The 57,671-nt window shown below is 64.9% G+C and carries 48 protein-coding genes and 1 tRNA gene (2 of these 49 cut by a window edge); 33 read left to right on the top strand and 16 right to left on the bottom strand.

The annotated features are described in order from the left end of the window. Positions 1 to 402, top strand: partial view of an MGMT family protein gene (locus J7396_RS06895; RefSeq protein ID WP_033478907.1) — the 3' portion only. It extends 6 nt beyond the left edge of the window; the window shows 402 of its 408 coding nt (coding positions 7-408); its start codon lies beyond the left edge, outside the window; its stop codon occupies positions 400 to 402. Positions 403 to 442: 40 nt separating this feature from the next. Next, positions 443 to 1,138: a rhomboid family intramembrane serine protease gene (locus tag J7396_RS06890; protein ID WP_014090553.1), complete on the top strand. Its 696-nt coding sequence runs from the start codon at positions 443 to 445 to the stop codon at positions 1,136 to 1,138. Positions 1,139 to 1,346: 208 nt separating this feature from the next. On the opposite strand, the gene J7396_RS06885 is transcribed toward J7396_RS06890, so the two are convergent. The 3 genes from J7396_RS06885 to J7396_RS06875 all read right to left on the bottom strand — a co-directional run bounded on the left by J7396_RS06885 (position 1,347) and on the right by J7396_RS06875 (position 8,131). Continuing rightward, positions 1,347 to 3,362: a M13 family metallopeptidase gene (locus J7396_RS06885; protein WP_209261209.1), complete on the bottom strand. Its 2,016-nt coding sequence runs from the start codon at positions 3,360 to 3,362 to the stop codon at positions 1,347 to 1,349. A gap of 184 nt (positions 3,363 to 3,546) precedes the next feature. Next, a complete protein-coding gene (locus tag J7396_RS06880) occupies positions 3,547 to 5,643 on the bottom strand; it encodes a M13 family metallopeptidase (RefSeq protein WP_209261208.1) in 2,097 nt (698 codons plus the stop codon). Positions 5,644 to 6,028: 385 nt separating this feature from the next. After that, complete coding sequence (locus J7396_RS06875) at positions 6,029 to 8,131, bottom strand: M13-type metalloendopeptidase (RefSeq protein WP_029819769.1); 2,103 nt, start codon at positions 8,129 to 8,131, stop codon at positions 6,029 to 6,031. Positions 8,132 to 8,581: 450 nt separating this feature from the next. On the opposite strand from J7396_RS06875, the gene J7396_RS06870 reads away from it, so the two are divergent. After that, positions 8,582 to 10,177 carry an NAD(P)/FAD-dependent oxidoreductase gene (locus J7396_RS06870; protein ID WP_033478770.1) on the top strand — a complete coding sequence of 532 codons (1,596 nt, stop codon included), beginning with the start codon at positions 8,582 to 8,584 and terminating at the stop codon, positions 10,175 to 10,177. An 895-nt stretch (positions 10,178 to 11,072) separates the two neighbouring features. Here J7396_RS06870 and J7396_RS06865 read toward each other — a convergent pair. Next, positions 11,073 to 14,132, bottom strand: a complete 3,060-nt coding sequence (locus tag J7396_RS06865; protein WP_008577490.1) for a TonB-dependent receptor — start codon at positions 14,130 to 14,132, stop codon at positions 11,073 to 11,075. Positions 14,133 to 14,494: 362 nt separating this feature from the next. Further along, entirely contained in the window at positions 14,495 to 17,485 is a 2,991-nt protein-coding gene (locus J7396_RS06860) for a TonB-dependent receptor (protein ID WP_008577491.1), read from the bottom strand. A 335-nt stretch (positions 17,486 to 17,820) separates the two neighbouring features. Between J7396_RS06860 and apbC the strand changes: the two genes are divergently transcribed. Continuing rightward, positions 17,821 to 18,672: an iron-sulfur cluster carrier protein ApbC gene (gene apbC / locus J7396_RS06855; protein ID WP_209261207.1), complete on the top strand. Its 852-nt coding sequence runs from the start codon at positions 17,821 to 17,823 to the stop codon at positions 18,670 to 18,672. A 91-nt stretch (positions 18,673 to 18,763) separates the two neighbouring features. Further along, the gene (gene dcd, locus J7396_RS06850; RefSeq protein WP_008577495.1) at positions 18,764 to 19,333 is read left to right on the top strand and encodes a dCTP deaminase; all 570 of its coding nucleotides are present in this window, start codon (positions 18,764 to 18,766) and stop codon (positions 19,331 to 19,333) included. A gap of 21 nt (positions 19,334 to 19,354) precedes the next feature. On the opposite strand, the gene J7396_RS06845 is transcribed toward dcd, so the two are convergent. The 4 genes from J7396_RS06845 to J7396_RS06830 all read right to left on the bottom strand — a co-directional run bounded on the left by J7396_RS06845 (position 19,355) and on the right by J7396_RS06830 (position 20,983). Further along, a complete protein-coding gene (locus J7396_RS06845) occupies positions 19,355 to 19,540 on the bottom strand; it encodes a DUF5668 domain-containing protein (RefSeq protein WP_008577497.1) in 186 nt (61 codons plus the stop codon). A 154-nt stretch (positions 19,541 to 19,694) separates the two neighbouring features. Further along, complete coding sequence (locus J7396_RS06840; protein ID WP_008577498.1) at positions 19,695 to 19,862, bottom strand: DUF5668 domain-containing protein; 168 nt, start codon at positions 19,860 to 19,862, stop codon at positions 19,695 to 19,697. A 27-nt stretch (positions 19,863 to 19,889) separates the two neighbouring features. After that, on the bottom strand, positions 19,890 to 20,324 hold the full coding sequence (locus J7396_RS06835; protein ID WP_008577500.1) for an HIT family protein: 435 nt from the start codon (positions 20,322 to 20,324) through the stop codon (positions 19,890 to 19,892). Beyond that, a complete protein-coding gene (locus J7396_RS06830; protein WP_011347964.1) occupies positions 20,321 to 20,983 on the bottom strand; it encodes a dienelactone hydrolase family protein in 663 nt (220 codons plus the stop codon). The genes J7396_RS06835 and J7396_RS06830 overlap by 4 nt, the downstream gene beginning before the upstream one ends. A gap of 180 nt (positions 20,984 to 21,163) precedes the next feature. On the opposite strand from J7396_RS06830, the gene rimO reads away from it, so the two are divergent. After that, positions 21,164 to 22,540, top strand: coding sequence for a 30S ribosomal protein S12 methylthiotransferase RimO (gene rimO, locus J7396_RS06825; protein ID WP_011347963.1), 1,377 nt, complete (start codon positions 21,164 to 21,166; stop codon positions 22,538 to 22,540). Positions 22,541 to 22,863: 323 nt separating this feature from the next. Here the strand turns inward: rimO and greB are convergent, their stop codons facing one another. After that, the gene (gene greB / locus J7396_RS06820) at positions 22,864 to 23,370 is read right to left on the bottom strand and encodes a transcription elongation factor GreB (RefSeq protein WP_209261206.1); all 507 of its coding nucleotides are present in this window, start codon (positions 23,368 to 23,370) and stop codon (positions 22,864 to 22,866) included. A 111-nt stretch (positions 23,371 to 23,481) separates the two neighbouring features. Between greB and J7396_RS06815 the strand changes: the two genes are divergently transcribed. Beyond that, the gene (locus tag J7396_RS06815; RefSeq protein WP_008577508.1) at positions 23,482 to 24,948 is read left to right on the top strand and encodes a rhomboid family intramembrane serine protease; all 1,467 of its coding nucleotides are present in this window, start codon (positions 23,482 to 23,484) and stop codon (positions 24,946 to 24,948) included. A gap of 137 nt (positions 24,949 to 25,085) precedes the next feature. Here the strand turns inward: J7396_RS06815 and J7396_RS06810 are convergent, their stop codons facing one another. Continuing rightward, on the bottom strand, positions 25,086 to 26,360 hold the full coding sequence (locus J7396_RS06810) for a DUF4013 domain-containing protein (RefSeq protein ID WP_057681395.1): 1,275 nt from the start codon (positions 26,358 to 26,360) through the stop codon (positions 25,086 to 25,088). Positions 26,361 to 26,722: 362 nt separating this feature from the next. On the opposite strand from J7396_RS06810, the gene J7396_RS06805 reads away from it, so the two are divergent. Beyond that, positions 26,723 to 27,343, top strand: coding sequence for an NUDIX domain-containing protein (locus tag J7396_RS06805; protein WP_057681394.1), 621 nt, complete (start codon positions 26,723 to 26,725; stop codon positions 27,341 to 27,343). Between the two features lie 50 nt (positions 27,344 to 27,393). Here J7396_RS06805 and J7396_RS06800 read toward each other — a convergent pair whose 3' ends face one another. Then, complete coding sequence (locus J7396_RS06800) at positions 27,394 to 28,899, bottom strand: helicase HerA-like domain-containing protein (protein ID WP_209261205.1); 1,506 nt, start codon at positions 28,897 to 28,899, stop codon at positions 27,394 to 27,396. Between the two features lie 292 nt (positions 28,900 to 29,191). On the opposite strand from J7396_RS06800, the gene J7396_RS06795 reads away from it, so the two are divergent. Beyond that, the gene (locus J7396_RS06795; RefSeq protein ID WP_209261204.1) at positions 29,192 to 30,775 is read left to right on the top strand and encodes a transglycosylase SLT domain-containing protein; all 1,584 of its coding nucleotides are present in this window, start codon (positions 29,192 to 29,194) and stop codon (positions 30,773 to 30,775) included. A 408-nt stretch (positions 30,776 to 31,183) separates the two neighbouring features. Here the strand turns inward: J7396_RS06795 and asd are convergent, their stop codons facing one another. Together asd and J7396_RS06785 are read right to left on the bottom strand one after the other, a co-directional pair. Then, on the bottom strand, positions 31,184 to 32,026 hold the full coding sequence (gene asd, locus J7396_RS06790; protein WP_057681391.1) for an archaetidylserine decarboxylase: 843 nt from the start codon (positions 32,024 to 32,026) through the stop codon (positions 31,184 to 31,186). Further along, the gene (locus J7396_RS06785; protein WP_008577518.1) at positions 32,023 to 32,673 is read right to left on the bottom strand and encodes an SCO family protein; all 651 of its coding nucleotides are present in this window, start codon (positions 32,671 to 32,673) and stop codon (positions 32,023 to 32,025) included. The genes asd and J7396_RS06785 overlap by 4 nt, the downstream gene beginning before the upstream one ends. Positions 32,674 to 32,753: 80 nt before the next feature. On the opposite strand from J7396_RS06785, the gene prmB reads away from it, so the two are divergent. The 8 genes from prmB (at position 32,754) to J7396_RS06745 (ending at position 41,613) form a co-directional block, all read left to right on the top strand. Beyond that, positions 32,754 to 33,680 (top strand): 50S ribosomal protein L3 N(5)-glutamine methyltransferase, encoded by a 927-nt coding sequence (gene prmB, locus J7396_RS06780; protein WP_008577520.1) that lies wholly within the window; start codon positions 32,754 to 32,756, stop codon positions 33,678 to 33,680. Positions 33,681 to 33,690: 10 nt separating this feature from the next. Further along, the gene (gene aroC, locus J7396_RS06775) at positions 33,691 to 34,794 is read left to right on the top strand and encodes a chorismate synthase (RefSeq protein WP_008577522.1); all 1,104 of its coding nucleotides are present in this window, start codon (positions 33,691 to 33,693) and stop codon (positions 34,792 to 34,794) included. Continuing rightward, complete coding sequence (locus tag J7396_RS06770) at positions 34,787 to 35,860, top strand: D-glycerate dehydrogenase (RefSeq protein WP_014090539.1); 1,074 nt, start codon at positions 34,787 to 34,789, stop codon at positions 35,858 to 35,860. The genes aroC and J7396_RS06770 overlap by 8 nt, the downstream gene beginning before the upstream one ends. A gap of 83 nt (positions 35,861 to 35,943) precedes the next feature. Next, positions 35,944 to 36,969, top strand: a complete 1,026-nt coding sequence (locus J7396_RS06765; RefSeq protein ID WP_011347954.1) for an aspartate-semialdehyde dehydrogenase — start codon at positions 35,944 to 35,946, stop codon at positions 36,967 to 36,969. A gap of 710 nt (positions 36,970 to 37,679) precedes the next feature. Beyond that, positions 37,680 to 39,608, top strand: coding sequence for a FimV/HubP family polar landmark protein (locus tag J7396_RS06760; protein WP_209261405.1), 1,929 nt, complete (start codon positions 37,680 to 37,682; stop codon positions 39,606 to 39,608). Continuing rightward, entirely contained in the window at positions 39,605 to 40,012 is a 408-nt protein-coding gene (locus J7396_RS06755) for a VOC family protein (protein WP_209261203.1), read from the top strand. The genes J7396_RS06760 and J7396_RS06755 overlap by 4 nt, the downstream gene beginning before the upstream one ends. Positions 40,013 to 40,174: 162 nt before the next feature. Continuing rightward, positions 40,175 to 40,948, top strand: a complete 774-nt coding sequence (gene truA, locus J7396_RS06750) for a tRNA pseudouridine(38-40) synthase TruA (protein WP_136732725.1) — start codon at positions 40,175 to 40,177, stop codon at positions 40,946 to 40,948. After that, the gene (locus tag J7396_RS06745; RefSeq protein ID WP_008570953.1) at positions 40,945 to 41,613 is read left to right on the top strand and encodes a phosphoribosylanthranilate isomerase; all 669 of its coding nucleotides are present in this window, start codon (positions 40,945 to 40,947) and stop codon (positions 41,611 to 41,613) included. Before truA ends, J7396_RS06745 begins: the two co-directional genes overlap by 4 nt. 191 nt (positions 41,614 to 41,804) lie before the next feature. On the opposite strand, the gene J7396_RS06740 is transcribed toward J7396_RS06745, so the two are convergent. Continuing rightward, positions 41,805 to 42,731, bottom strand: coding sequence for a LysR family transcriptional regulator (locus J7396_RS06740; protein WP_014090535.1), 927 nt, complete (start codon positions 42,729 to 42,731; stop codon positions 41,805 to 41,807). Positions 42,732 to 42,836: 105 nt separating this feature from the next. Between J7396_RS06740 and trpB the strand changes: the two genes are divergently transcribed. The 10 genes from trpB to J7396_RS06690 all read left to right on the top strand — a co-directional run bounded on the left by trpB (position 42,837) and on the right by J7396_RS06690 (position 53,443). Continuing rightward, positions 42,837 to 44,054, top strand: coding sequence for a tryptophan synthase subunit beta (gene trpB / locus J7396_RS06735; protein WP_014090534.1), 1,218 nt, complete (start codon positions 42,837 to 42,839; stop codon positions 44,052 to 44,054). 42 nt (positions 44,055 to 44,096) lie between these two features. Next, positions 44,097 to 44,477, top strand: a complete 381-nt coding sequence (locus tag J7396_RS06730) for a hypothetical protein (protein WP_008570955.1) — start codon at positions 44,097 to 44,099, stop codon at positions 44,475 to 44,477. 43 nt (positions 44,478 to 44,520) lie between these two features. Then, complete coding sequence (trpA, locus tag J7396_RS06725) at positions 44,521 to 45,327, top strand: tryptophan synthase subunit alpha (protein ID WP_031423335.1); 807 nt, start codon at positions 44,521 to 44,523, stop codon at positions 45,325 to 45,327. A gap of 287 nt (positions 45,328 to 45,614) precedes the next feature. Continuing rightward, complete coding sequence (accD, locus tag J7396_RS06720; RefSeq protein ID WP_008570957.1) at positions 45,615 to 46,502, top strand: acetyl-CoA carboxylase, carboxyltransferase subunit beta; 888 nt, start codon at positions 45,615 to 45,617, stop codon at positions 46,500 to 46,502. Beyond that, a complete protein-coding gene (gene glmM / locus J7396_RS06715; protein WP_122272597.1) occupies positions 46,499 to 47,848 on the top strand; it encodes a phosphoglucosamine mutase in 1,350 nt (449 codons plus the stop codon). Before accD ends, glmM begins: the two co-directional genes overlap by 4 nt. A 122-nt stretch (positions 47,849 to 47,970) precedes the next feature. Beyond that, positions 47,971 to 48,909 carry a 2-oxoglutarate and iron-dependent oxygenase domain-containing protein gene (locus J7396_RS06710; protein ID WP_011347947.1) on the top strand — a complete coding sequence of 313 codons (939 nt, stop codon included), beginning with the start codon at positions 47,971 to 47,973 and terminating at the stop codon, positions 48,907 to 48,909. Between the two features lie 190 nt (positions 48,910 to 49,099). Then, entirely contained in the window at positions 49,100 to 49,783 is a 684-nt protein-coding gene (locus J7396_RS06705; RefSeq protein WP_209261202.1) for a methylamine utilization protein, read from the top strand. Continuing rightward, entirely contained in the window at positions 49,780 to 52,146 is a 2,367-nt protein-coding gene (locus J7396_RS06700) for an EAL domain-containing protein (protein WP_209261201.1), read from the top strand. Before J7396_RS06705 ends, J7396_RS06700 begins: the two co-directional genes overlap by 4 nt. Continuing rightward, the gene (locus J7396_RS06695; RefSeq protein ID WP_008570963.1) at positions 52,143 to 53,015 is read left to right on the top strand and encodes a DUF3034 family protein; all 873 of its coding nucleotides are present in this window, start codon (positions 52,143 to 52,145) and stop codon (positions 53,013 to 53,015) included. The genes J7396_RS06700 and J7396_RS06695 overlap by 4 nt, the downstream gene beginning before the upstream one ends. Next, the gene (locus J7396_RS06690; protein WP_008570964.1) at positions 53,015 to 53,443 is read left to right on the top strand and encodes a group 1 truncated hemoglobin; all 429 of its coding nucleotides are present in this window, start codon (positions 53,015 to 53,017) and stop codon (positions 53,441 to 53,443) included. Before J7396_RS06695 ends, J7396_RS06690 begins: the two co-directional genes overlap by 1 nt. 204 nt (positions 53,444 to 53,647) lie before the next feature. Here the strand turns inward: J7396_RS06690 and J7396_RS06685 are convergent, their stop codons facing one another. Next, positions 53,648 to 54,448 carry an SDR family NAD(P)-dependent oxidoreductase gene (locus J7396_RS06685; RefSeq protein WP_008570965.1) on the bottom strand — a complete coding sequence of 267 codons (801 nt, stop codon included), beginning with the start codon at positions 54,446 to 54,448 and terminating at the stop codon, positions 53,648 to 53,650. A gap of 112 nt (positions 54,449 to 54,560) precedes the next feature. Here J7396_RS06685 and tpiA point away from each other — a divergent pair, with 112 nt between their 5' ends. From tpiA to J7396_RS06655, 6 genes are all read left to right on the top strand, one after another. Beyond that, a complete protein-coding gene (gene tpiA / locus J7396_RS06680) occupies positions 54,561 to 55,316 on the top strand; it encodes a triose-phosphate isomerase (protein ID WP_008570966.1) in 756 nt (251 codons plus the stop codon). A 33-nt stretch (positions 55,317 to 55,349) separates the two neighbouring features. Continuing rightward, entirely contained in the window at positions 55,350 to 55,823 is a 474-nt protein-coding gene (gene secG, locus J7396_RS06675) for a preprotein translocase subunit SecG (protein WP_122272603.1), read from the top strand. 49 nt (positions 55,824 to 55,872) lie between these two features. Further along, positions 55,873 to 55,957, top strand: a tRNA-Leu gene (locus J7396_RS06670). A gap of 102 nt (positions 55,958 to 56,059) precedes the next feature. Continuing rightward, the gene (locus J7396_RS06665) at positions 56,060 to 56,416 is read left to right on the top strand and encodes an NADH-quinone oxidoreductase subunit A (RefSeq protein WP_003485539.1); all 357 of its coding nucleotides are present in this window, start codon (positions 56,060 to 56,062) and stop codon (positions 56,414 to 56,416) included. Continuing rightward, positions 56,407 to 56,961 carry an NADH-quinone oxidoreductase subunit B gene (locus tag J7396_RS06660; protein WP_005914280.1) on the top strand — a complete coding sequence of 185 codons (555 nt, stop codon included), beginning with the start codon at positions 56,407 to 56,409 and terminating at the stop codon, positions 56,959 to 56,961. The genes J7396_RS06665 and J7396_RS06660 overlap by 10 nt, the downstream gene beginning before the upstream one ends. Before the next feature lie 36 nt (positions 56,962 to 56,997). Next, on the top strand, positions 56,998 to 57,671 hold the 5' portion of the coding sequence (locus J7396_RS06655; protein ID WP_008570968.1) for an NADH-quinone oxidoreductase subunit C. The gene runs 79 nt beyond the window's last position; 674 of the gene's 753 nt are visible here — the first part of the coding sequence; its start codon is at positions 56,998 to 57,000; its stop codon lies off the right edge, out of view.

Here is a 57,671-nt window from a genome sequence, read left to right as displayed (position 1 = left end):
ACATCTCGCCATCCAACACCGCGCGGCAGCGCCAGCCCGCCTGCGCGCGCAGGCTCCAAGGGCGCGTCACGGTCCGGCGAGCAGGCGCGGCTGCGGATTCTTCAGGCGATCGGCGCAATTCCCGTGGGCGAGGTCGCCGGTTATGGGGAAGTTGCCCGGCGCGCGGGCCTGCCGGGCCGTGCGCGACTGGTGGCACGCGTGCTCAGCGGCAACGACGACCCGCAGCTGCCCTGGCACCGCGTATTGCGCAGCGACGGCCGGATTGCCTTGCCCGAAGGCTCGGCAGGCTACCGCGAGCAATGCCAGCGCCTGCGCGACGAGGGCGTCCAGGTGGAACGTGGCCGTGTGCGCCGGGCCAGCGCCGCGCAGCGGCTGGATGCGGCCGTGTGGGGACCTTCATAAGCCTGCCGTTATCATCGGCAGCATTCCGAAGGAAGCCGCCATGCCTCAATTGCCGCCCGTCACCAAAGCATTACTGATCGCCAACATCGGCTTGTTCCTGCTGCAATGGGCGGTGGGCGACCTGGGCGCTGGCGTGTTGCCATCGGACAGCGTGTTGTCGTGGCTGATGTTGTGGCCGCTGTCCAACGGCTTCGATGCGTTTTCGCCGGGTGCCAGCTTCATGCCCTGGCAGCTGCTGACCTACGCATTCCTGCATGGCGGCTTCAACCATCTATTTTTCAACATGCTGGCGCTCTTCATGTTCGGCGCGCCGTTGGAACAGACCTGGGGCCAGAAGCGCTTTCTCACCTACTACCTCGTGTGCGTCGCCGGCGCCGGCCTGTGCCAGTTGCTGATGGCCTGGTTCACGCAAAGCGGTGCGCCGGTCGTCGGCGCATCGGGCGGCGTGTTCGGTTTGCTGCTGGCTTACGGAATGCTGTTCCCCAATCAGCGCGTGATGCTGCTGTTCCCGCCGATTCCAATGAAGGCGCGGACCTTCGTGATCGTGTTCGGCGCGATCGAGTTACTGCTCGGGGCGACCGGTTGGCAGCCTGGCGTGGCCCACTTCGCGCATCTGGGCGGCATGCTGTTCGGCTGGCTGATGATCCGCTACTGGCGCGGCCAGTCGCCATTCGGCGGCAGCGGCGGAAGGAAGGGCGGCGGGAAGCGCAAGCCGCCGTTGCGCGTGGTGCGTTGAGATCCACGCTGCTCCGTAGGAGCGACCCTGGCCGCGATGGGGTTTTACCGGCAAGGCTTCATCTCGGCCGGGCCGCCCCTACGAAGAGCGCGTTGAGGTAAGCAACGGATGGGCGAAATGCCAGGCACAAAAAAAGAGCGCGGAGTCCGCGCTCTTTTTTATTGCCTGCCACTGCGTGCTGATTGCCAGCGACTTGCTGGCGCCTGACTCAGCGCCAGATCTTCAACTGCTCGGCATCCACGCGCTGCATCGGCTGGCCGGCCTTGCAGCTGAACGCTGCACCGAACTCGGGCAGGTTCGAGAGCGGGCCATTGGTGCGCCACTGGCCCGGTGCGCGGATGTCGGCGCTTGCGCGCTGCACCGCCTCGTTGGGCGACAACTGCTGTGCCCACAGCCCGGCCCAGGCGGTGAAGAAGGCCTGCTTGTCGGCCTCGGTGGCTGCCGGCTGCGCCTTGCTGAACGCCTGCCAGGCCAATTCGACGCCGGCCAGATCGGCCAGGTTCTCTTCGGCGGTCTGCGCACCATTGACCTTGGCGTTGGGCACGCCCGGGTACGGGTAGGCGGAGAACTGCGCGGCGACCTTGTTGGTCAGCATGGTCCAGCTCGCCTTTTCGGCCGGCGTCCACCAGCTGCGCAATTCGCCCTTGGCATCGACCAGCGAGCCCTTGGCATCGATCGCACGGGTGATCTCGTGTGCGACCAGCGCACCGTAGGCACCGTACTGCGCGGCCTGGGTGCCGCCGGTGGTCAACACCGGCGCCTGCAACACGGCGGCAGTGACGATCAGGCGGTTCTGCGCAATGTCGTAGGCCACCGCCGGCTGTTGCGGCAGCACGTCCCAGCGACGGTCGGCGTTGCCCTTGCCGATGCGCTTCATCTCTTCGCGGTGGCGCCAGGTCGAGGCGATCAGCATATTGCCGCCGAAACTGCCGCGCCCCATCGGCTGCACGGTGTAATCCAGGTCGCGTCGCGGCGCGCCGACTTCGATCTTCATCGCGGCCAGCTTGGCCTTGGCTTCGGCCACCACCTCGCCTTTGCCCCAACCGGTGCGCTCCAGTGCGGCCAGCTGTGCATCGCGCACCTGGTCTGCGATGGCTTCGGCCTGGCGACGGGTGTCGCTGCTCAGATAACGCGCCACGTACTCGCGGCCGAGCATCGGGCCGGCGGCCACGTTGATCGCGTCCAGCACCTGCTGCCAACGCTGCGGCGGCACCGCATCGCCACGCAGCAGACGGCCACGGAACTGGTATTCGGCATCGTGGAAGCTCTTGGACAGGTACGGCGCCATCGCATCGCCCACGCGCCAGCGCAGGTAGGCCTTCCATTGGTCCGGCTTGATGCTGACGATCATGCTGTCGAGTTGCTTGAACATGGCCGGGTCGGCCATCGACACCAGGTCGTCCTTGACGCCCTGCGCCTCCAGAAAGTCGGCCAGGCGCAGGTTCTTGTACTGCTTGCCCAGTTCCTTGGTGGCGATCGGTGCGTAGTTGTTGAACGGGTTGTTGATGCCCTGCACCGACTGCGCGCTACGCGCCAGCGCGGTTTCGATCTGCAGCACGGAGGCGGCGTCGGCGTCGAGCTTGTCGGCAGCGGTGCCGGTCAGCGCCAGGATCTGCTTGACGTACGCGCGGTAGCGGCCCATCAGCGCCTGGGTGTCGGCGTCGGTGCGGGTGTAGAAGGCCGGGTCGGGCAGGCCCATGCCGCCCTGCATGAAGTAGCCGATATGGCGATCGAGCGCCTTCAGGTCCACGTCCGGGCCGAAATTGAAGCCGACCGGAATACCGACCTGATGCAACGCGGCGATGGAAGCGGGCACATCCTTGGCCTTCTTGATCGCGTCGATGCGCGAGAGCAGGGGGGCGATCGGATTGGAGCCGTCCTTCTCCACAGCCGCTTCGTCCAGGCCGCTGGCCCAGAAATCGCCGAGCAGCTTCTGCACGTTGCCCTGCGGGGACTTCATCGATGCATCGAGCAACTCGCGCTGCTGCTGCAGGGCGCGCTCGGACAATTGACCCAGCGCGGTGACGGCGCCGGCCTGCGGCACGGGGTTGGCCTTGAGCCAGCTGGCGTTGGCGTAGTCGTAGAAATTGGTGCAGGCCGCCGAGACGGCCGGAGCCTTGGGCGCTGCGGCCTTCTTCTTGCGAGCGGCGTCGGCGTCGGGGGCGGACAGCAGCGAGATCAGGCTGAAGCCAAGAGCGAGGGCAAGCGGACGAATGGTGGGCATCGAGAAGAAGGGTGGCCAGATTGAAGTCGGCGGAGTTTAGCAAGGCTGCGTGCCGCGCAGGCAGGCGCGCGCACCGGTTCGTGTTCGGTGCCGGCCGCTTGCATTAATGCGACAGGCCCGCGCGTGCGAGCCTGTACCGGGTGCCACCGTGTTGGAAGCGCTTGCAGCCGTCGCCTGTGCCGGCTTACCAGATCACCACACGGTCTTTTTCTGGCCGCACCATCGCATCGCCGGCCTTGCAGGAAAATGCCTTGGCGAAGGAGGGCATGTTCGAGGGCGGGGCAATGGCGCGCAGGTTGTCGGGCGCATGGGGGTCGCTTGCCAGGTAGACCAGCTGCTGCTGTTCGCGCGTCTGCCCACGCCAGCTGCGTGCATAGTTCAGGAAGAAGCGTTGATCCGGGCTGTAGCCGTCGATCGCGACGGCGCGTTCCGGATGCGCGCGCAGATCTGCCTGCAACGCATCGTAGGCGACGTTGGTACCGCCCAGGTCGGCGATGTTTTCGCCCAGGCTGAGCCTGCCATTGACGTGCACCGTGGGGTGGTCGGGCAGCGGCACGTAGGCATCGAACTGTTTGACCAGTCGCTCGGCACGTTGCTCGAAGGCCTTGCGATCCTGCGGTGTCCACCAGTCGACATTGTTGCCGGCGCCGTCGAACTGCCGACCCTCATCGTCGAAGCCGTGGGTGGCTTCGTGCCCGATCACCGCGCCGATGCCGCCGTAGTTCAAGGCGTCGTCCGCACTGGCGTCGAAGAACGGCGGCTGCAGAATTCCGGCAGGGAAATTGATGGAATTGGTGCTGGGGTCGTAATACGCATTGACCGTCTGCGGGGTCATCTGCCAGCGCATCCGGTCGGTGGGCTTACCGATCTGGGCGATGTCGTAGTGATAATTGAATTTCGCTGCTGCCTGCAGGTTGCGGTAATACGCGCCAGGCACGATTTCCAGCCCCGACCAGTCGCGCCAGGTGTCGGGATAGCCGATTTTGGGCAGGAATGTTTGCCACTTGGCGATGGCCTTGGCCTTGGTTTCGGGGCTCATCCAGTCGACGTTCTCGATGCGCGCCTTGAGCGCAACACGCACGTTGTCCACCAAGTCGCTGGCACGCTGTTTGGCTTCCGGCGTGAACACCTTGGCGACGTAGAGCTGCCCCAGCCCTTCGCCCATTGCGCCGTTGACCGTGCGTAATACGCGCTTCCAACGCGGCTGCTGTTCGGGTTGCCCGGACAGCGTTTTGCCATAGAACGCGAAGTTGTTGTCGACGAAGGCCTTGCTGAGCTGCTTGGAGGCGTCGTCGATGGTGTGGAAGCGCAGATAGGCCTGCCATTGTGCGATCGGCGCGTTCGCCAGCTGACGATCGAATTCGGCGAAGAACCGCGGCTGCGACAGGGAAAAGCCGGTACCGCTGTCGATGCCTTGCACGGCAAAGAAATTGCTCCATGCAAAGTGCGGCGTGAGTTTGTCGGCCTCGGCCGTGCTGACGAAGTGATACTGGTTCCTGGGGTCACGCGCCTCGGTGCGTGTGAGCGAGGCCGCGGCCAGCCGTGTTTCGAGCGCCAGGACCTCGCTCGCCTGTGCCTTGGCGGCGTCTGCGGTGCTGCCGGTGAGCTCGAAGGATTTGGCGATGTAAGCCAGATATGCCTCGCGAATGGGCGCGTATTCGGGAGAGACGTAGTACTCCTTGGTCGGCAGGCCCAGTCCACCTTCCTGCGCGAACCCGATCTGCCTGTCGGCATGTTTGAAGTCCGCACGTGCGCCGAAATCGAACACCTGCGCATCGCCTTCGGCAAAACGATGCGTGATGTAATCGGCAACCTCCTTGCCTGAGGTCAGCGCGGCGATGGCGTCGAGCTGTGGCTTGATCGGCCGGTCGCCGGCCGCTTCGATGGCCGCTTCATCCATGCCCGAGGCATACAGCATGCCGATCTTGTGGGCGACAGGATTGGTTTGGGTGTCCGCCTGCCTTGCGGCGTCTTCGGCAATCTGGCGTTGGGTGGTCAGGCTGTTCTCCACGAGCACGTCGGAGACCCCCCAACTGGTGCGGTCGGCCGGGATGGGATTGGCTTTTTTCCAACGGCCATTGACGAAATCGTCCAGGTTCTGGCACGCGTTGGTAGCTGCATCCAGTTCGCCGATGTCGAAAGCAGGTTTCGCGTCCGCTGTCGCTGCAGGTGCCGAGGTCGCGGTTTTTTCCGGCCTGCTGCTGGTTTGCGCTTCGCGTTGGCAGCCTGCCAGGGCGACCAGCAGGGCAAGGGCAAGCGTGGAGGTCTTGGTGTGTGACATGGGCGCCAGTGGCTGGGATAAACGCCGAGCATAAGCGGACCCATCACCAGGGGGCGCGTGCGTTGAGTTTTGTTGAGGCTTGCATGCAGGCGCGATTGCAGATCGCACCGCATTGCAGCTGGTGCTTGCGGGTCTTGCGTAGCCTGCGCTTGTGGCCAGCGCAGCGACGGCGTCGCAGCGGGATGCGCGTTCTACCCGTTGGTCGGCATCGGTCTGGCAGCGCGTGCGTGCAGGAAAGATCATCCACTGCAGGAGCATGGCCTGCCTCGGTTATTGGTGCCGGCTGGCGGATTTGGAGAAAGACACTGCGGCAAATACGGGGTGCACAACGAAAACGGGCGGCCATCTTTCGATGGCCGCCCGTGGTTTTACCGCGCTTGCGCAATTACCAGATCACGACCTGCTTGTCGCCCTGACGCACCATCGCATCGCCCGCCTTGCACGAGAACGCGGCGGCGAAGGCCGGCATGTTCGACGGTGCGCCGATGGCGCGGAAGTTCGCCGGTGCATGCGGGTCGGTCTTCAGGCGTACGGCCAGTTCTTCCGGGGTGAAGTTGCGACGCCACACCGTGGCCCAGTTGAGGAAGAAGCGCTGGTCGCGGGTGATGCCGTCGGTCTTGGGGTCGTCCTTGCCGGCAGTGGCGGCCTTCATGGCGTCGTAGGCGGTGTTCAGGCCACCCAGGTCGGCGATGTTTTCGCCCAGGGTCAGGTCGCCCTTGACCTTGTCGCCGGCCGGCGTGCGGTAGCCGTCGAACTGCGCCACCAGCTTGCCGGTGCGTGCCTTGAACGCGTCCAGGTCCTTCTGCGTCCACCAACCCGGATCGGGGATGAAGTTGCCATCGGCGCCGAAGCGGCTGCCCTGGTCGTCGTAACCGTGGGTCATCTCATGGCCGATCACTGCACCGATGCCGCCGTAGTTCATTTCCTCCGGCGCATTCGGGTCGAAGAACGGCGGCTGCAGGATGGCGGCCGGGAACACGATCTCGTTTTGCAGCGGGTTGTAGTAGGCGTTGACCGTCTGCGGGCTCATGCTCCATTCGGTCTTGTCCACCGGCTTGCCGATCTTGGACAGGTTCCACTTGTAGTTGAATTCCTGCGCGGCCATCACGTTGCCCAGGTAGCTGTCGCGGCCGGTGCTCAGGCCGTTCCACTCACGCCACTTTTCCGGGTAGCCGATCTTGGGCGTGAAGCTTTCCCACTTGGCGATGGCCTTGGTCTTGGTCTCCGGGCTCATCCAGTCCAGCTTTTCGATGCGGGCCTTGAGCGCGGTACGCAGATTGGTCACCAGGGTTTCCATCTTGGCCTTGGAATCGGCCGGGAAGGCAACCTTGACGTACAGCTGGCCCAGCGCTTCGCCGGCCTGGCCGTTGATGGTGGCCAGCACGCGCTTCCAACGCGGCTTGATTTCCTTCTGGCCGCGCATGGTCTTGTTGTAGAACGCGAAGTTCTCATCGACGAACGGCTGGCTCAGGAACGGCGAAGCGCCATCGACGGTGTGGAAGCGCAGGTACGCGCGCCAGATCGTCGGGTCGGTGTCGGCGATCATCTTGCTCACTTCCTGATGGAAGGCGGGGATCGCCAGCGAGAACATCTCCGGTGTGGCCACGCCCTGCGACTTGAAGAACTCGGTCCACGACCAGTTCGGGGTCAGCTTGTCGGCCTCGGCGGGGGAGATCGGGTTGTAGGCCAGCGAGGCGTCGCGCGACAGCTCGGTGCTGGTCTTGGACACCTTGGCCAGGCGGGTTTCGAACGCGACCACTTGCTTGGCCTGCGCGGCGGCATCGGCCGCGGCCACGCCCGACAGCTCCAGCACCTTGGCGATGTGCGCCTGGTAGGCCTCCAGCTTGGCCTTGTTGGCGGGGCTGGTGTAGTACTCCGGGTCCGGCAGGCCCAGGCCTCCCTGCATGGCATAGGCGATGTTCTGGCTGGACTTCTTGAAGTCCGCTTCGGCGCCGAAGCCGAAAAGGACGTTGTTGCCCTTGGCCGCGCTGCTGCGCAGGTAGTCCACCAGCTTGGCCTGGTCGCTGATCGCGTCGATGGCGGCCAGTTCCGGCTTCAGCGGCTCGATGCCCTGCGCGTTGATCTTGGCTTCGTCCATGCCGGTCGACCACAGGTCGCCGACGATCTTTTCCACACCGGTGGCCTTGCCGTCGGCTGCGGCCTGTTCCACCAACTGCCGCTGGATCGCATTGGAGCGCTCGTCGAGCATCTCGAACGCGCCCCAGCTGGTGCGGTCGCTCGGCACCGGGTTGGCGGCCAGGAACTTGGCATTGGCGTAGGCGTTCAGATCGGTACAGGCGTTGCTGTTGGGGTCTAGGTCGGCCGCGGTGAACTGGTTCACTGCCGGCAGCTTGCTCTGGTCCAGGGTCAGCGTCTTGGGCGCTGCCGGGGTAGTGGCCGCGGTGTCGCCCGCAGGGGCAGCAGGTGCGGTGTCTTCGGACTTCTTGCAACCGCTCAGGGCGGTTGCCACGGCCAGGGTCAGCGTCAATAAATGAGGTGTACGAATCACAAAGGACTCCGGAAGCATCGATGGGAAGCCCCGTCGCCGGGGCCGTGGCCGGCACTCTACGCCTCGCCAGCCGGATGGCATGGTGTCGAAGGTCATGGGTGCGGGGCGTAGAGGGCCGGGCGAGGCACCAGCTTTTGGGGCGCGGGGGTACCGAACATCCAGTGAGCCGGCCCGCCATGGCCAGTAGGCAACGGCGGTACTGTCGATGTCACACAACCTGCAGCTGTCGGCTGGAGGTGTCGGCGTGGTCACCCCCGAATCACCCAGCGGGGCACTTGCTGGCAACCACTAGCGGCACTGTGCAGCGACCGTTCTTCGCCTACCACCCGCGCGCGCCGCCGTAGTGCTGCATTGTTAGCGGCGGGCAGGCGCTCATACGCTGCCGCTGCCACATGGTGGGCGCGGATGAGCGGTGCTATATACCAGTGCATGCCCGTCGCCTCTGAACCCCTGGATGCACTGATCATCGGCGCCGGCCACAACGGGCTGGTGTGCGCTGCCTATCTGGCCAAGGCTGGCAAACGGGTGCTGGTGTTGGAAGCGCGCAACGTGGTTGGCGGTGCGGCGGTGACCGAGGAGTTTCATCCTGGGTTCCGCAATTCGGTGGCGGCGTACACGGTGTCGTTGCTGCAACCCAAGGTCATCGCCGATCTCGCACTGGAACGCCATGGCCTGCACGTGGTGCCGCGACGTCTCAACAATTTTCTGCCGTTGCCGAACGGTGACTATCTGCTTGCCGGGGCAGGGCGCACGGCGCAGGAAGTTGCCAGGTTTTCAGCGCGGGATGCGGCCGCATTGCCCGCCTACGAAGCGCGGTTGGAGCAGTTGGCCGACGTATTGCGTGCGCTGGCCTTGCAGCCACCGCCTGATGTCACCGATGGCGGCTGGTTGCAGGTATTGCCGCAGCTATGGCGGGCAGGCAAGCTCGGGCTGCAGTTGCAGGGCCTGCCGCTGACATTGCGCCAGGAGCTGTTGGACCTGTTTACGATTTCAGCGGCCGAATATCTGGATCGCTGGTTCGAAAGCGCGCCGATCAAGGCCTTGTTCGGCTTCGATGGCATTGTCGGCAATTACGCCAGTCCCCACACGCCGGGTACCGCATACGTGTTGTTGCACCACGTGTTCGGGCAGAGCAACGGGGTCAAGGGGGCATGGGGCCACGCCATCGGTGGCATGGGCGCGATCACTCAGGCCATGGCCGCCAGCGCGCGCGAACACGGCGTGCAAATCCGTACCGGCTGCGTGGTGGAGCGCGTGTTGGTGGAGCAGGGGCGTGCAGTCGGTGTCGTCACGACCGGCGGTGAGACGATCCACGCCCGCGCGATCGTGGCCAACGTCAACCCGAAACTGCTGTATCAGCGCCTGATGCGGCCAGGCGACGTGCCTGCGACAACGCGCGAACGTATTGCCCATTACCGCTGCGGGTCGGGCACCTTCCGCATGAATGTCGCACTCTCGCGCCTGCCGGACTTCACCGCGTTGCCCGGCGACGGCGATCACCTGACCGCCGGCATCATCATGGCACCGAGCCTGGACTACATGGACCGCGCCTGGCATGACGCGCGCGCGTTGGGATGGTCGCGTGAGCCCGTGGTCGAACTGCTCATTCCCAGCACCCTGGACGACACCCTTGCGCCGCCTGGTCAGCATGTCGCCAGCCTGTTCTGCCAGCACGTGGCACCGCAACTGCCCGATGGCGGGCAGTGGGACGATTATCGCGACGAGGTGGCCGATCTGATGATCGCCACGGTCGAGCGCTACGCGCCCGGATTCGCGGCCTCGGTATTGGGCCGGCAGATCCTCAGCCCGCTCGATCTGGAACGCATCTTCGGCCTGGTTGGCGGCGACATCTTTCACGGCGCCCTCAGCCTCAACCAACTTTTCAGCGCGCGCCCGCTGCTGGGGCAGGGTGCCTATCGCGGCGCGGTGCCGGGGTTGTATCTGTGTGGATCCGGGACCCATCCGGGCGGCGGTGTGACGGGTGCGCCCGGACATAATGCGGCGCGGGTGATTTTGGATGGTTGATTTTTTTGCAGCCATGTATTGAATCGAATTCGCCGCCAGTGAGGATCTGGTTTGAAGTAAGCACTCCTCTGAGAAATTAAATAATTTTACTGAATTGTCTTGTAAAAATGTGATCTTTATTCGAAATCTACATTGGGGAGTGATAATAATGGCATGCGCTCACAGTAATTGCGCAAGTTTCATTCAAAAGGAGATGTCAGACGAAGATTAACTTTGTTGCGTTGTTGATTGTCCTCGCATGTGCTGGCGCAGACGTCCAGGCTGCCCGTAAGAGCTCAATAGATTACGTCTATTTTAGTACCGAGGGCGTTCCCGTCGGTCAGTGGGCGTATTTTTGCAATAATGCCCAACGGGAAGGAGGGGGTGCTTCTGCGCCATATCTTTTGACGATTAAAGGCGGCTGCAGTAGTGAAGTCATTTGTCCACCGGGTGGAGGGTCTTGCAATATTAAAAACGATACATCGGTAATTTATTCGCTGACAAGCAGTGCGCCGTTCACAGAAGAGGAGGCGTGTGATTTGATCCGGCGCTTTCCGTGTGAAACAACTGAGCCTGAACTTCTATGGGATTTTGGATGAACACCTGTTAGGCGTTAGATAAATAAACCTCAGGGCCAGCTGTGGAGTTCTTCTGCTCCAGCCCGCTGCCGGGATGGGGGGGCGTCTAGCGCGTCGCGATTCCCGGCTTGTATCTGTGCAGGTCTGGAACACACACAGGAGGAGGCTTGGTCAGCGTGCGCCTTGACATAATGTTGCGCGGTTTATTTTGGTGATTGATCAACACGCGGGGTGATTGCGATGACTCTTCGGTAATGGATAAAAAAGCCCTGGAAACCAGGGCCTTTTCAAGTGGTTTATGCTCCGGAAGCGCCACCACGGCGATCCTGTTTCTGCGATCAGAAATCGTAGGCTGCAGTCAGACGCACAAATCGCGGTGTGTTGTAGTTGTAGGGTTCGGTACCGATACCATAGGTGTTGCGAACGGTGAAGGGCGCGGTGTTGTAGCGGCTTTCAACACGATTTACCGAGCGGTCGTTCAAGACGTTGAAGACCTGAAGTCCCAGCGCCAACTTATGGTCGGCGAAGGAAGGCCGGTAGGTAATGCCAAGATCCAGATTCTTGATCCAGGGGGTACGTCCAGCGTCGCCCGGAGGTGAAGCCTGGCCACCGCAGTAGTGGTACGCAGAGCCATATCCGATCGGGTTGCCTTCATTCGACCCGAAGTAGCCCAGGCAGGAGATCGGTGTGCCCGACATCACACGTACAGTCGCCGATGCCATCCACTCCGGCGCGATTTGATACGCACCGAATGCCTTGAACTGATGCCTGCGATCATTTGCCAGACTACCGCCTGCGTAATACATCAACTCAGCCGCATCCCAGTCCTGCGTCTTGGAGACATCGGATTGACCGATGTCAGACTTGACCTGACCTTCGGTATTCCCGTAACTATGCGACCAGGTGTAGTCGACACGGCCATACCACTTTTCGTCGAACGGATGTTCCAGAAACAGGTCCACGGCAACGTAATTGCGACGCGCTTTGTCAGTGAAACCCCAATCGGACTGGCTCATGCGCAATTGCGTATAGCCTGAGCCGTCGACGTTGGCAAGATTGTATGTATTGGTCTGGCCAGGGTTGAACATGACACACCCCGGGATGCTCACGCTGCTGACATCTCCACCGGTTGCAGCCAATTTCGCGGACATCTTGCCAGGATCGCAGACATCATCAATCGCACTCTGCAGTTTGCGATAGGTCACCTTGGCGCCCGAGTTCCAGCTCTCGCCGAGAGTTTTCTCGAAGCCAAGAATGATCTCGTCCTGATACTGCGACTTCAGATCACTAGGCGCGAACGCATTGGGATCCGGCGCCTGGCCGTATTCGCCATTGCTCGAGACCGGGCCAGGACCAATCGCTCCAAGACCGGTTGGCTCGCCATTGGCGTCGATACCGGTGTACGTGAAGTATTCGTCGGTATAGGTTGAGGCCGATGCTCCACGAATGGCGACGCTATTGGGTAACGCCAGGTAGTAGCGCCCAAGGTTGGCGAATATCTTCAGTGACGAATCGCCGAACACATCCCAGCTTGCACCAAGGCGCGGTGCCCACTGATCACCGCTGTCGACATAGGCAACGTGGTCGCTGTTGTAGTTGGTGAACTTATCGTTGCGAATGCCCAGTGTCAGCAACCACTTGTCGCTGACCTGCCAACGGTCCTCCAAATAATAGGCTTTCTGCTCGACCGCCATGCTTGTGGTTGTCGTAAAGATCCGACGTTGCGCGTAGTAGCCCTGTCCGCCGGGCGCACCGACGCCAAGTTCGGGGTTAATGCCTTCAGTAGGATTGTCCTGGCGGCCGTAGATCCACTGGTAGCCTGGCCCCGTCGTGCGAACGCCTTCGTTGTAGGCATTGAAGTACATATTGTCCACGCCAGCGGTTAAATCGTGATCGCCGAGGCGATATTCCAACTCCAGACGAAGACTCCGTGACTTGCTGATCGGATCATCAGCCTTGGCTCGATTGGTCGCCTGGCCGTTGCGAATCGGCGTGTTACCCACAATTGCCGGATCTTGCTCGGTGACGCCGTCGAGAAATGGAAGGTCCGAAATATTCGGGTTGAACTGGCGGTTGTGCTGGGTGCTGCGGCCCCAGGTGGCATTCAGGGTCAGATCATCGGTCAGATAACCAGTGTATTTGAAAATGTCGTATTTATCAGTGATCTTGAACGTATCCGGGAAGGTCCCCGTCGCGCCCCCAGTGCTCAGATCGTCGTAATTGAATGCGGTGTAGTAGCCGCCGCGCCGGTCAGTGTTTTGGATGCGCGTATATTCCAAAATATTTGAATCGTTGATGTTCCAGTCCAGCTTTCCATAAAACTTGGGCGAGCTGTACCCGTAGTTGTTCTGTCCCTGAATAGAGTTTGTGCGTGCGTTGGTGGTGACGCCGTCGGTCTTGTCGGTTTCTCCAGCGACAAAAATAAAGAGTTTGTCTTCGATTAGCGGGCCGCCCGCATACGCGCTGTAGACAGTCCGGGTTTGATTGTTGTCTTTGCCACTGCGGTAGAGCGTGCCAGGCTGCGTACGGTTGGTGTAGCCATAACCTGCGGGCAATGTGTTACTCGGGAACCAGACATCGCCAGTCGAGCTCGCCAGGGAATCGGGTTCCCAGACTGCCTGTGCACCAAAATGCCATTCATTGGTGCCGCGCTTGCCAAGCTGATTGATGACACCGCCGGTGGAGCGTCCGTATTTCGCACTATAGCCGCCCGTATAGGTTTCCTGCTGGTCGATAGCGCCGTAAGGCAGGCTGACGCCACCCAGATTGCTCAGTGGATTGCTGACGTTGAAACCATTTATGTAATAAGCATTTTCGGTGACGCCGGAACCGCCGAAAGAGACCACCGAGCGCGAACCGTTATTGAATGCGCCGCTACCAGCCACCGCACCCGGCGCCAGCAACGCAATCGCTTCGGCGCTACGCCCGAGCGGCAAGGTGGCCAGCTGCTCGGAGGTAATGACCGAGCGCGAGCTGGTCGAGCTGACATCGATCTTCGGTGCGTTGGCGGCGGTAACGGTGATCGCACCGAGCGTGGTTGCATCGGCGTTGCTGCCCGATGCGGCCGCGCCGGCGAAGGAGACTTCAGTGCCTGAGCCAACGCGCAACTGCACGTTCTTGCGGGTGTCGACGACCTGGTCGCCGCGCTTCAGGGTGACGGTGTAGGCACCCACCGGCAGCGAGCCGAGGTTGTAGCGGCCATTGGCATCCACCGTAATGGTGCGGCTGAGCCCGGTGTCGCTCTGCACGACGATCGTGCTGCCGGCTTCAGACGGGGCGCTGCCGTAAATGCTGCCCGTGGTGCTTTGCGCGTAGACCGCGCCGTTGGTTAGGCAAGCACCGAGCACGACGGCGAGAGCGGTGCGTTTGAGGACTTGGCGACGAAACTGATTGCTCATTCCTGACCTTTCAACTGGAGTTCGGATAGGGCGGTCATCGGGGAGTCAGATGGCCTTAACCCGAACGTAATGAATGCCTGCTACCGAGTGCAAGCATCTGACATGATTTGTTAATGAAATAACCCAAATCCGCATCGAAAATGAGGAATTCGGCACAAAGTGGCGTTATGTTGCACACCTGGGCAAACGACCTGGAGCGGCGCTCGTGAGTTAATGGTTACGTTCGATACAGATTGCCTGATGTAATCGGCGTGTTCGAAGGTTGTTGGGTGGTCTGCGCAGCGAGTAATGATCCATCGCGTTGCCAAACCACAAAAAAAAAAGCCCCGACAAGCGGGGCTCTTTCTACACGCGTGAGGCCATCAGAATCGCACTGTCGTGCCCAGGTAGAAGAACCGGCCCACGTTGTCATACAGCGCAGAGGTGAAATCCGAGCCGAAGTAGTTGCGCGGCGGATCCTTGTCGAAGGCGTTGTCGATGCCCAGGTATACGTCGATCTTCGAGCCGGGGAATTGATAGCCGAACTGGAAGTTGTGATAGACGTACGAGCCGTTCTTGATCGGGCTGGCCGAGCCAGGGTTGCTGTTATAGCTCTCCGGGGTCACCCGCAGATTGCCGTCCACATAGTTCATGTCCCACGATGCGCGCCACTCGTTCCAGTTGTACTTGGTCTGGAACTGCGCACGCCAGCGCGGGTCGGTCACGTAGGTCACGTACTCGTCGTATTCGGCCGGGAAGTCCTGGAATACCCATTCGCGCGACTGGATCAGGCGGGTGCCGACGAACCGCAGCACGGTATTGCCTCCGCCGATCTGGAAGCGGTAGTCCATTTCCAGATCCACGCCTACGCGACGCGAACGGGCAAGATTTTCGTTGAGCGCCTGCCACCCGATGATGCTGTGTTCGGGATAGATGCGCCCCTGCGGATCGGTGAAGCCACCCAATGGTGCGCGTTGCACGAAGCCGCAAAAACTGTTGCCGATACCGCCGGGGTTGTCCACGCAACGGGTGGCGTTGGTTTCGGCGGTCACCGTGCCGATGGCATCGCGCAGGTCGATGCGCCAATAGTCGATCGACATGCCGAATCCTTCGAAGAATTCCGGCTGCCACACCAAACCGTACGAGAGGCTACGCGCGCGCTCCGGCTTGAGCTCCGGATTGCCGCCGCTCACGCCGGGACGCGTGGAGGTAAAGGTGTCGATCCAGCCCACCGGAATCCCCAGCGCGCTGCAGTTGGCCTGACGCAACGCCACATCGCCGGCGGTGCCGGGACGGTTGATATTGGTGGGCAGGTAATTGCAGGGGTCGTTGATGGTGGCGAAGTTTTCGCTCTGCGAGTCGTACAGCTCGCCAATGCTGGGTGCGCGCACGGCCTGTGCCAGCGTGCCACGCAACCGCAGCGACGGGATAATGGTCCAGTCAAGACCGATATTCCAAGTCTTGGTCGAGCCGATACTGCTGTAGTCCGAATAGCGCCCTGCAACGTCCAGCGCCAAGCGATCCACGCCCGGCAGGCCGGCCAGCAACGGGATGGTGCTTTCGACGAACACTTCCTTGACGCTGTAGTCGCCGCCACTGTTCGGGATGGCGTTGAGGAAGGTCGCGCCCGACGCAGCCAACGGGTCGGTGACTTCCTCGCTCTGTTCCTTGCGGTATTCCACGCCGCCAGCGAAACCGATGTCGCCCGCCGGCAGCGACAGCATGTTGCTGTTGGCCACCGAGGCGCTGAATACGGTCTGCTGGATCTTGGCTTGCGAGCGCGCGGTGGTGTTGAACCATGCAGCCGCTTCCGGAGTGACCGCGCCGTTACCGAAGACACTGAAGGGCACGCAACCTTCGCGGGCCAGCGCCGAGTACACGCGGCCGGTGTTGGGGTTGACCGCAGTCGGATCCAGCGTGGTGCGGCAGACGATGTTGCCGCTGGCATCGCGTGCGGCGTCGATGCCAGCCTGCCAACGTTCATTGATGCGGTTGTTGAGGTTGAGGCGGTCCACCGTGGTCTTGCCGTAATTGGCAGACACATCGTAGGTCCAGTTGTCGGTCAGGTTGCCTTCGGCGCCGAGAACCGCGCGGTAGGTCTTGCGTTCGATGTTTTCGCCGCGGCGGCCGGCATCGACGTTGAAGCGGTTCATCAGGATCTGCGTGGCGCCGCGCGAATCCATCAGGGCGCCGAGCTCGGGGCTGACGTACGGGTTCTGGCGGCGCACGCGCAGCGAGCTGTCGAATGCCGGTTGGCCGAAGAATTCCGAATCGGTTTCGCTGTACTTGCCTTCGAAGAACACGCGATGGTTTTCGCTGATCTCGAAGTTGATCATGGTGTTGACGCTTTTGCGGTCGAAGCCCGGCTGCAGGTCGGCTACCGCATTGAGGTCGACGAAATCGCAGTCCACGCACGAGGTGTTGCTCACCACGGTGCCGTCGTAACGGTTGCGCCGGAAGCTGCCGTCGTCGTTGAACAGATAGCGGTTGCCGTAGCTTGCCGGGTTACGGAAATCGAACGTGCCCAGATTGAAGGTGCCGCCGTAGGAGGTCGAATGATTGCCACCGGGGCCGCTGAGCACGTTTTGCGGATTGCTTTCGCTCGGCGGACGGGTGGGGTCGAAACCGGGGTTGGGCACACTCACCAGATACTCGCGGCCGATGGCGCGGTTGCCGCGACCGAAACGATCTTGTTTGCTGTATTCGCCGGACACCGCGATGTTGCCGCGACCGCCTGCGAAATCGGTACCGGCAGAAAAGCTGGCAAATGAGCGGTTGTAGTTGCCTTCGTCGGCCAGGCCGGTCTGCGCGCGCGTTTCGAAACCGGTGAAGGATTTCTTGAGGATGAAGTTGACCACGCCGGCCACCGCGTCGGCGCCATACACCGCCGATGCGCCGCCGGTGATGACTTCCACGCGCTCGACCCATTCCACCGGAATGGTGTTGACGTCCACCGCAGTCGAGCCTGGGCTTGAGCCTACGTGGCGACGCCCGTTGACCAGCACCAGCGTGCGATCCACGCCCATGCCGCGCAGGTCGAGCAGGCCCAGGCCGGCGGTGCCGATGAAGCGGGTGGAATTGCCCAGCGTGTAGCTCGGTGCCAGTGCCGGCATACGCGCCATCAGGTCGCTGATGGTGGTCGCACCGGTGGCGCGGATTTCTTCGGCGCTGATGGCCGTCACGGGCGAGGGCGTGACAAAGCCGGTACGCGCAATGCGCGATCCGGTGACGGTGACCTTGTCCAGATCGGTCGTATCAGGCGCGACGCCATTTTCGGATTGGGCGGCAGCATTGCCCGCAGAGGCGGCTAGTACGCCGAAAAGTGCAGTGCTGAGGCGATGGCGACGGGTGCGTTGCGAGGTACGGCTCGACATGATTTCGCGGATTCCTTGCTGGGATTCGACTTGCACAGTTGGGTTCGCTGAGCGCCAGCTGAACCGATTTTCGACCGTAACAATTCTTTAATCTTGTGTCCATCTCTGCGAAATTTGCCAGTGAATGTCACGTGCGAGCTACACGTGCGTCTGTGTCGCGTTGGCAAACAGGGCGGCTGCGTCTGATCGAGCCGGTACACTCACGCCCTCTTCGATGCGGCGCAAGGCGATGCTTGAGTCGCTCGCGGTAGCACACGACAACCCGGGTAGGCGATGAACACGATGGCGAAAAGTGGTTTCTTGGCGACGCGCGCGGTTGCGCAGGCGGTTGGCGCATGACGGGCGAACGCAGAATCGCCGCGCACGCGGTGCAGGGCACGTTGGCGCCGCATCCGCGCATCCGCAATGTGATTGCGGTGGGGTCGGGCAAGGGCGGCGTGGGCAAGTCCACCACTGCGGTGAATCTGGCACTGGCGCTGCATCAGTTGGGCGCGCGCGTCGGCGTGCTGGATGCCGATATCTACGGCCCCAGCGTGCCGGCAATGCTGGGCCTGAGCGGGCGGCCGGACAGCCCGGACAATAAGTCGATCGAGCCGCTGCGTGCATTCGGGATCGAGGCGATGTCGATCGGCCTGTTGGTCGATCAGGACACCCCCATGATCTGGCGCGGGCCGATGGCGACGTCCGCGCTGACCCAGTTGTTCAACGACACCCTGTGGGACGACCTGGACTATCTGCTGATCGACCTGCCGCCGGGCACCGGCGACATCCAGTTGACACTGTCGCAGAAGATTCCGGTAGCCGGTGCGGTCATCGTCACCACGCCGCAGGACATCGCCACGCTGGACGCGCGCAAGGCCTTGAAGATGTTCGAAAAGGTCGAGGTGCCGGTGCTCGGCATCGTCGAGAACATGGCGGTGCATACCTGCGGCAACTGCGGCCACCGCGAGCATCTGTTCGGCGAAGGCGGCGGTGAGCGCATGGCGGCGCAGTACGGCGTGCCGTTGCTGGGGTCGTTGCCGCTGGAGATCGCAATCCGTGAGCAAGGCGATGCCGGCCAGCCGGTTGTGGTGGCCGCGCCAGAGTCGGTGGCAGCCAAGGCCTACCTAGCGGCGGCGACGCGGCTTGCCGAGGAACTGGGCAAGCGCCCACGCGCCAGCATCCCGATCTCTGCATCCCTGCTGTAGCGCATCGGGCCGGCGATGCCGGCCGCTGGTAGAATTCGCCGTCTTCGCGCGGGCCGCTCGGCCCGCCGCCTTCCGTCTTCAAGGAACACGCATGAGCATCAAGAGCGACCGCTGGATCAAGCGCATGGCCGAACAGCACGCGATGATCGAGCCGTTCGAACCCGGCCAGGTCAAGCACGATGCTGCCGGGCAGCGCATCGTCAGCTTCGGCACTTCCAGCTACGGGTACGACGTACGCTGCTCGCGCGAGTTCAAGGTCTTTACCAACATCAACTCGACGATCGTCGATCCGAAGCACTTCGATCCCGGCAGCTTTGTCGATATCGAATCGGATGTCTGCATCATTCCGCCGAACAGCTTCGCGCTGGCGCGTACGGTGGAATATTTCCGCATCCCGCGCGACACGCTGGTGGTATGCCTGGGCAAGAGCACCTACGCACGTTGCGGCATCATCGTCAACGTGACCCCGCTGGAGCCGGAGTGGGAAGGCCACGTGACCCTCGAATTCAGCAATACCACGCCGCTGCCGGCGCGCATCTATGCCAACGAAGGCGTGGCGCAGATGCTGTTTTTCCAGTCCGACGAAGTGTGCGAAACCTCGTACAAGGACCGCGGCGGCAAGTACCAGGGCCAGACCGGCGTGACCCTGCCGCGGACCTGATGGGTGGCGCGGCCGTGGCCTTCAGCAGGTCACAGCCGCCTTCTCGCGGTAGCGCAGCAATTGGCGCACACCGGCGGCGATCAGGAACACCGGCCACCAGGTCGCGATCAGGTTGCCCACATCCATATGCGCCAATCCCAGGTTGTCCAGCAGAAACAACGCGCCCAGGACGATCAGGAACAGGGCAGGAATCAGACGGTAGTTCATGGCGACATCCTCGGTTGGTGTGAGGCCATGCTGCGCTCGATGCGCCCGTCAATCAGGTGCCGGAAGTCAACAGTTGCGGATGACAGTCGTCATGTTGCATCGCCAGTGAGCGCCTCAAGTGCGGTGATGCCCGACTCCCGAATCCCCGCCCGACCTACTTCCCGCGCCCGAACAGCATGCCAATTCCGCACGCAACCAGTGCGGCCGGCCACCAGGTGGCGATCAAGCGACCGATACTGAGATTGGTCCAGCCCAGGTTATTGGCCAGGAACAGCAGGCCGACGAGGATCAGGATCAGCGCGGCGACGACATTGGATTTCATGCGGGAGACTGGTTGAAAGACAGGTGCCTATCGTAGCCGTTGCGCCCACGCCGCGACATGCTGCTGCAACGCCTCGGCCGCAAAGCGCTGCGCACTGCCGCTGCCCCAGACGGGCCCGGGCCAGGCGGCATCGCCGGGGTGGCGGCCGACCAGATGCACATGCAGCTGCCGCACGATGTTGCCCAGCGCGCCGATATTGAGCTTGCCCACCCCGGGTTCGGCGCGCAGCAACTGCGAGAGCTGGTTGATTTCGGCCAGCAACAAACGCTGCTGGCCGCCATCCAGATCGATCCATTCACTGACATCGGCCACCCGTGGCACCAGCACCAGCCACGGGAAGCGGGTGTCGTCCATCAGCCGCACCTGCGACAGCGGCCCGTCGGCCACGAACACACTATCGGCCGCCAGGCGCGGGTCGAGCTGGAAGTCGCCCGCAGGCCTGTCCGGTGCGGTGTCGCTCATCCCAGGTGCGCCGCGAAGAAGCCCAGGGTGCGCTCCAGTGCGCGCTCGGCACTGTCGGCGTCGTAGTGGGTGGGGTCGATGCTGCGGTTGAAGGCGTGCCCGGCCGGGTAAACGAAGGTTTCCATCTGCGGCAGCTTCTCGCGATGGGCCTGGATCGCCTCGGGCGGAATGCTGGCATCGCGCTCGCCGAAGTGGAACATCACCGGCGCCTTGGGGGTTTCGTCCAGCAGCTGGGTGTTGCGGCCGCCGTAGTAGCTGACCGACGGCAGCCCCAGGCGAATGGCCGACAGCAGCGCGACGGAGCCGCCCCAGCAGTAGCCCACCGTACCGACCTTGCCGGCGCGGGTGAGCAGGGTGGCGGCAGATTTCACCACCTCCACGGCGCGCTCCAGGCCGACCGCGTTGGCCAGCGCCAGGCCCCGCTGCAGGCTCTGCTGGTCGTACGGCAACTGCACGTCCTTTTCTTCCAGGTCGAAAAAGGCCGGTGCCAGCACCTCATAGCCGCGTGCGGCGTAGTCGTCGGCCACTGCGCGGATATGTTCGTTGACGCCGAAGATTTCTTGAATCACCACCAGGCCGCCGCGCGGGCTGGAAGCGGGTGTGGCGTGCCAGGCGGCAACCTGGCCGTCGGGGGTGTCGAGCGTGGTCCAGTGACCCATGGAAACTCCTGCTGCAGTCCGGGGAGGCGCGCATTATCGAACGGATCGGCGGGGGCGAAGGTGAGGGTTCCGCTAAGATGACCCCGCTTGCGCGGCATGCGGTTCAGAGCGTCGCCCCCGCGCCGCTATAATTGACCCGCTCAGGCCCCAGGCCGCTCCGCTTCCCAGGCTCCTGCTTCCATGTCCCAGCTGAACCCTAAAGTCGGCTTCGTCAGCCTTGGCTGCCCGAAGGCGCTCGTCGATTCCGAACGCATCCTCACCCAGCTGCGCGTGGAGGGGTACGACATCGTGCCCAGCTACGACGCTGCCGATGTGGTGGTGGTCAATACCTGCGGCTTCATCGATTCGGCAGTGACCGAATCGCTGGACGCAATCGGCGAAGCGATGAACGCCAACGGCAAGGTCATCGTCACCGGCTGCCTGGGCAAGCGCCCGGAGCAGATTCGTGAGGCGTATCCGCAGGTGCTGGCAGTATCCGGCCCGCAGGACTACCAGAGCGTCATGGAGGCAGTGCACGCCGCATTGCCGCCGCGTCACGACCCGTTCGTGGATCTGGTGCCGGACTACGGCATCAAGCTGACCCCGCGCCATTACGCTTACTTGAAGATTTCCGAAGGCTGCAATCACCGGTGCAGCTTCTGCATCATTCCCTCGATGCGCGGCGATCTGGTCTCGCGTCCGGTCGATGAGGTGCTGCGCGAAGCCGAGCGGTTGGTGCGCGGTGGCGTCAAGGAATTGCTGGTGGTGTCGCAGGACACCTCGGCCTATGGCGTGGACCTGAAGTACGCCGAGCGTCCGTGGCGCGACCGCATGTACCAGACCCGCATGAAGGCGCTGTGCGAGGGGTTGTCGGAGCTGGGCGTGTGGACGCGCCTGCATTACGTGTACCCGTATCCGCACGTGGACGATGTGATTGGGCTGATGGCCGAAGGCAGGCTGCTGCCGTATCTGGACATCCCGTTCCAGCACGCCAGCCCGCGCATCCTCAAGTTGATGAAGCGCCCGGGCGCGGTGGAAAAAACCCTGGAGCGCGTGCAGCGCTGGAAGGCGATGTGCCCGGAGATCACCGTGCGCTCGACCTTCATCGTTGGTTTCCCCGGCGAAACCGATGCCGAATTCGAATCCTTGCTGGACTTCCTGGATCAGGCGCAGCTGGACCGCGTCGGTGCGTTTGCGTATTCGCCGGTCGATGGCGCCAGCGCCAACGCATTGCCGGATCAGGTGCCCGAAGAAGTGAAACACGAGCGCCTGGCGCGCTTCATGGCCAAGCAGGCGCAAATCTCTGCGTTGCGCCTGGAATCCAAGATCGGCAGCGTGCAGCAGTGCCTGGTGGATGTGATCGAAGACGACATCGCGGTGGCCCGCTCGCGTGCCGATGCGCCGGAAATCGATGGGCTGGTGCATATCCAGAACGGCGGCGAGCTCGGCTTGAAGGTGGGCGATCTGGTCGATGTGGAAATCACCGACAGCGACGAGCACGATCTGTTTGGCGATGCATTGCCGTCTGGCCCCGCGGTGCAGCAGCCAGGGCGGACATTGAACCTGCAGATCGTTTAGCCGCAGCAGGATGCCGGCTGGCCGATGGCGTCGGCGCTCCCGACTGTGCCGAACCGTCGGCGTACATGCCGCGGTGGGCACGCCAAGCCGTAGGAGCGTGCCTGAGCGCGACGAGGCTGGCGACGCGCAGCCGCCCCCGGCACGACGCGCTGCGCACCAACATCGCCTGTGGGCATGACATCGCCGCATGAGGGTGGCCGGGGCGCGAGCGTATCAGCAGGTCACGCGGCAGTCCTGGGGCACTGGGTGTTCGGTTCTCTGTGCCTCGACCACCGCCGTTGCCGATACACGGCGCCAGAATCGCTTCGCGCGCTGTATATCCCTTACAGCGGCACGTACTGCACCGACACCACCACAAACGTGTGCTTGCCGGCCGGCAAGTGCGCGTCGAATTCGTCGTCCACGCGCTTTTTCAGCAGTGCGCGCGCCAGCGGCGAATCGATGCTGATCCAGCCGCGTCCGGCATCGGTTTCGTCCGGGCCGACGATGCGGTAGCGCAGTAACTCGCCGCTGTCGGCATCTTCCAGTTCCACCTGTGCGCCGAAGAACACCGCGTTCGCGTCGGTGGGTGCGGTGTCCACCACGCGCAGCGCTTCCAGCCGCCTGCTCAGATAGCGTACACGCCGATCGATTTCACCGAGCTGCTTCTTGCGATAGGTGTATTCCGCATTTTCAGAGCGGTCGCCTTCGGCGGCGGCCGCCGCAAGGGCACGGACCACTTCGGGCCGCCGCACGCGCCACAAGTCGTCCAGCTCGGCCTTGAGGCGGGCATGGCCTTCGGGCGTGATCAGCGCAGTGCTTTTCTCGGCAGGCGGGCGCCAGCGGCTCATGGGGCAGGCAGTTTCCAACGGCGGGGCCGCGATGCTAGCGCGCATGACGTGCTTGCGCATCTGCCGCCGCACAGCGAAGCTTTGCGCCATTCTTAAGACACGGATGTTGTCATGCTGATCATGCCGCTGCACAAACCCTGGTCGCGACAGAACATCCCCTGGGTGACGCTGCTGCTGGTGCTGATCAATGTGGCGGTCTACCTGGGCTACCAGCGCAAGGACGACAGCCTGGTCGAGAGCGCCGTGCACTACTACGTGCACTCCGGCTTGGGCGCGCTGGAGGCCGATGCGCATGCGCGCTACCTGCAGCAGACCGCCAACGCCAAGCTGCGCGCGGCACGCCAGGCAAAGCTGGACAGCGTGCCTAAACCGCAACGCATCGCGTATCTGGCGCACCTGACGATGCACGATGTCGCCTTCGAACACGCCCTGCGCAGCGGCACGTTGTTCAACGACGACGCGCGTCTGCGCGAGTGGCGCGCATTGCGTGCGCCTTACGACACGCGGCTGTCCAGGATATTTACGCTGCGCCATGTGCAGCGCAGTTCCGAATGGTCGCCAGCGCGCATGCTGACTGCCACGTTCCTGCACGGCAGCTTCGATCATTTGCTGGGCAACATGCTGTTCCTGCTTGCCTTGGGTACCTTGCTGGAAGGCGCCATCGGCAGTGGCTGGTTCCTGGTGCTGTATCTGCTCGGCGGATTCGGCGCCAGCCTGGCCAGCTTGTGGTGGCGCTGGGGCGAGCCCGGTGGCGGTCTGGGTGCCTCCGGTGCCATCGCCGCGCTGATGGGTGCGTTCTGCGTGGTCTGGGGCAGGCGCAGGGTGCGTTTTTTCTATTGGTTTTTCGTCGTCTTCAATTACGTGCGCGGCCCGGCGATCCTGCTGTTGCCGCTGTGGCTGGGCTGGGAGTTGTATAGCCTGGCATCCAGCGACGACGGCGCAGTCGCCTTCGAGGCGCATGCCGGCGGACTGGTGAGCGGTGCGTTGCTGGGCGCCTTGCTAGTGGTGCTGCGGCAAACTCGGCCAGAATTTATGCAGGAGGGCGACGCGGTTGCGGTGGACGATCGCTGGGAGCGTGCGCAGCGCCATCTGGGCCGGATGGAAAACGCCGAGGCCGAACATTTGCTGGCGGAGTTGGCGAGCGAGCAGCCGCACAATCTGGAGGTTGCGCTTGCGCGCTATCGCGCTGCGCGTCATGCAGGGCGCAGCCAGGACAGCCTGCGCCATGCCGAGACGCTGCTGGCCCTGCAGACCCATAGCGCCGAACAGACACGCATCCAGCTGGCAGTTGCCGCCGAACTCAGTAAGGCCAGGATTGCCTGCAGCCCGACGGCGCGCAGGGCGCTGATCGCTGCGTGCATGCGTAACGGCCTGTTGGCCGATGCCGAGCGTCTATTGAAGGAAAGCGAATTGAGTACGCCGCGCGATGAATTGGCCCAACAATGGTTCGTGCTTGCCTTGCGTCACGGTGAGCTGCAGGACGGTGCGCAGCGCACGCGCTTGCTGCGCCAGCTGCTGGATCAGTTTCCAGAGCAGGGACAGGCCAACAAAGCGCGCTTTTTGCTCGAAAACGGTTGAGCGGTTTCTGCCCAACGCATGCTCTTTGACCGCGCGGCGCCGGGCGGGCAAGGGCCGGTCGCGCTGGCTGGCATGCATGGGTCGGAGCTTGATGGGAATCTGTCTACCTGGAACCTGCAGAACGGTTCCTCAGCCGATCACGCCGGCTGAATCGTCACCGCTTTCAGTGCCGCGTCCAGCTTCGCGCGCAGTGCTTCGTCGTCGCAGCGATCCTTTGCGTTCTGCAATACGGCGCGCGCCTGATCATCGCGCCCGAAGCGCTCGGCCAGCAGCACGCCGGCGTCCAGCGACCAGGCAGGCAGCATCGGGTCGCGCGGCCACGCAGCAATGGCGGCCAGCAGGCCATCGGTGACCAGTTGGAACTGCCCGGCCATCCTTGCGCGCTCGGCCAGCAGGTTGGCCTGCTCGGGCGTCAGCGGCGTAAACGTGGGGTCGATGTCCAGCGCTTCGCGCTGCAGCGCGAGTGCACGCCGTTCCTGCTTTTCCTGCAACAGGCGATTGATGTATTGGCGAGTGTGTTCGCGCAGCTCGTCGTTGCGATGGTGTTGGCGCAACAGGCGCTGATACAGCTCGTGCACCGCCAGGCTCACCGCGCGCGAGCGCACCGCACCGCGCAGGGCCTGAAAGGCTTCGTCGGAATGCCCGTCGCGCACGTACTGTTCCGCTTCGTCGAGCAGGCGCTGGTCCGGGTCGCTGCGTTCGTGCGCATCCGCGCCACTGGGCACATAGCCCAGCTCCTCGTGGTACTGGTACACCAGATACCCCAGCAGGTGAAAGCTGGCGAACAGCGTCCAGATCGAGGTCACCATGACCGTCGCTTCGCGCACGAGCGGCGGTAGGTATTTGGTAGCGAAGAAGACCGCTGCCGTGCCGCTGCCCTGGATCACGTAGAGCAGGCCGTAGGCGGCCAGATACGGCCAGCCGATCCGTAGCGCCATGTCGATGGAGACGGCGGGGTTGAGCGCGCGGCGCAGGCTGCCGTCGATGGCCAGCGAGATCAGCATGCCAGGCAGCAGCAGCATGGTGCCCAGATAGGCGATGGTCAGGCCGAACGGGCCGGCGATCACGGCTCCTACGCCGATCACGATGCCCAGCGCGACGGCCAGCAGGATCAGGCGCAGTACCGCGCTGTCGAAGCTGTTATAGCCCAGGCGTGGCGCATCGGTCTGGCCATCGGCGGTGTGGCGCAGAATGTCGAAGGCATAGGTATAGGTCGCCATGCCCAGCACACCGGCAATCATCAGTTTCAGGATGCCCGGCAGCACCAGCAAGGCGCTGCACAGCGTCAATGCGATCAGCGCATACAGCGCAGAGCCACGCAGCGGGTAGGTGGCGATGGCGGGAATGCGGGTCCAGAACGGTGCAGGCGCAGCCTGCGCGGCCACCTTGCGTGCGCGAAAACGGTCTTCCATGACGCTCCCCAGGCGTGTGATGTGAAGGGATTGTGCGGGGCCGCGTGTCGCTGCGCAATTGGGGGAGGGCAAGCCGGCGAACCCGGATCGCCAGCGACCGGCGACATGTTGCGGGCATGGTCTGGAGACTGCTGGCCAGGCCGTGCGTCAGTGCCGGCCTTACATCGAAGCATGCAGTGTCAGACAGCACCCTAAGCGCATCGGCAGACCTTCGACGCGGTGCGTGCGTGATTGCCTGAGGTTCAACCTGAGCGACAGGTAAAATGGTGGCCCGCCGCACTATCGCGGCCCTACGAGCGACCGTGCGCGCCGCAACCGTGGCACTGTGGCACTGCCGTCGCTTGCATCACAAGGAGTGTCGCTTGATTCCCTCTGCCACCGGCAACCCGCAGGTCCGCATCCGCAGCATCGATGTGCTCTCGGACAATTGGTATGTGCTGCGCAAGGTCACGTTCGATTTCCAGCGCAAGGACGGCCGCTGGCAGACCTTGTCGCGCGAGGCCTACGATCGTGGCAATGGCGCCACCATTCTGCTGTACAGCCGCGCCAAGCAGACGGTGATGCTCACCCGCCAGTTCCGCCTGCCGACGCTGCTCAATGGCAACCCGGATGGCATGTTGATCGAAGCCTGTGCCGGCCTGCTCGACCAGGACGATGCGCTGACCTGCATCCGCAAGGAAACCGAAGAGGAAACCGGCTACCGGATCGACAACGTGCGCAAGGTATTCGAGGCCTTCATGAGTCCTGGCTCGGTCACCGAGCGCCTGTACTTTTTCGTCGGCGAATACGTCGACGGCGACAAGGTCAGCGGCGGCGGCGGACTCGAAGAAGACGGCGAAGAGATCGAAGTGCTGGAGCTGTCACTGGATGCAGCGCTGGCGATGATCGGCTCAGGGCAGATCGCCGATGCCAAGACCATCATGCTGTTGCAGTACGCCAAGTTGCATGGCGTGTTGGAGTCCGTTCACGCCAACACGCGGTAGCCCTTCACGGCGACGGTGCCATCGAGACGTGGCAGCGACGATCAAGCAGATCATCGCTTCCCGCCAAAAATGCTACCGAAGATGCCGCGCACGATCTGCTGCCCGATCTTGTTGCCCACCGTGCGCGAGGTCTGCTTGGCCATCGCTTCCAGCATGCCCTGGCGGCGGCGGGTGCCGAAGACCGCGTCCTTGACCGCCTGACCGAAGCCGCTGTCGTGCGCGTCGTCATCTTCGCGAGTGCGGGCAGGTGGGGCTGCGTTGTGTTCGGCGGCCTGTTCGACGCGGCGCGCCAGCAGTTCGGCAGCCGATTCGCGGTTGATCGCGGTGTCGTAGCGGGTGCCGACCGGGCTTGCCGCGCGCACCTGCGCGCGTTCGGTTTCGCTGATGGCGCCCATGCGGCAGCGCGGCGGTGCGATCAACGTCTGCTGTACCGGCGCCGGCACGCCCTTGCCCTGCAGCGGCGACACCAGCGCCTCGCCGGTGCCCAGGCTGGAGATGGCGGTGGCGACATCGAGCTTAGGATTGCCGACGAAGGTCTGCGCGGCAGTCTTGACCGCCTTCTGGTCGCGCGGCGTGTAGGCGCGCAACGCGTGCTGCACGCGGTTGCCGAGCTGGCCAAGGATATTGTCGGGAATGTCGTCGGGAAACTGCGAGCAGAAATACACGCCCACGCCCTTGGAACGAATGAGGCGCACCACCTGCTCGATGCGCTGCACCAGCGCCGCCGGCGCATCGTCGAACAGCAGGTGCGCCTCGTCGAAGACGAACACCAGTTTGGGTTGTTCCAGGTCGCCCACTTCGGGCAAGCGTTCGAACAGTTCCGACAGCAGCCACAGCAGAAAGGTGGAATACAGCTTCGGCTTGAGCACCAATTGGTTGGCAGCCAGGATGCCGATCACGCCACGGCCATCCGGCGCGACGCGCATCAGTTCGGCCAGCTCCAGCGCAGGCTCACCGAAGAACTGTTCGCCGCCGTCCTGGGACAAACGCAGCAAGGCGCGCTGGATGGCGGCAACCGATTGGCTGGACACCAGTCCGTAACTGGTGGAGAGCTCCTTGCGCTCTTCGACCACCAGCGCGAGCAGCGCGCGCAGGTCGTCCAGGTCCAGCAGCAGCAAGCCGCGGTCGTCGGCCAGCTTGAACACGATGTCGAGTACGCCGGACTGGGTGTCGTTGAGTTCCAGAATCCGGGCGAGCAGGGTGGGGCCCATCTCGCTGACCGTCGTACGTACCGGGTGCCCCATCTGGCCATACAGGTCCCAGAACACCACCGGGTTGGCGGCCGGGGCGTAGTCGGTCATGCCCAAATCGTTGGCGCGCTGCAGCACGCCGGGCGCGCCATCGCCAGCCACGGCCAGGCCGGCGACATCGCCTTTCACGTCCGCCAGGAACACCGGAACGCCCAGCCGCGAGAAGCCTTCGGCCAGCGTCATCAAGCTCACGGTCTTGCCGGTCCCGGTGGCGCCGGCCACCAGCCCGTGGCGGTTGCCGAAGCGTCCTTCCAGCACTACAGGGATGTCGTCGGTGACGCCTTTGCCGAGCAGGAACGAGGCCATTGCGCTGATCCGGTAGGAAAGGGCCGATTCTAGCGGGCAATCCCAGCGGGCAATGCCAACCGGCAACGCGGCAGATCCTGGCAGGCAGGCTGGGTCGAACGGGCGACGCACGCACGCCGCGCGGCAGCCGCAGACGCACTCGATCGTTCGCGTCGGTGCGCCGGTTTGCAGGTACTGCACGCATCGACCGCGCCCACCAAGCTAACGGCCCACTGACCCCGGTGGCCTCGCTGCCTTGCCCCGATGTTGCCCCGGCAGCTACCCTGCCTGCCTTTCCGCTGTACTGCCTACGATGCCGCTCGCTCATTTTGGTTTGCGCCCATGGCCTGTCCTGGCTGTGGTGGCGCTGATGTCTGTCGTCCCCGCCGCCCACGCCATCTCCAAACGCGACACGGAGAAGGCCGCCGCGCTCGATGCGCGCATGGCCGCCGCCGAAAAGCGCTATCGCGATGCGCTGGTGCTGGTGAACAACTCCGACCCCAAGGGCACTGCCGAAGGCGATGCTGCGCTGGAGGACATGGAAGACATCATCGACGCCTGCATCAAGCAGCGTGGTTGCCTGGTGTCCAATCAGTTGGCCACCTACAAGCGCCTGCTCAAGGCGCGCGCCGATGCCGAGGCGCCGGCCGCCGAAGATCCGGAAGACGACGACACGCTGCTGCAAGCCGACCCGGACCATCTGGGTCCGGCGTCGAACGGCGTGCCCGAGGCCGCGCGTGCCGCCACGCTGCTCAACGACCAGCGCCACGAATTCGACAAGATGGTGCAGTACAACCCGGCCGTGCAGGCCGGTATCCGGCGCTGGCTCACCGATATGCGCCCGGCGCTGCTGACCAGCTACGAGAACTACAGCAACCTGCGCGGCGTGATGTGGCCGGAATGGCAGAAGCGCGGCCTTCCAGAAGCGCTGCTGTTCGGCATCATGGCCAAGGAATCCAACGGCAAGGTGCATGCCAGCTCGCGCGCTGGTGCCGCCGGGTTGATGCAGTTCATGCCCGCCACCGGACGTCGCTTCGGGCTGGGCCCGGACGGCACCGGCTTCGACACCCGCTTCGATGCACGCAGCGCCGCCGAAGCCAGCGCCGCCTACCTCAACGAACGCATGGCCGGACTCAACCGCAGCATCGAACTGGCACTGGCCGCCTACAACGGTGGCGAAGGCCGTGCCGCGCGCGTGTTCGCGCAGAGCGGCGGGCGCGGCTTCTGGGAGCAGGACGTCTATAACCAGTTCCCGGCCGAAACCAAGGACTACGTGCCAATGGTGATCGCGGCGGCGTGGATCTTCCTGCACCCGCGTCAATACGGGGTGGACTTTCCCAAGCTCGATGCGCAGCCGGCCACGCTCAAGCTGGCCAAGTCGACCACCATCTACGAACTCACCATCTGCCTAGGCAGCATGGGCACACGCGACGGCTACATGCGTGCGTTGCGCAATCTCAACCCACGTTACGAATCCGATGGCTGGATTCCGGCCGGCACGGTCATCAATGCCACCAACCGCATCGTCAACCTCTACACCCGTTACTGCGTCAATGGCCCGCGTGCGGATCTGGCGCGCACCCTGATCACCGCCGATCTCAACAGCGCAATCGTGCGCAGCAGCAGCGCGCCCGAGTACGTGCCCAGCGTGGCGGTGGGCGATGTCAGCCAGATGGCCGGCGTCCCGACCACCGTCGCCACCGGACAGCCGGCAGTGGCCAAGCCCAAGGCAAAGCAAGTGCGCAGCTACACCATCGCCAAGGGCGACACGCTCGGTCGCGTCGCGCAGAAGTACCAATGCGAGATCAAGGAGCTGGCCAAGGCCAACGGCTTGAAAGCGCCGTCGTATGCGCTCAAGCCGGGGCAAAGCATCAGGTTGGCGGGGTGCGATCGCTGAACCGGGCGCTGGTGGAGCGTTGCTGATGTCCGCACCCTTCAAACGGCGGTGCGCATCGGCCAGAACCCGCTGGCGTGGGGCAGGCCAGGCTGTGCCAAAGCCGTTCCGGTAGCTCCGGCGCGCGCAGCGTGTCGTCAGTCGAAGGTTGGAAAACGGTGCGCGGGGGTGCGAGGCCTTGTGGGGAAGGCCTCGTCGCTGTCAGGTTCGCTGCTACGTTGGCAGCGAGCGCACGACAAGCCTGGTTGCCGTGGGAGCGGACCCGGTCGCAACCAAACCATCCAAACAGCCCGTTTTATGCCGGATGTTCTTCATCCGAGGCTGAGCAGGATGGCGTGCGCGTGGGGGCGGCGTATCACCGGAAACGCCTGGCCGCGGCCAGGTCCGCTCCTACGAGGGCGGCGTTGCACTTCACTGACGACGCGCGAGTGCCTGGCCAAGACGAACCGATGCTTCGGCCGCAAGCCCGCCATCGAGCGTCGCCACACCCGGCGGCAGCAACACGATGACGGTCGAGCCGTAATTGAACCTGGCCATCTCCGCGAACTTCTCCAGCACGATGCCCTTGCCGCGGTAGTCCTTGCGCGTGATGCGGTCGCCATAGCGCGGAATCTCCACGCCGCTCCAGACCGTCTCCACGCCGGACACCAGCAGCGCACCTACCATCACCGAGGCCATCGGGCCGAAATCGGTGTCGAAGTGGCAGACCAGCCGCTCGTTGCGCGCGAACAGGCGCGGCACGTTGCGTACGGCGTCCGGGCCCACGCTGAACAGCCGCCCTGGCACGTGCACGGTCTCGCGCAGGGTGCCGGTCCACGGCATATGCACGCGGTGGTAGTCCTTGGGCGACAGATACACGGTGGCGAACAGGCCGTCGTTGAACGGCGCCGCCGCGGCCTCGTCGCCAAGCAATTCTGCAGCAGTGAACGACTGCCCCTTGGCCTGGAAAATGCGGCCGTTCTCGATCGGGCCGAGCTGGCTGATGCGGCCGTCGGCGGGCATCAGCAACGCAGCCGGGTCGGCATCCGGCACGCGTGCGCCGGGCTTCAAGGCGCGGGTAAAGAACGCATTGAAGGTGGGATAGGCGCGCGGATCCGGCTCCTGTGCCTCGCTCAGGTCCACGCCGAACTTGCGTGTGACCGTGTCGATCAACCACTGCTTGGTGGCGGGTCTATCCGAGTAGGCCAGCGCGCGCGCCAGCGAGGACAGCAACCGGTGCGGCAGCACGTAGGTCAGGGAAGTGACAAGACTCACGGAGCGGTTACCTTGGTCAGCTGTTGGAGGTCGGCGGCAATCGCCTTCGGATCGAGCGGGGGGCGGATCAGCCCGGCCAGGCGGCCTTGCGGATCGAGCACGGCAATGCCGGCGGAGTGGTCCATGCTGTAGTCGTTGGGATTTTGCGCATAGCCTTTGCCCGGGACCTTCTGGAACACGAAGCCCAGCGCGGTGGCGAAGCGCTCCAACGCCGGCACGTCCGCCGTGGCGGCCAGGGTGTCCTTGTGGAAGGCATGTGCGTACTCGCCCAGGCGCGCGGGCGGATCGCGCTGCGGGTCCACCGACACGAACAGCACGCGCGGGCGCAGGCCATCGGGAATGCTTTCCCATTGCTGTTGCGCCACTGCCAGATCGGTCAAGGTGGTGGGGCAGACATCGGGGCAGAACGTGAAGCCCAGAAACACCAGCGTCCAATGCCCCTTGAGTTCGCCGGGCACCAGCTGGGTGCCGTCGGACTGGCGCAGGCTGAATTGCGGCAGCGGGCGCGGCTGCGGATAAAAGGTGATGGTCTTGGTGGGCGGCCATGGCGAACTGGGCGCGCCGCCAAGGAACTTCTGGCCCAGCAACATCCCCAGGCCAGCGGCCAGGGCCACCAGCAGCACGATGCCGGTATTGCGATTGAACATGGCGGTTTCCAGTGCAACGGACGCTCATGATACCGATCCGACCTCTATAATCGGGGGCCGATTCCTCTTTAGTTGTTGCCATGACTGCCGCCGCGGCCGACGAACTGCACACCATCATCGACCTGATCCGCTACGGCACCAGCCGTTTCAACGCAGCCGGTCTGACCTTCGGCCACAGCTACGACAATGCGTTGGACGAAGCCACCCAGCTGGTCCTGCACAGCCTGCATCTGCCGCACGATCTGGGCCCGGCCTACGGCCAGGCGCGCTTGCTGCGCTCGGAAAAAGAGCAGGTGCTTGGTCTGTTCGAGCGCCGCATCACCGAGCGCGTGCCGGCCGCTTACCTCACCGGCGAGGCCTGGTTTGCAGGCCTGAGTTTCAAGAGCGATGCGCGCGCCCTGGTGCCGCGTTCGCCGATCGCCGAATTGATCGAAGCCGGCTTCGAGCCCTGGCTGGGCGGGCGCGAAGTGACTCGCGCGCTGGACCTGTGCACCGGCTCGGGCTGCATTGCCATCGCAATGGGCCACTACAACCCGCAGTGGGATGTGGATGGCGTGGACATCAGCGACGATGCGCTGGCGCTGGCCGCAGAAAACAAGGCGCGCCTGCATGCCGACAATGTCACCTTGCTCAAGTCGGACCTGTTCAACGGTCTGGGCGGTCGCCAGTACGACCTGATCGTCACCAACCCGCCGTACGTCACCAACGAGGAAACCGACGCGCTGCCGCAGGAGTATTCCTACGAGCCCGAACTCGGCCTACGCGCCGGCGACGATGGCCTGGACCTGGTGTTGAAGATCCTGCGCGATGCGCCGCAGCACCTAAGCGAAGACGGCTTGCTGATCTGCGAAGTGGGCGAGTCCGAGCAGCACCTGGTCAAGCTGCTGCCGGAAGTGGATCTGGCCTGGGTCGAGTTCAAGGTCGGGCAGATGGGCATCTTCGCGGTGGAATGCCGCGAATTGATCGCCCACGGTGCCCGCATCGCCGAGCTGGCCGCGCAGCGATGAGCCTGCGCGCATGAGTGCCAATTCGTTCGGCAAGCTGTTCACTGTCACCACCTTCGGCGAGTCGCACGGGCCGGCGATCGGTTGCGTCGTCGACGGCTGCCCTCCCGGCCTGGAGCTCGCGCCGGAAGAGTTCACCCACGATCTGCAGCGCCGCGCCAGCGGCAAGAGCCGGCACACCTCGGCGCGCCGCGAGGCCGACGAGATCGAGATCCTGTCCGGCGTGTACGAAGGCCGTACCACCGGCACGCCGATCGGCTTGCTGATCCGCAATACCGATCAGCGCAGCAAGGACTACAGCAACATCGCCCAGCAGTTCCGTCCCGGCCATGCCGATTACACCTACTGGCAGAAGTACGGCATTCGCGATCCGCGCGGCGGCGGGCGTTCGTCGGCGCGCGAAACCACCATGCGCGTGGCCGCCGGCGTGATCGCCAAGAAGTGGCTCAAGCAGCGCTATGGCGTGCTGGTGCGCGGTTTCCTGTCGCAGCTGGGCCAGATCCGTCCCGCTGGTTTCGATTGGGATGCGGTGGAAGACAACCCGTTCTTCTGGCCGCATGCGGCGCAGGTGCCGGAGCTGGAAACCTACATGGACGCGCTGCGCAAATCCGGCGATTCGGTCGGTGCGCGCGTGGACGTGGTGGCCGGCGGCGTGCCTGCGGGCTGGGGCGAGCCGATCTACGGCAAGCTCGATGCCGAACTCGCCGCGGCCTTGATGAGCATCAATGCAGTCAAGGGCGTGGAGATCGGCGACGGCTTCGCCAGCGCAGCGCAGAAGGGTACCGAACACCGCGACCTGATCACCCCGGAAGGCTTTCTCAGCAACCATGCCGGCGGCATCCTGGGCGGAATCTCCACCGGCCAGGCGGTCACCGCCTCGATGGTGCTCAAGCCCACCTCCAGCCTGCGCCTGCCCGGCGCGACGGTGGATGCCGATGGCAGCGTGGTCGATGTCATCACCACCGGCCGGCACGACCCGTGCGTGGGCATCCGCGCTACCCCGATCGCCGAGGCGATGATGGCGCTGGTGCTGATGGACCAGGCGTTGCGCCATCGTGCCCAGTGCGGCGATGTGGGCGAGGTGTCGCCGCGCATTCCCGGTCAGGTCGATGTCTGACGGACGTCGTCCCAGGGTGTGGGTGAGCCAGCCGCTGTTCGACGATGTCGTCGCGCAGTTGGGCGAGCATTTCGAGCTGACCACCACGCAGCGCGTCAGCGCATATTCGCCGGCCGAGCTGGCCGCGCAACTGGCACCGTTGGACGGCGCCCTGATCACCCTCAACGAGCGCATCGGCGCGGCCGAAATCGCCGCCGCGCCGCAGCTGCGCGCCATCGCCAATGTCGGCGTGGGCTACAACAATCTCGACATCGAGGCCTTGAGCGCGGCCGGCATCCTGGCCAGCAACACGCCGGACGTGCTTACCGAAACCACGGCCGATCTCGGCTTTGCGTTGCTGATGGCCACCGCGCGCCGCATCACCGAATCCGAGCGCTGGCTGCGCGACGGGCAGTGGGGGCAATGGTCGTTCAAGACCATGCTCGGCGCCGATATCCACGGCAGCACGCTCGGCATCCTGGGCATGGGACGCATTGGCCAAGGCATCGCCCGGCGCGGTGCGCACGGTTTCGGCATGCGCGTGCTGTACCACAACCGCAGCCCGTTGCCGGCCGCTACCGAACAGGCGCTGGGCGCACGGTACGTGGATTTCGAGACGTTGCTGGCGCAGTCCGATCACCTGGTGCTGGTATTGCCGTACACCAGGGACTCTCACCACATCATCGATGCCGCGGCGTTGGGCAAGATGCGCGCCACCGCCACGCTGGTGAACATCGCCCGCGGTGGCATCGTCGATGAGCTGGCATTGGCCGATGCGCTGGCCAACGGCCGCCTGGCCGGTGCCGGCCTGGATGTCTACGAAGGCGAGCCGCATGTGCGTCCGGAGCTGCTGGCGCTGAACAACGTGGTGCTCACCCCGCACATCGGCAGCGCCAGCCTGGCCACGCGCCGCGCGATGGTGCAACTGGCGGTGGACAACCTGATCGCTGCGCTGGGCAAGGGCCCGCATGCCGGCAACCCGCCGAGCGCCCTCAACGCCGATGCAGTTGCCGCTACCAAACGTGGCGGCACCGGCGTGGACGCGAAAAAAAACGGCGTCACCGGCAGCATTTCGACCAAACGATAGGGAACCTCCGCGGCCAGCGTTGGAGGTTCCCCGAACCCAGCGCGCAGTGCTTCCTCATTTCCCCTTTCGATAAAGACAAACTCATGAGCAACGAAAACCGTCGTTTCAACGTCGCCGTCGTGGGCGCCACCGGCGCTGTCGGCGAGACCATGCTGAGCATCCTGGCCGAGCGCAACTTCCCGGTCGCCACCCTGTACGCGCTGGCGTCGTCGCGCTCGGCGGGCGGGCAGGTGGAGTTCAATGGCGGCAAGGTCGATGTGCTGGACCTGGCCGAGTTCGACCCCGCAGGAGTGGACATCGCGCTGTTCTCCGCCGGCGGCAGCGTGTCCAAGGAATACGGCCCCAAGTTCGCCGCGGCCGGTGCGGTGGTGATCGATAACTCCTCAGCCTTCCGCTACGACGACGACGTGCCGCTGGTGGTGTCCGAGGTCAACCCGGAAGCGCTCAAGCAGCGCCCGCGCGGCATCATCGCCAATCCCAATTGCTCGACCATGCAAATGCTGGTGGCACTGGGCCCGATCCACCGCCAGTACGGCATCGAGCGTATCAACGTGGCGACCTACCAGTCGGTCTCCGGCGGCGGGCGTTCGGCGATGGAAGAACTGGGCAAGCAGACCAGCGAGTTGTTGAGCTTTCAGGACATCGACCCGCAGCGGTTCCCGGTGCAGATCGCCTTCAACCTGATCCCGCACATCGACGACTTCCAGGACAACGGCTACACCAAGGAAGAGATGAAGCTGGTCTGGGAGACCCGCAAGATCCTCGGCGACGACAGCATCCAGGTGAACCCCACCGCGGTGCGCGTGCCGGTGTTCTACGGCCATTCCGAAGCGGTGGCGATCGAGACCCGCGACAAGATCACCGTGGAGCAGGCGCGCGCGCTGCTGGCAGCGTCGCCTGGCGTGGAAGTGGTGGACGAGCGCAAGCCCGGCGGCTACCCGACGCCGGTCACGCATGCTTCCGGCAAGGATGCGGTGTTCGTCGGCCGCATCCGTGAAGACTTTTCGCATCCGCGCGGCCTGAACTTGTGGATCGTCTCCGACAATATCCGCAAGGGCGCTGCGCTCAACGCCGTGCAGCTGGCCGAACTGGTCGCACAGGAAGGCTAAGCAGCACGACAAAGACGACCGCGCAGCCGCCATGCGGGCGCGCGGCCGGCGCCTGGTGCAGCAGGCGTCACCCGGCCACTGCGATGCTGAGCGCGCCGTTCGCGCCTGCATGGGGACGGCTCGCGACGTGCGGTTGGCGCTCTCAACCGCCGTGCACGTGCTGGAGCATGCCGGCGCGCGGTGATGCTTCCCAGAGAGGCGCACCGCGCGCAAGCGCTCCGGCAGGGTGCGCACCGACACATGGAACGTCGGCTCGATTCTCAACCGAATTCCACCTCAACCGAATTCCACCTGCAGGCGCGCTGCCCATCGCGCGTCTGCGGGCATGCGCACGTGCGCGTATCGCCTCATGTGGCATTGGAGGACCTTGCAGCTTGCAGTGCGCAGACCTGTCGCCAGCCGCTCGCACACACTCCGTGCCTGCTCAGGCGATACGCCATTGGCGCCATGTCATGGCATCCCGCAGCGCGTGACTTTGCACCACGCAATCTGCCGACAGGCCGTTGCGCGCTTGAGACCTCGCGCAGTGAGAGCGCCCATCAGCACTTGCCGGTTTGCATTGGCCACGCATGCATGCCGCACTGCGGCAGTGTCGCTGGCACAGCGCTCTGCATCACGGCGCCGACTTTTTCGCTCATCCAGCGGCTATATTGATGCCCATGAAACATAGGGGCGGGGGCGCGATGCGTCCGATACAAGGGATAGGTGCGTTGCTGCTGATGGCCTGCAGCGGCGCTGCAATGGCGTTGGGACTGGGCGATATCCGGGTGCTGTCCAAGCCCGGGCAACCGCTGGTGGCCGAGATTCCGGTCATCTCCAACGAGCCGGGCGAACTCGACAACGCGCGCGTGGCATTGGCATCGGCCACCACGTTTGCGCGCGTCGGCCTGGAGCGCCCGCAAGGGCTGGTCAGCAATCTGCAGTTCCAGTTCGCGCAGGACGCACGCGGGCGTGCGGTGATCCGCGTGACCAGCAGCCAGGCGGTGGACCAGCCGGCGATCAACTTCCTGATCGAGGTGGAGTGGGGCCAGGGCCGGCTGGTGCGCGAATATTCCGCCTTGGTCGATGCGCCCAACACCGCGGCCGCCATCGCCGAGCCGGCCATCGAAGCGCCGCGTGCCGGTTCCAGCAATGCGATTGCACGCGAGCCGGCGCCGGTCGCCGCGCCCGCCGCGCAGGACAACGCCAGGGCCGAACCGGCTGCGCGTGCAGCTGGCAGTGCGTCTGCTGCGTCTGCGACGCAGGCCGGCGACACGTTGCCGGCCGTGCGCGCGGGCCAGACCTTGTCGGAGATCGCCGCGGCGGTGGCGCGTTCCAGCGGGCACTCGCTGGACCAGACCATGCTGGCGTTGCTGCGCACCAATCCGGACGCCTTCATCAACGGCAACATCAATCGCCTGAAGCAGGGCGCGGTGCTGCGCACGCCGCAGGAAGACGCGCTTGCCCAGGTCGGTGCGGCCGAAGCGGCGGTCATGGTGCGCGAGCAGGCCGCCCAGTGGCGGCAGGCGCGATCGGCGGTGCCGCAACCGGCCGAGGCCGGCGCCGCCGCTGCCGCAACGCCGCCGCCCGCCACACCTGCCGCAGCGGCTGGCAACGGCGCGCGGCTCGAAATCGCCCCTGCAGTGGCGAGTCAGACCAACAAGGCCGGCGTCACGTCCGGCACCAGTGCCGAAGGCGAGGGCGAGATGGCGGCCAATCAACAGTTGCAACAGGCCAAGGAAGACATCGCCACCCGCGATGCGGAATTGCAGGACCTGCGGACCCGCGTGGCGGATCTGGAAAAGCTCAAGCAGCAACAGCAAGCGCTGATCGCCATGAAGGACAGCGACCTGGCGGCCGCACAGAAGCGCCTGTCGGAAACCCCGGCGGCCGCACAACAGGGTGGCGGTTTTCCGCTGTGGTTGATCGGCGGGCTGGTGTTGATCGTCGCGGCTGTGGTGGCGTGGCTGGCCGCGCGCCGTCGCAAACCCTCGCCGCTGCCGCCGTTGCCGCGTCGGCAGTTCGACTTCGTCCTGCCTGGCGCGCCGGTGCAGGCCGCCGAGCCGCAAGAGGCGACGCAAGCCACTGAGCCCAGCGAGCGCGATGTGGTGCACGAGACCGAATTCGAGCAGGCCGATCTGCGCGACGAAGAGCGCGCCCATGACGCGCAGCAACCATTATCGGACGTGCTGCGTCGCGAGCCGCTGCCGTCCGAGCCGGCTGCTGCGCCCATGGCGGTCAACAGCGACGATTGGCGTGCGCTGCGGGCCGCACCGCCGGTGGTGGCAACGCCGCCGCAGGACAGCGCCCCCGTCGACGAGGCGAAGGCTCCGCCGCACCCGGCGTCCGAGGCCGTGGAAGCGGGCCACGCAGATGTCGCGCCCACGATCGGTGATGTCCCGTCTACCGCTTCCCCGGTAGCGGTGGCCACGCAAGACAGCCTGGATTTCGAGCGTCCGCCTGCGGCGCCGAGCGCTGCGCCCAGCCCGTCGGCCAGCCGTGAGGTCGCTTCGGCCGGGCGCGATCGCCTGGAACTGGCGGTGGCTTACATGGACCTGGGCGACAAGGACACCGCGCGCGGCCTGCTGCTGGAAGTTGCCGCCACCGGCGACGACGCCACGCGCGCCGAAGCCGCCGAGCTGCTGGAACGCCTGGCATGAGCCCGGCGATCGATCGCCTTGCCACGCAGGAAAGTGACGTACGCGAGCGCCGGATCGACTATGTGGAGTTCGCCTCCATCGATCCGGATGCCAGCCGTGCGTTCTTCGAAGCGGTGTTCGGTTGGCAATTCCAGGCCTACGGTCCGGATTACCTGGCCTTCAACGATGGACGCCTGGACGGCGGCTTCTACCGTGCAGCCGCGCCGGCGCCGGACGAGGGTGGGCCGCTTGTGGTGTTGTATGCCGACGCGTTGGCCCCGGTGATCGAGCGCGTGCGTGGCGCAGGCGGGGTGATCGTCAAACCGGTCTTCGGCTTTCCCGGCGGCAGCCGGTTTCATTTCCGCGAGCCCGGCGGCACCACGTTGGCCGTGTGGTCCGAGCGCAGCGTCGCGTCCGACGACTGACTGCGCGCTGGTCGCACGCGCGTCCCGCGGCTCGGCACCAGCCAATGCGGCTCGTACACTTCACCTTCTTTGCAGCGACGGGGCTGTGCTGGCAATCGCCTGCGATGGCGGCGGCATGACCGGCGCGCCGATTTCATCGATTCACTCATAGGGCAGGTACCGATGCGTTACGCGCTGGGCGTGGAATACGACGGCAGCGAGTTCCAGGGCTGGCAGCAGTTGGGCGAGCATGGCGGGCCGAGCGTGCAGGCCAGCCTGCAGGCGGCCTTGTCGTCGGTCGCCGATGCGCCGGTGCAGGTGGTCTGCGCCGGGCGCACCGACGCGGGCGTGCATGGCGAATGCCAGGTGGTACATTTCGATAGCGACGCACGCCGCGAGCCGCGTGGCTGGATGCTGGGCACCACTGCGCGCCTGCCGCCGTCGATCGCCGTGCGCTGGTGCGTGCCGGCAGCCGATGACTTCCACGCGCGCTTTTCCGCACGCGCGCGTCGTTACCGCTATCGCCTGCTCAATCGGCAGATTCGCCCAGCCCTGTATCGGCATACCCTGAGCTGGGAGCGTCGCCCGCTCGATGCCGATGCCATGCATGCGGCGGCGCAGGCCTTATTGGGCGAGAACGATTTCAGCGCGTTCCGCAGCGTGCAATGTCAGGCCTTGCACGCGCGCCGTCACCTGCAGGCCATCCACGTGCAGCGTATCGGCGAGGTGGTGGAGGTGCAGGTCCAGGCCAATGCATTCCTTCATCACATGGTGCGGAATATTGTGGGTTCGCTGATTTTGGTCGGTACCGGCGAGCAGCCGGCCGACTGGATCGCGACGTTGCTCGCCGGACGCGACCGCACTGTGGCCGGCCCGACAGCGCCGCCACAAGGTCTGGTATTTATCGGACCTCTGTATCCTGCAGAGTGGCATCTGCCTGCTGAGGTGACCCAATGAATCGATCGCTGTACCGCACCCGTATCAAGTTTTGTGGCATGACCCGCGCCGGCGATATCCGGCTGGCCGGCGAGCTGGGTGTGGACGCGGTAGGTTTCATCTTTGCGCATGGCAGCCCCCGGCGCGTGGCGCCGGCCGAGGCGCGCGCGATGCGCCAGGCCACTGCGCCGATGGTCGATGTGGTGGCGTTGTTCCGCAACAATTCCAAGGAAGAAGTGCGCGAAGTGGTGCGCACCGTGCGCCCGACCTTGTTGCAGTTCCATGGCGAGGAAGACGACGCGTTCTGCCGTAGCTTCAACCTGCCGTATCTCAAGGCGGTGCCGATGGGCAGCAGCGGCGTGAATGGCGAGGACGCCAACGCGCGCACGCTGCAGTTGTCGTATCCCAATACCGCTGGCTTTCTGTTCGACAGCCATGCGCCCGGCGCGGGCGGCGGCACCGGCAAGACCTTCGACTGGTCGCGCTTGCCCACCGGCTTGCATCGTCCGTTTCTGCTGGCCGGTGGCATCAACGCCGACAACGTGTTCGACGCCATCGTGGCCACGTTGCCCTGGGGCGTGGACGTTTCCAGTGGCGTGGAGTTGGCGCCCGGCATCAAGGACGGCCACAAGATGCGCAAGTTCGTCGAGGAAGTGCGGCGGGCGGATTGTCACGACATGTCGTGAGGGTGATCGGGGTTCGGGATTCGTGGCAGCGGCTATGCCGAGGCATCTCAAGCGCTGCTTCCTGCCTGCAACACCGCTGCGTCAGGATCCACTGGACAGTCGCCTGATTCTTGCGCGTTTTCGCTTGCGCGTGTTCGCGAGGCGCCAGCAGTTGGCGAAGTACTCATGTGATGATCGCGCGGGATGGCCGCTCAGTTCTCCGCTGCCTGCATGGCTGAAGAGGTGTGCTGGTCTGTCGCCAGCGCTTTGCCTAGCCAGCCGGCCAGCCGTTCGATGCGTGGATCGGGGTTGCGCTTGGCCGCGCACAAGACCCAGCGCCCTCGCGTGGCGGTGAAGCCCCATGGCGCCAGCAGGCGCCCGGCTGCCAGGTCCGCGGCGACCAACGGCTGCGGCGCAATCGCGATCCCAAGACCAGCGGCAGCGGCTTCCAACAGATACACCAGGTGTTCGAATTCGGTACCGAAGCGCAGCCCCTCAGGTGCCAGCCCGTGCGCCTGGGCCCATTCCGGCCAGGCTTGCGGGCGCGAGCGGGTGTGCAGCAGCGCGTAATCGCCGAGCGCGGCCGGGTTGCTCCCCTCGATCTGCAGGGTCGATGCGAGCTGAGGGCTCAGCACCGGCCCAATCCACTCCACGCCGAGGGTGTGCACCTGCCACTCGCTGGGCCAGGGCGGGGTGTCCAGCAGCAGGGCGGCATCCAAGCCGTCCAGCTCCGGACCAGGTGGCTGTTCGCTGGCCGACAGATGCAGGCGCACGTCAGGCAGCTCTTGCTGCAGCAGTCCCAGGCGCGGAATCACCCAGCGCGCCAGCAAGCTGCCCGAACACCCCAGCACCAGCGGCGCTTCGGCGGCCGGGCGTTGTAATGCCGCCCAGGCCTGACCAATCACGCCAAAGCCTTCGCCGGTGGCATCGCGAAGCCGAACGCCCGCTGCGGTCAGCACCAGGCCGCGGCCCTGGCGCGCAAACAGCGCCGCGCCCAACGCCTGTTCCAGCGAACGCACGTGCCGGCTGATGGCGCCATGGGTGACGTGCAATTCCTGCGCAGCACGGCTGATGCTCTGCAGGCGCGCGGCAGCTTCGAACGCACGCAGCGCCGCCAGTGGAGGAAGCAAGGCACTCATATGTGATTCCAGCTCACAGGTTACGGCAATCTTATCGATTTATCGCGCGCCGCGGCTGCGCTAAAGTGATGCCTCTCGTATGACGCATCGCTGCAGAGGATTCCCATGTCGGCCCAGCCCATCAGTGACTTTTACGCCTATCCGGACGCTGCCGGTCACTTCGGCAAGTTCGGTGGCCGTTTCGTCGCCGAAACCTTGATCGGCCCGCTGCAGGAATTGTCCGCCGCCTACGATCAGGCACGGCAGGACCCGAGTTTCATCGCCGAATACGACAAGGACCTCAAGCATTACGTCGGCCGGCCCAGCCCGATCTACCACGCCGAGCGGCTCAGCCGTGAAGTGGGTGGGGCGCAGATCCTGCTCAAGCGCGAAGACCTGAACCACACCGGCGCGCACAAGATCAACAACACCATCGGCCAGGCGCTGTTGGCCAGCCGCATGGGCAAGACCCGCATCATCGCCGAGACCGGCGCCGGCCAGCACGGCGTCGCCAGTGCCACCGTGGCGGCACGCCTGGGCCTGGAATGCGTGGTCTACATGGGCGCCACCGACATCGAGCGGCAAAAGATCAACGTCTACCGCATGAAGCTGCTCGGCGCCACGGTGATCCCGGTGACTTCCGGCTCGGCCACGCTCAAGGACGCGCTCAACGAAGCCATGCGCGACTGGGTGACCAACGTGCGCGACACCTTCTACATCATCGGCACCGTGGCTGGCCCGGACCCATACCCGCGCATGGTGCGCGACTTCAATGCGATTGTCGGTCGCGAGGCGCGCGAACAGATGCTGCAGGAGTATGGTCGGCTGCCGGATGCGATCAGTGCCTGCGTGGGTGGCGGCAGCAATGCGATCGGTTTGTTCCATGCCTTCCTCAATGATCCGGGCGTCAAGATCTATGGCGCCGAAGCGGCCGGCGATGGCATCGCCACCGGCCGCCACGCCGCCTCCATCGCCGCAGGTCGCCCGGGCGTGCTGCACGGCAACCGCACCTACGTGATCTGCGACGATGACGGCCAGATCACCGAGACCCATTCGATTTCCGCCGGCCTGGATTACCCGGGTGTGGGCCCGGAGCATTCGTTCCTGTCCGACAGCGGTCGCGCGGTGTACCAGGGCATCACCGACGACGAGGCGATGGCCGCCTTCCATCTGCTGGCGCATACCGAAGGCATTCTTGCCGCGCTCGAGTCCAGCCATGCGGTGGCGCAGTCGATCAAGCTTGCGCGCGAGCTGCCCAGGGATGCGCTGGTGTTGTGCAATCTGTCCGGGCGTGGCGATAAGGATGTGCATACCATCGCAGCGCGCGAGGGGATCGCTCTTTAAAAGTGGTGGCGGCTGACGCTATCCGGACGCAGGGACGCGGCGATGCTCGAAGGAATGCTCCAGTTGGTGGCCGAGGTGCTGCTGCAGGCCTTGGCCGAGCTGCTGATCGAAGTTGGCCTGCACTCTGTCGCCGAGTCGTTCGAGCGCAGGCCCTCGCCCTGGCTGGCGGCAGTGGGCTACGCAATCCTGGGCGCGTTACTTGGCGGTGTCAGTCTCTGGCTGCTGCCGCAGCACCTCACTGCGACCTTTGGGTCTCGACTGGCAGCGCTGCTGATCGCGCCGCTGGTCGCTGGTGGGCTGATGGCCGCGCTTGGTGCGTGGCGTGCGCGTCGCGGCGACCCGGTGCTGCGCATCGATCGATTTTCCTACGGCTACCTGTTTGCGCTGTGCTTTGCGCTGATGCGGTATTTCTTTGCCACCTGAGGTTAGATGGCAGCTGGCCTTCCTCCCTTGTTCGAGTGATTTCATGCGTCGTATCGATTCCTGCTTCGCCGAGCTGCGTGCCAATGGGCGCAAGGCACTGATCCCCTTCATCACCGCCGGCGACCCATCGCTGGAAGCCACCGTGCCGGTGATGCACGCGCTGGTGCGCGCCGGTGCCGATGTGATCGAGCTGGGTGTGCCGTTCTCCGACCCCATGGCCGACGGTCCCACCATCCAGCGCAGCTCCGAGCGCGCGCTGGCACGCGGCGCCGGCCTGGCGTATGTGCTCGAAGCGGTGCACGAATTCCGTCGCGAAGATGCCACCACTCCGGTGGTGTTGATGGGCTACCTCAACCCGATCGAGATCCATGGCACGCGACGCTTCGCCGAAGCCGCGGTCGCCGCGGGCGTGGATGGTGTGCTGCTGGTCGACCTGCCGCCGGAAGAAGCCGGCGAAACGCGCGCCATCTTCACCGAGGTCGGCCTGGCGCTGATCGCACTGGCCTCGCCCACCACCAGCGAGCAGCGCCTGGACATGTTGTGCAGCACCGCGCAGGGCTATCTGTACTACGTCAGCTTTGCCGGCGTCACCGGCGCCTCCAATCTGCTCGACACCCATGCCGCCAGCGATCGCCTGCGCCAGCTGCGCCAGCGTGCCGGCGCGCCGGTGGTGGCCGGCTTCGGCATCAAGGATGCGGCCAGCGCCGCTGCCATGGCCGTGGATGCCGACGGCGTGGTGGTGGGCAGTGCCCTGGTCGCCGCATTGGCGGACGCAGGCGAGGTCCGCAGCGCCCGTGAGCGCGCCGAAGCGTTCCTGGCCCCGTTGCGCCAGGCGCTCGACCAGAAATGAGAACCGAACGTCTCTCTCAGCGCTAACGTCTCTCTCAGCGCTAGGGAGTGGGGCGAGGGGGCGGGCGCAGCCACGTGCAGCCAATCCATTGCGCCGCATCGCGCCACGGCAGTCGCCGCGATACGTCCGCGGCCATCCTGCGCAGAGACATCACGCCGCCCAAGACCGCAAGTCTCTGCGCCAGATCCCGCATTCATGACCCCGGCTACCTTGGCATTCCCACGGCGCGTTAGACTGTCGCCCCTCTGCGGCCCGCCAGGCCGCCCTGCATGGATTGTCATACACGCATGAGCTGGCTCAGCAAATTGATGCCCTCCGGCATCCGCACCGAAAACACCCCGGCCAAGAAGCGCAGTGTCCCCGAGGGCCTGTGGGAAAAGTGCAGCAATTGCGGGAGCGCGCTGTACGGCCCGGAGCTGGAAGAAAACCTGGAGGTGTGCCCGAAATGCGATCACCACATGGCCATCCGCGCCCGCGCGCGCCTGAATTCACTGTTCGACCCGGACACCGCCACCACTGAAATCGCCGCTCAGCTCGGGCCGGTCGACGCGCTCAAGTTCAAGGACCAGAAGCGCTACGGCGAGCGCATCAAGGCCAGCCAGAAGGCCAGCGGCGAATACGACGCGCTGATCGCCATGCGCGGCACGCTCAAGGGCAATCCGCTGGTCGCCGCTGCGTTCGATTTCGCCTTCATGGGCGGCTCGATGGGGTCGGTGGTCGGCGAGCGCTTTGCGCGTGCGGCCGAAGTGGCGCTGGAAGTGGGCTGCCCGTTCGTATGCTTTTCCGCCAGTGGCGGCGCACGCATGCAGGAAGGCCTGTTCTCGCTGATGCAGATGGCCAAGACCTCGGCCGCGCTCGGCCGCCTGCGCGAAGCCGGCCTGCCGTATATCTCGGTGCTGACCCATCCCACCACCGGTGGCGTGTCGGCCTCGTTCGCGATGCTCGGCGATATCAACATCGCCGAGCCGCATGCGCTGATCGGCTTTGCCGGCCCGCGCGTGATCGAACAGACCGTGCGCGAAACGCTGCCGGAAGGTTTCCAGCGCTCGGAGTTCCTGCTCGACCACGGCGCCATCGACCAGATCTGCGACCGCCGCCAGCTGCGCGACCGCATCGCCGAGCTCACCGCGATGATGATGCGGCAGCCGCATCCGCAAGACGCCGACGCCGCATGAGCGCACGCAAGTACTTCGGCACCGACGGCATCCGCGGTCGGGTCGGGCAGGGTGTGATCTCGGCCGATTTCGTGCTGCGCCTGGGCAATGCGCTTGGCCGTGTACTGACCCAGGGCCGCAGCAAGCGGCCATTGGTGCTGATCGGCAAGGACACCCGCATTTCCGGCTACATGTTCGAAGCGGCGCTCGAAGCAGGCCTGGTTGCCGCCGGGGCCGACGTGCAGCTGATCGGGCCGATGCCGACCCCGGCCATCGCCTTTTTGACCAGCACGCTGCGCGCCGATGCGGGGGTGGTGATCAGTGCCTCGCACAATCCGCATTACGATAACGGCATCAAGTTCTTCTCCGCCGAAGGCGAGAAGCTCGACGACGCCACCGAAGCGGCGATCGAAGCGGCGTTGGACGAGCCGTTCCACACGGTGGAATCGGAGCGGTTGGGCAAGGCCATCCGCACCCGTGACGCGATCGGCCGCTATATCGAATTCTGCAAGGCCAGCGTGGCGCGCGGTTTCACCCTGCACGGGCTGAAGATGGTGCTGGATTGCGCGCATGGCGCCACCTATCACATCGCACCCATGCTGTTCCGCGAGCTGGGCGCCGAAGTGGTGGTCATCGGCGCCGCGCCGGACGGGCTCAACATCAACGCCGGCGTGGGCTCGACCCATATCGACAATCTCGCCGCCAAGGTACGCGAGTGCGGCGCGCATCTGGGCATCGCCTTCGATGGCGACGGCGACCGCGTGCTGATGGCCGACGACCAGGGCAATCCGGTCGATGGCGACGATCTGCTGTATGTGCTGGCCCGCTCGTGGCAGGCCAGCGGCCGGCTGACGGGTACCGTGGTCGGCACCTTGATGACCAACTACGGTCTGGAACAGGCATTGGCTGCACTGAACATCCCGTTCCAGCGCGCCAAGGTCGGCGACCGCTACGTGCATCAGGCCCTGGTCGAAGGCGGCGGCACGTTGGGCGGCGAAACGTCCGGTCACCTGTTGTGCCTGGACCGTGCCAGCACTGGCGATGGCATCGTCAGTGCGCTGCAGGTGCTCGAAGCGCTGGGCCGCGATGGGCAGAGCCTGCGCGAGGCGCTGGCCAGCCTGAGCAAGGTGCCGCAGAAGACCGTCAACGTGCGCCTGGATGGCGGCACCGCCAAGGCCATTGTGGAAGCGGTCAACGTGCAGCAGGCATTGCAGCAGGCGCAGGCCGCCGTGCAAGGGCGCGGCCGCGCGTTCCTGCGCCCGTCGGGCACCGAACCGGTGGTACGGGTGACCGTGGAGGCTGACGACGCCGGCCTGATGCAGGACACGCTCGACCGGCTCTCGGGTGCAGTGCGTGACGCGGCGTGAGTCGATCGTCATTGGCGTGTGCGTGGTCATCGCCAAGGCCGCCACGTTCTACCTGTTGTATCGCCTGCTGATCTGATCAGCAGGTTTCTCTGGACCTTTCGACCTTGACTGCAGACATCCGTATGAGCGCGCGCATCCCCACGCTGGACATCACCCGTTTCGACACCGATCGCGACGCCTTCGTCGCCGAGCTCGGAGCGGCTTATCGGCAGTGGGGTTTTGCCGGCATCCGCAACCACGGCATCGCCCAGGCCGACATCGACGCCGCCTACGACGTGTTCAAGGCGTTCTTCGCGTTGCCCGAAGCGACCAAGCGCCGTTATCACGTGGAAGGCAGCGGTGGCGCGCGCGGCTACACCGCGTTCGGCGTGGAAACCGCCAAGGATTCCAAGCACTTCGACCTGAAGGAGTTCTGGCACATCGGCCGCGAGATTCCGGACGATTCGCCGTACCGCGCAGTGATGCCGCCGAACCTGTGGCCCAGCGAAGTGCCGGGCTTCCGCGAGCGCGGCTACCAGCTGTACCAGCAGCTCGATCAACTGGGTTCGCGCGTGCTGTCGGCGCTGGCGCTGCATATCGGCCTGCCGCAGGACTACTTCGTCGACAAGACCAACAACGGCAATTCGATCCTGCGGCCGATCCATTACCCGCCGATCACCAGCGACGACATTCCCAACGTGCGTGCCGGTGCGCATGGCGATATCAATTTCATCACCTTGCTGGTGGGTGCCAGTGCCGCCGGCCTGGAAGTGCGTTCCCACGATGGCGAGTGGGTGCCGTTCACTGCCGACGCCGACACCATCGTGGTCAACATCGGCGACATGCTGCAGCGCCTGACCAACCATGTATATCCGTCCACCATCCACCGCGTGGTCAATCCGCCCGGAGAGCAGGCGCGCCAGCCGCGCTATTCGGTGCCGTTCTTCCTGCATCCCAATCCGGATTTCCTCATCGACGTGCTGCCCTCGTGCATCAGCGCCGACAATCCCAGCCGTTATCCGGAGCCGATCACGGCGCATGGCTTCCTGGAAGAGCGTCTGCGCGAGATCAAGCTGAAGTGATCTGCGCGCCTGCCCAACAGCCGCGCTCGCAACACCACCGGTGACCGGTGCCGCACTTCTGTTCAGAAGATTCCGCTCGCGTCTGGTTAAAGCTTGCGTTCACTCGGGCCGATAACCGAGGCTAATCGCTAGCGCGACGTCGGACTCGCCTGGCGCCCGCTGCCGATTGCACAGGGCTGGGGGCGTGCGCATGCGATGGATCAAATGGCTGGGTGTCGTGTCGGTGCTGGCGGCCTGTGCCGGCGCAGGATCGGTGTCGGCGACAGCGGTCAATGTGACCGTCGCCGATGCCGGCGGCGTGCTGGTCGATGCGGTCGTGAGCCTGGAGCCGGCGCGGCCGGCTCCGCCAGCCGCGGCCAAGACTGCGGAGATGGATCAGGTCAATTCGCAGTTCGTGCCTGCCGTGCTCGCAGTGCGCACCGGCACCCTGGTGCGCTTTCCGAACAACGATCAGATTCGCCACCAGGTGTATTCGTTCTCTCCGGCCAAGCGCTTCGAGCTGCCGCTGTTTCAAGGCACCACCGCAACGCCGGTGCGTTTCGACCAGGCGGGTCTGGTCACCATCGGCTGCAACATCCACGATTGGATGCTGGGTTACATCGTGGTGCTGGACACGCCGTATTTCGGCAAGACCGGCAGCGATGGCCGCGCCCAGCTGGAGGCGCCTGCGGGCAATTACACGCTGCGGGTCTGGCACCCGCGCATCAAGGGCGCGGCCAGCAGCGAGCCGTTGGTGATCGCACGCGAACCAGTACAGCGCCGCGTGACCCTGCAGACCACCGGCGTCGCGCCGGCCGTGGCGCCACCGGATGCGCGCGTGCGCGCCCTGCAGGACAAGTTCCGTAACGCCGACCCGAAGAAGCCGCGCCCATGAGGTCGATGCGCCTGCATACCCGCATCGCGGCCTTGCTCGTGCTGGTCGTGCTTGCCACCCAGGCGCTGACCTTCCTTGCCGTGCAGGTGGCGACCGAGCGCAGTGTCAAGGCGCAACTTGGCGAAGAGCTGGAGATCGGGCAGCGGGTCTGGCAACGCATCAACGTGCGCCGCGACGAACAGCTGCTGCAGTCGGCGTCGGTGCTGGCCGACGATTTCGGGTTTCGTGCGGCCGTTGCAAGCGGCGATGTGCCGACCATGCAGTCGGCCTTGCGTAACCACGCCGCGCGCATGTCGGCGCAAACCGCGCTCTTGCTGTCGCCCGATGGCCAATTCTTGACCGGCCTGGCCGACGTGCCGCAGGCCGAACAATTGCGTGCGGTGCAGGCCTTGCTGCAGCAAGCGCAGCGCGATGGACGCGCGGTCGGTGTAGTGGCGCTGAATCAGCACATCGTGCGGTTGGCGGTGGTGCAGGTGCTGGCGCCGAACCGGGTCGGCTGGATTGGGATCGGCAACGAATCCGGCGATGGCCTGGCGCAGGATTTCCGCACCACCACCGGGCTGGATGCGACCTTCTTTACCGATGGCCCGCCGGTGCGCGTGCTGGCCTCCACCCTGGAGCCCTCGGCGCGCGCCCAATTCGCGCAGCAGCTGCCCCTGGCCGAGAAGGTGCAGGCTGCATCGATCCCGCTGACGCTGGATGAGTCGCGTTATCTGGTCAGGCTGCAATCGATCCAGGGCGACAGCCAGGTGCGGGTGGCCTTGCAGGCATCGCTGGATCGCGCCGTGGCGCCGTACCGCATCCTCAAGCTGCGGATCCTGCTGCTGGCAGGCTTGGCCACGGTCGCTGCACTGGGCGTGGCGATTTTTCTTGCGCGCAGCGTGAGCAAACCGGTGGCGCAACTGGTGCAGGCCGCGCGGCGCATTCAGCGCGGCGACTACCGCACCGCCGTGCAGGTGCCGCCAGGCCGCGAACTCGCCGAACTGGCCGACAGTTTCGGGCGCATGCAGCACCAGATCGCCAGCCGCGAACAGCACATCCTGCATCAGGCCCGCCATGACGCCCTGACCGGGTTGCCTAACCGGATCTGGTTGCTGGAGCGCTTGAAGGACGTGGTGGATCAGACCGTGGCATCCGGTGGCACCGCCGCGGTGCTGATCCTGGATCTGGAGCGCTTCAAGGAACTCAACGACAGCCTGGGCCACGACTTCGCCGACCAGGTATTGGTGGAAGCCGGGCGTCGGTTGGTGGAGGTCGTGCAGGAGCCCAACCTGGTGGGCCGGCTGGGGAGCGATGAATTCATGGTGGTGGTGGCGCAAGCCGATGCGGCCAGCGTGCAGCAGGATGCGCAGCGCCTGCTGCTGCAGTTGCGCCGCCCGCTGGTGTTGCCGCAGGCGCGCATCCAGCTCGAAGCCAGCATCGGCATCGCCTTGATTCCCGAGCACGGCGCCGACCCGGACACCTTGTTGCGTCGGGCCGACATTGCACGGCGGCAGGTCGGTACGACGGCCACCTTCGGCGCCAGCGTCTACCGCATGGGCCAGGACGAACAGCATTTGCGGCGTTTGCGCCTCACCGGCGATCTGCGTCAGGCCATCGGCGCCAATGAACTCACCTTGCGCTTCCAGCCCAAGATTTGTCTGCGCACCGATCATGTCGAACAGGTCGAAGTGCTGGTGCGCTGGCATCATCCGGTGCTCGGGCCGATCGGCCCGGACGAATTCATCCCGCTTGCCGAACACTCCGGCGTGATCCATCCGCTCACCCGCTTCGTGCTGGACCAAGCGCTGCGCTGCCAGGCGCAATGGCGCAAGCAGGGGCTGGAACTGGGCATGGCCATCAACCTGTCCGCACTGGATCTGTCCGATCCCGGATTGCCCGACTTCGTCCGCGGCTGCCTGGAGCATCATGCCGTGCCAGCGCAGTCGGTCACACTGGAATTGACCGAAAGCGCCCTGATGCGCGATGTCGAATTCGCGCTGCACATGCTGCATCAGTTGCGCAGTGTCGGCGTGCGCCTGTCCATCGACGACTTCGGCACCGGCTATTCCTCGTTGGCACAACTCAAGCGCATGCCGGTGAACGAATTGAAGATCGACAAGAGTTTCGTCATGCAGTTGGCCGAAGGCACCGACGATGCCTTCATCGTGCGCAGCACGATCGATCTGGGGCATAACCTAGGGCTGAGCGTGATTGCCGAAGGCGTCGAGAACGCCGCGGCCCTCGCGTTGCTGCGCGGCTACGGCTGCGACATGGTGCAGGGCTATCTGTATTCGCCACCGCTGGAAGAAGCGCCGCTGGTGGCCTGGTGCATGCGCCAACTCGGCATCACCACGCCAGCGCATGCAGGAGTGCAGCGATGAGCGGGCATCTGCGTGTTGCGCTTGTTGCCGCTGCGGTGGCCGGCGTGTTCGCGCCGCTGCATGCCCTGGCCGGCGACGGGCGCCTGCTCGCCACCGGCGGCGTGTCGATGATCGAAGGCAGTAGCGGCGGCGGCATCGTGCCGTGGGCCACGTTGTCCGGGTACGGTACGCGCGACGAGCTTGGCACCGTCGCGTTCGCAACCCATGTCGACAGCGGCGATTACCGTCTCGACGTGCAGGGCGCCGCGCTCACGGTCGGCAATCGGCTGGAACTGTCGCTTGCCCGCCAGCGCCTGGATCTGGGCACCTTGCAGGACCGGCTCGGCTTGCCATGGAATGCGCTTGGCCAGGACGTGTTCGGTGCCAAGGTGCGCGTGGCCGGCGACCTTGTGTACGGACATGCGCCACAAGTCAGCCTGGGCGTGCAGTACAAACGCCTGCGCAACGGCACCTTGCCGTTGGCGATCGGTGCGCGCGACGATCACGGCACCGACATCTATGTCAGCGCAAGCCGCCTGTTGCTGCAGGGCGCTGCTGGATATCAGCTGCTGCTCAACGGCACCTTGCGCGCTACCCGCGCCAACCAGGCCGGCTTGCTCGGCTTCGGCGGCGATCGCCGCAACAGCTATCGCCTGGTTCCGGAGGTCAGCGCCGCCGTCGTGCTGTCGCCGTCCTGGGCAGTGGGTGTGGAATATCGCGACAAACCCAATAACCTCGGCTTTGCGCGCGAGCAAGCGTGGGCAGATGCATTCGTTGCCTGGTTCCCGAGTAAGCATGTCTCGTTGACCGCTGCATTCGCCGATCTTGGCGACATCGCCACGCTTGCCGATCAGCGCGGCCCTTATCTCTCCTTGCAGGTGGCGTTCTGATGAACCGATGGCTGCGCTGGTCGCTGCTCTGCGTGCTGGGCCTGACGAGCGCCTGCGCCAGCACGCAATCGCGGCAGACGCTGTACGACGAACTCGGCGGGCAGGCCGGCATCGAAGCGCTGGTGGAAACCATGCTCTCGCGCATCGCCGACGATCCACGCATCGTCGATAAATTCGCGCGCGTCAATATCGTCATGCTCAACGAGCGCCTGGTGCAGAAGTTCTGCCATGTCGCCGACGGCCCATGCCCGGACACCGCCAAATCGATGCAGCAGGCGCACGCGCACCTGGCCATCCGCGAAGGCGACTTCAATGCCCTGGTCGAGGATCTGAACTGGGCCATGGATCAGCGCAAGATTCCGCGTCGCACGCAAAACCGCCTGCTGGCGCGTCTGGCGGCCATGCACGGCGAGATCGTCAATCACTGAAGCAAGCGGGTGGTTTAGCGTTGGCGGGAAGGTGCGTGAGCTGATGCCGACTTGCGCTGGCATGCGCGTGCATCCAAATCATCTGATGCTCGATACATGCGCTTGCGTGGTCGTCGCAAGCCCTCCGGTCGCCCGGGTCGAAGGCGGGCACGAAGCGCTGCCGAGCACAGGCGATATGGCCCGCACACGCAGCCTGCCGATGCATCATTCCAGCGGCCGCACCCGATGCGAGCCGCGCGCCATCAGGCGTAGGGCAAACGCATGCGGCAACAGCCGCAGTGCTGCGTTGACCAGCCGATAGCGCCAGCCCGGTACCGCCAGCACCTGGCCTCGCTCCAGTGCGGCGATTCCATATTCGGCCACTGCATCGGCCTGCAGCCAGGCCCAGGCGGGCAGGGTGGACATCGCCTCGCGGGTGCCGGTCACGTCGTGGAATTCGGACCAGGCAAAGCCCGGACACAGCGCGCAGACCTTGACCGCGCAATCGGCGTTTTCCAGCGCCAGCGATTCGCTGAAGCGCAGCATGAAGCTCTTGCTGGCCGCATACAGGGTCTGCCCATCGGCGCTGGGCGTCAGTGCGGCGAACGAGGCCACGTTGAGAATGCGGCCCTGGCCGCTGGCACGGATCATCGGCAGCAGTCGCCAGGTCAGTTCGCACACCGCGCCCACCATCACCTGCAGGAAGCGCGCATGCGTGGCCCAGTCGTGATGCAGGTAGCGGCCCGGCACGCCGTAACCGGCGTTGTTGACCAGCGTGCCCACGGTCCAGCCGTTGCGCTGGATCTGCGTTGCCAGCGCCTCGGCCGCGGCAGGGTCGGCCAGATCGGCCGGCAGCACTTCCACCCGAACCGTGCTGCGCAATTCCTCGGCCAATGCCTGCAGCCGGTCCACCCGTCGTGCGGTCAGGATCAACGGCACGCCGCGCCTGGCGTATGCGCGCGCAATCTCGCGGCCAATGCCGCTGGAGGCGCCGGTGATCAAGGCGAAGACAGGCGAAACGGACATGGCAGGTTCCTGTAAGGGGAGGGGAAGGACATCTGGCGGACAGAAGTGTGCCGGTTGCTGCCAGCCCTTGGGCTATTCTGTCGCCTGTCTTCAACTCAGGAACCTGCGCCTGATGCGTCGAAAGATCGTTGCCGGAAATTGGAAGCTGCATGGCAGCCGCGCCTTCGCCACCGAACTGGTGGCCAAGGTGGCCGCGCACATGCCCCTGGAGGGTGTCGAAGTCGTCATCCTGCCGCCACTGCCTTACCTCGGCGACCTGATCGAGGATTTCGAGGCCCATCACCTGTCGTTCGGAGCCCAGGACGTCAGCAGTAATGAGAAGGGCGCCTACACCGGCGAGGTCTCGGCCTCCATGCTGGTCGATGTCGGTGCCGGCTACGGGCTGGTCGGCCACTCCGAGCGCCGCCAGTATCACCATGAGAGCAGCGAGCTGGTGGCACGCAAGTTTGCCGCCGCCATCCATGCTGGACTGATTCCAGTGCTGTGCGTGGGCGAATCGCTGGAACAGCGTGAAGCCGGTCAGACCGAGGCAATCCTGCGTGCCCAGCTCGACCCGGTCCTGGCGCTGGTCGGCAGCGCCGGTTTCGCAGGCGCGGTGCTGGCCTACGAACCGATCTGGGCCATTGGCACCGGCCGCACTGCGACCCCGGAGCAGGCGCAGGCCGTACACGCCTTCCTGCGTGGCGAAGTCGCGAAGGCGGATGCTAGAATCGCCGATTCGCTGCCCATCCTGTACGGGGGCAGTGTCAAGCCCGACAACGCCGGCGAGCTGTTCGCACAGCCTGACGTCGATGGCGGGCTGGTCGGAGGCGCGTCACTGGTCGCCGAAGATTTCCTGGCCATCGCGCGCGCGGCGGCCGCGTGCTAACCCATTAAGTTTTGTCCGGGGACGGATTTCGAAATGCTGATGTTGATCCTCAATGTGGTCTACGTGCTGGTCGCCCTGGCGATGATTGCGCTGATCCTGATGCAGCGTGGCGCAGGTGCGGCGGCCGGTTCCGGCTTCGGTGCCGGCGCGTCCGGCACCGTGTTCGGTTCGCAGGGTGCGTCGAACTTCCTGTCCAAGTCGACCAAGTGGCTGGCGGTGGTGTTCTTCAGCATCAGCCTGTTCATGGCGTGGTACGCCACGCACGGCGCACGTCCTACGGATCAGAACCTGGGTGTGATGTCGCAGTCGGCAACCTCGGCTCCGGCCGCCGCCGGCGAGCTCACCCAGCCGTTGCCGCAGGCCCCGGCCGCAGGTGCGGTGCCGACCGCTCCGTCGCAGCCGGCTCCGGCCGCCGCCCCGGCAGTGGCGCCTGCGCAGTCCGCACCGGCGCAGCCGGCGCCTGCAGCAAGCGAAGAAAACGCTTCAGAACCAGCACAAAAACGCTGAAGCCGGTTACAATACGCTGCGCACTGGGATGCCCAGCGGCGCAACGTATGCCCAGGTGGCGGAATTGGTAGACGCACTACCTTGAGGTGGTAGCGACTTAGGTCGTAGGGGTTCGAGTCCCCTCTTGGGCACCATTGTTTGGCTGCAGTTCCTGCGCATCGCTTGTCGCGCGCGGGGTCTGCCTATACCCCATGCCGGCACGCGGCGCGTGCGGGCAGAGGCAAGAGAGAATCGCTGTGCTGGCCGAATATTTGCCGAGTCTGCTGTTTCTGATCGTCGCCACCGGTATCGGCATCGTGCTGATGTTGGTCGGTCGATTCCTCGGTCCGCGTAGCCCGGACCCGCGCAAGCTCTCGCCTTACGAGTGCGGCTTCGAAGCCTTCGAAGACGCGCGCATGAAGTTCGATGTGCGCTACTACCTGATCGCGATCCAGTTCATCGTGTTCGATCTGGAAATCATCTTCATCGTGCCGTGGACGCAGGTGTTCATGGAGATCGGCGCCCGTTCGCTGGTCACCATGGGGCTGTTCGTCGGCATGTTGTTCCTCGGCTTTATCTACGTGTGGAAGAAGGGAGCGCTGGAATGGGAGTGATTCAGACCCTGGATAGTCTGATGACCAACCCGATGCCGGAAGGCCGGGTGGAAGACATCCTGCGCCCGGAAGGCGAAAACCCGTTGCTCGAAAAGGGCTACGTGACCACCAGCGTCGATGCGCTGCTGAACTGGGCGCGCACCGGCTCGATGTGGCCGATGACCTTCGGTCTGGCCTGCTGTGCGGTCGAGATGATGCATGCGGGCGCCTCGCGCCTGGATCTGGACCGCTACGGCGTGGTGTTCCGCCCGTCGCCGCGCCAGTCCGACGTGATGATCGTGGCCGGTACCCTGGTCAACAAGATGGCCCCGGCGCTGCGCAAGGTCTACGACCAGATGCCCGATCCGAAGTGGGTCATCTCGATGGGCAGCTGCGCCAACGGCGGCGGCTACTATCACTATTCGTATTCGGTGGTGCGCGGTTGCGACCGCATCGTGCCGGTGGACATCTACGTCCCGGGCTGCCCGCCGACCGCCGAGGCGCTGGTCTACGGCATCTTGCAGCTGCAGAAGAAGATCTGGCGTACCCAGACGATCGCGCGCTGACACCCGTCTTCTTCTACCGAGAGCAGCCAAGCCCCCATGGCAGAGCAAGCATCCTCCTTCACTGACCGACTTGCGGCACGTTTCGCCGGTGCGCAGATTGCCGTGGCATTGCCGCGCGGCGAAGTGACGCTGGAAGTCGCGGCCGCCGATTGGCACGCCACCTGTCTTGCACTGCGTGACGAGCTCGGTTTCGAACAGCTCAGCGACCTGTGTGGCGTCGATTACCTGGGCTACGGCAGCGACGAGTGGGATACTGCCGACGTGTCGTCGCAGGGCTTCAGTCGCGGCGTCGAAGGCAAGGCCGTCGGCCGTTTCGCCTGGGGCGAATTCCCCAGCCAGGAAAGCTCTTCCGGCGCGCAGCCGCAGCAGCTGCCCAAGCAACGTTTTGCGGTGGTCGCACAGCTGATTTCCTACCAGCACAACCAGCGTCTGCGCGTGCGTTGCTACGCACCGGACGAGCAGGTGCCGGTGGTGGCGTCGTTGACCGATATCTGGCCGGGCGTGAACTGGTTCGAGCGCGAGGCGTTCGACCTGTTCGGCATCGTGTTCGATGGGCACCCGGACCTTCGCCGCATCCTGACCGACTACGGATTCGTCGGCCACCCGTTCCGCAAGGACTTTCCGCTGATCGGCAACGTCGAAGTGCGTTACGACGAGGAGCGCAAGCGCGTGGTGTACGAGCCGGTGACCTCGGTCGAGCCGCGCGTCGG

The sequence above is a fragment of the Xanthomonas sp. A1809 genome (assembly GCF_017746015.1).
Taxonomy (GTDB): domain Bacteria; phylum Pseudomonadota; class Gammaproteobacteria; order Xanthomonadales; family Xanthomonadaceae; genus Xanthomonas; species Xanthomonas euvesicatoria.
This window is presented reverse-complemented; position numbering and strand designations above follow the sequence as displayed.

Bases quoted from the DNA above. Each gene is read 5' to 3' on its own strand.
- J7396_RS06770 (WP_014090539.1), top strand. From the start codon at position 34,787: ATGTCTGACGGACGTCGTCCCAGGGTGTGGGTGAGCCAGCCGCTGTTC.
- J7396_RS06810 (WP_057681395.1), bottom strand. From the start codon at position 26,360: ATGGAAGACCGTTTTCGCGCACGCAAGGTGGCCGCGCAGGCTGCGCCT.
- J7396_RS06690 (WP_008570964.1), top strand. From the start codon at position 53,015: ATGAACCGATGGCTGCGCTGGTCGCTGCTCTGCGTGCTGGGCCTGACG.
- J7396_RS06740 (WP_014090535.1), bottom strand. From the start codon at position 42,731: ATGAGTGCCTTGCTTCCTCCACTGGCGGCGCTGCGTGCGTTCGAAGCT.
- apbC (WP_209261207.1), top strand. From the start codon at position 17,821: ATGACGGGCGAACGCAGAATCGCCGCGCACGCGGTGCAGGGCACGTTG.
- J7396_RS06890 (WP_014090553.1), top strand. From the start codon at position 443: ATGCCTCAATTGCCGCCCGTCACCAAAGCATTACTGATCGCCAACATC.
- tpiA (WP_008570966.1), top strand. From the start codon at position 54,561: ATGCGTCGAAAGATCGTTGCCGGAAATTGGAAGCTGCATGGCAGCCGC.
- J7396_RS06745 (WP_008570953.1), top strand. From the start codon at position 40,945: ATGAATCGATCGCTGTACCGCACCCGTATCAAGTTTTGTGGCATGACC.
- rimO (WP_011347963.1), top strand. From the start codon at position 21,164: ATGTCCCAGCTGAACCCTAAAGTCGGCTTCGTCAGCCTTGGCTGCCCG.
- J7396_RS06765 (WP_011347954.1), top strand. From the start codon at position 35,944: ATGAGCAACGAAAACCGTCGTTTCAACGTCGCCGTCGTGGGCGCCACC.
- J7396_RS06840 (WP_008577498.1), bottom strand. From the start codon at position 19,862: ATGAAATCCAATGTCGTCGCCGCGCTGATCCTGATCCTCGTCGGCCTG.
- trpA (WP_031423335.1), top strand. From the start codon at position 44,521: ATGCGTCGTATCGATTCCTGCTTCGCCGAGCTGCGTGCCAATGGGCGC.
- J7396_RS06730 (WP_008570955.1), top strand. From the start codon at position 44,097: ATGCTCGAAGGAATGCTCCAGTTGGTGGCCGAGGTGCTGCTGCAGGCC.
- J7396_RS06660 (WP_005914280.1), top strand. From the start codon at position 56,407: ATGGGAGTGATTCAGACCCTGGATAGTCTGATGACCAACCCGATGCCG.
- J7396_RS06800 (WP_209261205.1), bottom strand. From the start codon at position 28,899: ATGGCCTCGTTCCTGCTCGGCAAAGGCGTCACCGACGACATCCCTGTA.
- J7396_RS06845 (WP_008577497.1), bottom strand. From the start codon at position 19,540: ATGAACTACCGTCTGATTCCTGCCCTGTTCCTGATCGTCCTGGGCGCG.
- J7396_RS06880 (WP_209261208.1), bottom strand. From the start codon at position 5,643: ATGTCACACACCAAGACCTCCACGCTTGCCCTTGCCCTGCTGGTCGCC.
- accD (WP_008570957.1), top strand. From the start codon at position 45,615: ATGAGCTGGCTCAGCAAATTGATGCCCTCCGGCATCCGCACCGAAAAC.
- J7396_RS06685 (WP_008570965.1), bottom strand. From the start codon at position 54,448: ATGTCCGTTTCGCCTGTCTTCGCCTTGATCACCGGCGCCTCCAGCGGC.
- J7396_RS06865 (WP_008577490.1), bottom strand. From the start codon at position 14,132: ATGAGCAATCAGTTTCGTCGCCAAGTCCTCAAACGCACCGCTCTCGCC.
- J7396_RS06705 (WP_209261202.1), top strand. From the start codon at position 49,100: ATGCGATGGATCAAATGGCTGGGTGTCGTGTCGGTGCTGGCGGCCTGT.
- dcd (WP_008577495.1), top strand. From the start codon at position 18,764: ATGAGCATCAAGAGCGACCGCTGGATCAAGCGCATGGCCGAACAGCAC.
- trpB (WP_014090534.1), top strand. From the start codon at position 42,837: ATGTCGGCCCAGCCCATCAGTGACTTTTACGCCTATCCGGACGCTGCC.
- J7396_RS06695 (WP_008570963.1), top strand. From the start codon at position 52,143: ATGAGCGGGCATCTGCGTGTTGCGCTTGTTGCCGCTGCGGTGGCCGGC.
- J7396_RS06710 (WP_011347947.1), top strand. From the start codon at position 47,971: ATGAGCGCGCGCATCCCCACGCTGGACATCACCCGTTTCGACACCGAT.
- truA (WP_136732725.1), top strand. From the start codon at position 40,175: ATGCGTTACGCGCTGGGCGTGGAATACGACGGCAGCGAGTTCCAGGGC.
- J7396_RS06815 (WP_008577508.1), top strand. From the start codon at position 23,482: ATGCTGATCATGCCGCTGCACAAACCCTGGTCGCGACAGAACATCCCC.
- J7396_RS06830 (WP_011347964.1), bottom strand. From the start codon at position 20,983: ATGGGTCACTGGACCACGCTCGACACCCCCGACGGCCAGGTTGCCGCC.
- J7396_RS06700 (WP_209261201.1), top strand. From the start codon at position 49,780: ATGAGGTCGATGCGCCTGCATACCCGCATCGCGGCCTTGCTCGTGCTG.
- aroC (WP_008577522.1), top strand. From the start codon at position 33,691: ATGAGTGCCAATTCGTTCGGCAAGCTGTTCACTGTCACCACCTTCGGC.
- J7396_RS06785 (WP_008577518.1), bottom strand. From the start codon at position 32,673: ATGTTCAATCGCAATACCGGCATCGTGCTGCTGGTGGCCCTGGCCGCT.
- prmB (WP_008577520.1), top strand. From the start codon at position 32,754: ATGACTGCCGCCGCGGCCGACGAACTGCACACCATCATCGACCTGATC.
- J7396_RS06870 (WP_033478770.1), top strand. From the start codon at position 8,582: ATGCCCGTCGCCTCTGAACCCCTGGATGCACTGATCATCGGCGCCGGC.
- J7396_RS06795 (WP_209261204.1), top strand. From the start codon at position 29,192: ATGCCGCTCGCTCATTTTGGTTTGCGCCCATGGCCTGTCCTGGCTGTG.
- J7396_RS06860 (WP_008577491.1), bottom strand. From the start codon at position 17,485: ATGTCGAGCCGTACCTCGCAACGCACCCGTCGCCATCGCCTCAGCACT.
- J7396_RS06885 (WP_209261209.1), bottom strand. From the start codon at position 3,362: ATGCCCACCATTCGTCCGCTTGCCCTCGCTCTTGGCTTCAGCCTGATC.
- secG (WP_122272603.1), top strand. From the start codon at position 55,350: ATGCTGATGTTGATCCTCAATGTGGTCTACGTGCTGGTCGCCCTGGCG.
- glmM (WP_122272597.1), top strand. From the start codon at position 46,499: ATGAGCGCACGCAAGTACTTCGGCACCGACGGCATCCGCGGTCGGGTC.
- J7396_RS06755 (WP_209261203.1), top strand. From the start codon at position 39,605: ATGAGCCCGGCGATCGATCGCCTTGCCACGCAGGAAAGTGACGTACGC.
- J7396_RS06835 (WP_008577500.1), bottom strand. From the start codon at position 20,324: ATGAGCGACACCGCACCGGACAGGCCTGCGGGCGACTTCCAGCTCGAC.
- greB (WP_209261206.1), bottom strand. From the start codon at position 23,370: ATGAGCCGCTGGCGCCCGCCTGCCGAGAAAAGCACTGCGCTGATCACG.